Annotated in this window: 52 protein-coding genes and 1 pseudogene (1 of these 53 only partly in view); 21 read left to right on the forward strand and 32 right to left on the reverse strand. The window is 63.1% G+C overall.

All coding sequences use genetic code 11. The features are described from left to right. Nucleotides 1–72 precede the first annotated feature (72 nt). The 6 genes and pseudogenes from aroQ (at nt 73) to VZC39_RS15555 (ending at nt 5,785) form a co-directional block, all read left to right on the forward strand. Entirely contained in the window at nt 73–522 is a 450-nt protein-coding gene (gene aroQ, locus VZC39_RS15530) for a type II 3-dehydroquinate dehydratase (RefSeq protein WP_349919223.1), read from the forward strand. Between the two features lie 36 nt (nt 523–558). Then, the gene (accB, locus tag VZC39_RS15535; protein ID WP_349919225.1) at nt 559–1,017 is read left to right on the forward strand and encodes an acetyl-CoA carboxylase biotin carboxyl carrier protein; all 459 of its coding nucleotides are present in this window, start codon (nt 559–561) and stop codon (nt 1,015–1,017) included. A gap of 15 nt (nt 1,018–1,032) precedes the next feature. Next, a complete protein-coding gene (gene accC / locus VZC39_RS15540; protein ID WP_349919227.1) occupies nt 1,033–2,373 on the forward strand; it encodes an acetyl-CoA carboxylase biotin carboxylase subunit in 1,341 nt (446 codons plus the stop codon). A gap of 115 nt (nt 2,374–2,488) precedes the next feature. Further along, nucleotides 2,489–2,737: pseudogene (locus tag VZC39_RS15545) on the forward strand (YhdT family protein); the annotation flags it as partial. 79 nt (nt 2,738–2,816) lie between these two features. Next, complete coding sequence (gene panF, locus VZC39_RS15550) at nt 2,817–4,283, forward strand: sodium/pantothenate symporter (RefSeq protein WP_349919228.1); 1,467 nt, start codon at nt 2,817–2,819, stop codon at nt 4,281–4,283. Between the two features lie 89 nt (nt 4,284–4,372). Beyond that, nucleotides 4,373–5,785, forward strand: coding sequence for a PTS transporter subunit EIIC (locus tag VZC39_RS15555; protein ID WP_349919229.1), 1,413 nt, complete (start codon nt 4,373–4,375; stop codon nt 5,783–5,785). 18 nt (nt 5,786–5,803) lie between these two features. On the opposite strand, the gene VZC39_RS15560 is transcribed toward VZC39_RS15555, so the two are convergent. After that, entirely contained in the window at nt 5,804–6,676 is an 873-nt protein-coding gene (locus tag VZC39_RS15560) for a LysR family transcriptional regulator (RefSeq protein WP_349919230.1), read from the reverse strand. 100 nt (nt 6,677–6,776) lie between these two features. Here VZC39_RS15560 and VZC39_RS15565 point away from each other — a divergent pair, with 100 nt between their 5' ends. The 3 genes from VZC39_RS15565 to VZC39_RS15575 all read left to right on the forward strand — a co-directional run bounded on the left by VZC39_RS15565 (nt 6,777) and on the right by VZC39_RS15575 (nt 9,965). Next, nucleotides 6,777–7,793 (forward strand): zinc-binding alcohol dehydrogenase family protein, encoded by a 1,017-nt coding sequence (locus tag VZC39_RS15565; RefSeq protein ID WP_434663706.1) that lies wholly within the window; start codon nt 6,777–6,779, stop codon nt 7,791–7,793. Nucleotides 7,794–8,296: 503 nt separating this feature from the next. Continuing rightward, the gene (prmA, locus tag VZC39_RS15570) at nt 8,297–9,175 is read left to right on the forward strand and encodes a 50S ribosomal protein L11 methyltransferase (RefSeq protein ID WP_349919233.1); all 879 of its coding nucleotides are present in this window, start codon (nt 8,297–8,299) and stop codon (nt 9,173–9,175) included. A 226-nt stretch (nt 9,176–9,401) separates the two neighbouring features. Continuing rightward, the gene (locus VZC39_RS15575; RefSeq protein ID WP_349919234.1) at nt 9,402–9,965 is read left to right on the forward strand and encodes a sugar O-acetyltransferase; all 564 of its coding nucleotides are present in this window, start codon (nt 9,402–9,404) and stop codon (nt 9,963–9,965) included. A gap of 380 nt (nt 9,966–10,345) precedes the next feature. On the opposite strand, the gene VZC39_RS15580 is transcribed toward VZC39_RS15575, so the two are convergent. Then, complete coding sequence (locus VZC39_RS15580) at nt 10,346–10,894, reverse strand: NAD(P)H nitroreductase (protein WP_349919235.1); 549 nt, start codon at nt 10,892–10,894, stop codon at nt 10,346–10,348. Nucleotides 10,895–11,079: 185 nt separating this feature from the next. Continuing rightward, the gene (locus VZC39_RS15585) at nt 11,080–13,119 is read right to left on the reverse strand and encodes an NADPH-dependent 2,4-dienoyl-CoA reductase (protein WP_349919236.1); all 2,040 of its coding nucleotides are present in this window, start codon (nt 13,117–13,119) and stop codon (nt 11,080–11,082) included. A 210-nt stretch (nt 13,120–13,329) separates the two neighbouring features. Between VZC39_RS15585 and sppA the strand changes: the two genes are divergently transcribed. After that, entirely contained in the window at nt 13,330–15,186 is a 1,857-nt protein-coding gene (gene sppA, locus VZC39_RS15590) for a signal peptide peptidase SppA (RefSeq protein WP_434663710.1), read from the forward strand. An 84-nt stretch (nt 15,187–15,270) separates the two neighbouring features. Here the strand turns inward: sppA and VZC39_RS15595 are convergent, their stop codons facing one another. Together VZC39_RS15595 and VZC39_RS15600 are read right to left on the reverse strand one after the other, a co-directional pair. After that, nucleotides 15,271–15,828 carry an NUDIX domain-containing protein gene (locus VZC39_RS15595; protein WP_349922526.1) on the reverse strand — a complete coding sequence of 186 codons (558 nt, stop codon included), beginning with the start codon at nt 15,826–15,828 and terminating at the stop codon, nt 15,271–15,273. Next, entirely contained in the window at nt 15,828–16,628 is an 801-nt protein-coding gene (locus VZC39_RS15600) for a DUF2989 domain-containing protein (protein WP_434663713.1), read from the reverse strand. The genes VZC39_RS15595 and VZC39_RS15600 overlap by 1 nt, the downstream gene beginning before the upstream one ends. A gap of 210 nt (nt 16,629–16,838) precedes the next feature. On the opposite strand from VZC39_RS15600, the gene VZC39_RS15605 reads away from it, so the two are divergent. Next, nucleotides 16,839–18,272, forward strand: coding sequence for a glyceraldehyde-3-phosphate dehydrogenase (locus tag VZC39_RS15605; RefSeq protein WP_434663715.1), 1,434 nt, complete (start codon nt 16,839–16,841; stop codon nt 18,270–18,272). A gap of 82 nt (nt 18,273–18,354) precedes the next feature. Further along, nucleotides 18,355–18,633, forward strand: a complete 279-nt coding sequence (locus tag VZC39_RS15610) for a YeaC family protein (protein ID WP_349919243.1) — start codon at nt 18,355–18,357, stop codon at nt 18,631–18,633. Nucleotides 18,634–18,902: 269 nt separating this feature from the next. Here VZC39_RS15610 and ansA read toward each other — a convergent pair whose 3' ends face one another. Next, nucleotides 18,903–19,910, reverse strand: coding sequence for an asparaginase (ansA, locus tag VZC39_RS15615; RefSeq protein ID WP_434663718.1), 1,008 nt, complete (start codon nt 19,908–19,910; stop codon nt 18,903–18,905). Between the two features lie 427 nt (nt 19,911–20,337). On the opposite strand from ansA, the gene gltS reads away from it, so the two are divergent. Next, a complete protein-coding gene (gltS, locus tag VZC39_RS15620; protein WP_434663720.1) occupies nt 20,338–21,537 on the forward strand; it encodes a sodium/glutamate symporter in 1,200 nt (399 codons plus the stop codon). Between the two features lie 244 nt (nt 21,538–21,781). Here gltS and VZC39_RS15625 read toward each other — a convergent pair whose 3' ends face one another. Continuing rightward, nucleotides 21,782–23,653, reverse strand: a complete 1,872-nt coding sequence (locus tag VZC39_RS15625; RefSeq protein WP_434663723.1) for a methyl-accepting chemotaxis protein — start codon at nt 23,651–23,653, stop codon at nt 21,782–21,784. A gap of 257 nt (nt 23,654–23,910) precedes the next feature. Between VZC39_RS15625 and prfB the strand changes: the two genes are divergently transcribed. After that, nucleotides 23,911–25,009 (forward strand): peptide chain release factor 2 gene (gene prfB, locus VZC39_RS15630; protein WP_349919248.1). Its coding sequence is split into 2 segments (ribosomal slippage): nt 23,911–23,985 and nt 23,987–25,009, totalling 1,098 coding nucleotides; the frame shifts between segments, so codons are not numbered across the junction. A gap of 20 nt (nt 25,010–25,029) precedes the next feature. Then, nucleotides 25,030–26,565 (forward strand): lysine--tRNA ligase, encoded by a 1,536-nt coding sequence (gene lysS / locus VZC39_RS15635; RefSeq protein WP_434476157.1) that lies wholly within the window; start codon nt 25,030–25,032, stop codon nt 26,563–26,565. Between the two features lie 139 nt (nt 26,566–26,704). On the opposite strand, the gene VZC39_RS15640 is transcribed toward lysS, so the two are convergent. Beyond that, nucleotides 26,705–27,505 carry a PhzF family phenazine biosynthesis protein gene (locus tag VZC39_RS15640; RefSeq protein WP_434663726.1) on the reverse strand — a complete coding sequence of 267 codons (801 nt, stop codon included), beginning with the start codon at nt 27,503–27,505 and terminating at the stop codon, nt 26,705–26,707. A 185-nt stretch (nt 27,506–27,690) separates the two neighbouring features. On the opposite strand from VZC39_RS15640, the gene VZC39_RS15645 reads away from it, so the two are divergent. From VZC39_RS15645 to VZC39_RS15655, 3 genes are read left to right on the forward strand one after another with little or no spacing between them, the layout of a single operon-like run. Then, on the forward strand, nt 27,691–29,487 hold the full coding sequence (locus VZC39_RS15645) for an assimilatory sulfite reductase (NADPH) flavoprotein subunit (RefSeq protein WP_349922532.1): 1,797 nt from the start codon (nt 27,691–27,693) through the stop codon (nt 29,485–29,487). Further along, nucleotides 29,487–31,199 (forward strand): assimilatory sulfite reductase (NADPH) hemoprotein subunit, encoded by a 1,713-nt coding sequence (cysI, locus tag VZC39_RS15650; protein ID WP_434663728.1) that lies wholly within the window; start codon nt 29,487–29,489, stop codon nt 31,197–31,199. The genes VZC39_RS15645 and cysI overlap by 1 nt, the downstream gene beginning before the upstream one ends. After that, nucleotides 31,189–31,995, forward strand: coding sequence for a phosphoadenylyl-sulfate reductase (locus VZC39_RS15655; RefSeq protein ID WP_434663730.1), 807 nt, complete (start codon nt 31,189–31,191; stop codon nt 31,993–31,995). The genes cysI and VZC39_RS15655 overlap by 11 nt, the downstream gene beginning before the upstream one ends. 89 nt (nt 31,996–32,084) lie before the next feature. Here VZC39_RS15655 and proX read toward each other — a convergent pair whose 3' ends face one another. The 7 genes from proX to VZC39_RS15690 all read right to left on the reverse strand — a co-directional run bounded on the left by proX (nt 32,085) and on the right by VZC39_RS15690 (nt 38,324). Then, on the reverse strand, nt 32,085–33,071 hold the full coding sequence (gene proX, locus VZC39_RS15660) for a glycine betaine/L-proline ABC transporter substrate-binding protein ProX (RefSeq protein ID WP_349919253.1): 987 nt from the start codon (nt 33,069–33,071) through the stop codon (nt 32,085–32,087). Then, on the reverse strand, nt 33,068–34,222 hold the full coding sequence (gene proW / locus VZC39_RS15665) for a glycine betaine/L-proline ABC transporter permease ProW (RefSeq protein WP_434663733.1): 1,155 nt from the start codon (nt 34,220–34,222) through the stop codon (nt 33,068–33,070). The genes proX and proW overlap by 4 nt, the downstream gene beginning before the upstream one ends. Next, complete coding sequence (proV, locus tag VZC39_RS15670) at nt 34,219–35,415, reverse strand: glycine betaine/L-proline ABC transporter ATP-binding protein ProV (RefSeq protein ID WP_434663736.1); 1,197 nt, start codon at nt 35,413–35,415, stop codon at nt 34,219–34,221. The genes proW and proV overlap by 4 nt, the downstream gene beginning before the upstream one ends. A gap of 499 nt (nt 35,416–35,914) precedes the next feature. Continuing rightward, nucleotides 35,915–36,406 carry a type 3 dihydrofolate reductase gene (gene folA, locus VZC39_RS15675; RefSeq protein WP_434663738.1) on the reverse strand — a complete coding sequence of 164 codons (492 nt, stop codon included), beginning with the start codon at nt 36,404–36,406 and terminating at the stop codon, nt 35,915–35,917. A 23-nt stretch (nt 36,407–36,429) separates the two neighbouring features. Continuing rightward, entirely contained in the window at nt 36,430–36,897 is a 468-nt protein-coding gene (locus VZC39_RS15680; protein ID WP_434663741.1) for a threonine/serine exporter family protein, read from the reverse strand. 61 nt (nt 36,898–36,958) lie between these two features. After that, nucleotides 36,959–37,774: a threonine/serine exporter family protein gene (locus VZC39_RS15685; protein WP_434663743.1), complete on the reverse strand. Its 816-nt coding sequence runs from the start codon at nt 37,772–37,774 to the stop codon at nt 36,959–36,961. Between the two features lie 211 nt (nt 37,775–37,985). Next, nucleotides 37,986–38,324 (reverse strand): DUF3135 domain-containing protein, encoded by a 339-nt coding sequence (locus VZC39_RS15690; RefSeq protein WP_434663746.1) that lies wholly within the window; start codon nt 38,322–38,324, stop codon nt 37,986–37,988. A gap of 399 nt (nt 38,325–38,723) precedes the next feature. Here VZC39_RS15690 and mog point away from each other — a divergent pair, with 399 nt between their 5' ends. Beyond that, nucleotides 38,724–39,254 carry a molybdopterin adenylyltransferase gene (mog, locus tag VZC39_RS15695; RefSeq protein ID WP_434663749.1) on the forward strand — a complete coding sequence of 177 codons (531 nt, stop codon included), beginning with the start codon at nt 38,724–38,726 and terminating at the stop codon, nt 39,252–39,254. A gap of 69 nt (nt 39,255–39,323) precedes the next feature. Here the strand turns inward: mog and VZC39_RS15700 are convergent, their stop codons facing one another. From VZC39_RS15700 to VZC39_RS15780, 17 genes are all read right to left on the reverse strand, one after another. Next, nucleotides 39,324–40,550, reverse strand: a complete 1,227-nt coding sequence (locus VZC39_RS15700) for a beta-ketoacyl-ACP synthase (RefSeq protein ID WP_434663752.1) — start codon at nt 40,548–40,550, stop codon at nt 39,324–39,326. A gap of 52 nt (nt 40,551–40,602) precedes the next feature. After that, nucleotides 40,603–41,328, reverse strand: coding sequence for a 3-ketoacyl-ACP reductase FabG2 (locus VZC39_RS15705; protein ID WP_349919265.1), 726 nt, complete (start codon nt 41,326–41,328; stop codon nt 40,603–40,605). Nucleotides 41,329–41,403: 75 nt separating this feature from the next. Further along, a complete protein-coding gene (locus VZC39_RS15710; protein WP_349919266.1) occupies nt 41,404–41,853 on the reverse strand; it encodes a hotdog family protein in 450 nt (149 codons plus the stop codon). Continuing rightward, on the reverse strand, nt 41,850–43,088 hold the full coding sequence (locus tag VZC39_RS15715) for a beta-ketoacyl-[acyl-carrier-protein] synthase family protein (RefSeq protein ID WP_434663756.1): 1,239 nt from the start codon (nt 43,086–43,088) through the stop codon (nt 41,850–41,852). Before VZC39_RS15715 ends, VZC39_RS15710 begins: the two co-directional genes overlap by 4 nt. Then, on the reverse strand, nt 43,085–43,654 hold the full coding sequence (locus VZC39_RS15720; RefSeq protein ID WP_434663759.1) for a DUF3261 domain-containing protein: 570 nt from the start codon (nt 43,652–43,654) through the stop codon (nt 43,085–43,087). Before VZC39_RS15720 ends, VZC39_RS15715 begins: the two co-directional genes overlap by 4 nt. A 29-nt stretch (nt 43,655–43,683) precedes the next feature. Continuing rightward, nucleotides 43,684–46,029, reverse strand: coding sequence for an MMPL family transporter (locus VZC39_RS15725; protein ID WP_434663762.1), 2,346 nt, complete (start codon nt 46,027–46,029; stop codon nt 43,684–43,686). After that, nucleotides 46,019–46,645: an outer membrane lipoprotein carrier protein LolA gene (locus VZC39_RS15730; RefSeq protein ID WP_434476199.1), complete on the reverse strand. Its 627-nt coding sequence runs from the start codon at nt 46,643–46,645 to the stop codon at nt 46,019–46,021. Before VZC39_RS15730 ends, VZC39_RS15725 begins: the two co-directional genes overlap by 11 nt. An 11-nt stretch (nt 46,646–46,656) precedes the next feature. Then, nucleotides 46,657–47,082 (reverse strand): acyl-CoA thioesterase, encoded by a 426-nt coding sequence (locus VZC39_RS15735; protein ID WP_349919273.1) that lies wholly within the window; start codon nt 47,080–47,082, stop codon nt 46,657–46,659. After that, the gene (locus tag VZC39_RS15740; protein WP_349922536.1) at nt 47,072–48,643 is read right to left on the reverse strand and encodes an HAL/PAL/TAL family ammonia-lyase; all 1,572 of its coding nucleotides are present in this window, start codon (nt 48,641–48,643) and stop codon (nt 47,072–47,074) included. Before VZC39_RS15740 ends, VZC39_RS15735 begins: the two co-directional genes overlap by 11 nt. Continuing rightward, nucleotides 48,633–50,318: a glycosyltransferase family 2 protein gene (locus VZC39_RS15745; RefSeq protein WP_349922538.1), complete on the reverse strand. Its 1,686-nt coding sequence runs from the start codon at nt 50,316–50,318 to the stop codon at nt 48,633–48,635. Before VZC39_RS15745 ends, VZC39_RS15740 begins: the two co-directional genes overlap by 11 nt. Further along, nucleotides 50,315–50,665 (reverse strand): 3-hydroxyacyl-ACP dehydratase FabZ family protein, encoded by a 351-nt coding sequence (locus VZC39_RS15750; RefSeq protein WP_434663767.1) that lies wholly within the window; start codon nt 50,663–50,665, stop codon nt 50,315–50,317. Before VZC39_RS15750 ends, VZC39_RS15745 begins: the two co-directional genes overlap by 4 nt. Continuing rightward, a complete protein-coding gene (locus VZC39_RS15755) occupies nt 50,656–52,086 on the reverse strand; it encodes an AMP-binding protein (RefSeq protein ID WP_434663768.1) in 1,431 nt (476 codons plus the stop codon). Before VZC39_RS15755 ends, VZC39_RS15750 begins: the two co-directional genes overlap by 10 nt. Beyond that, nucleotides 52,083–52,649 carry a hypothetical protein gene (locus VZC39_RS15760; protein ID WP_434663771.1) on the reverse strand — a complete coding sequence of 189 codons (567 nt, stop codon included), beginning with the start codon at nt 52,647–52,649 and terminating at the stop codon, nt 52,083–52,085. The genes VZC39_RS15755 and VZC39_RS15760 overlap by 4 nt, the downstream gene beginning before the upstream one ends. Before the next feature lie 12 nt (nt 52,650–52,661). After that, nucleotides 52,662–52,910, reverse strand: a complete 249-nt coding sequence (locus VZC39_RS15765; RefSeq protein WP_349919280.1) for an acyl carrier protein — start codon at nt 52,908–52,910, stop codon at nt 52,662–52,664. Nucleotides 52,911–52,934: 24 nt separating this feature from the next. Continuing rightward, nucleotides 52,935–53,189 carry a phosphopantetheine-binding protein gene (locus tag VZC39_RS15770; RefSeq protein WP_349919282.1) on the reverse strand — a complete coding sequence of 85 codons (255 nt, stop codon included), beginning with the start codon at nt 53,187–53,189 and terminating at the stop codon, nt 52,935–52,937. A gap of 17 nt (nt 53,190–53,206) precedes the next feature. Continuing rightward, nucleotides 53,207–53,965, reverse strand: a complete 759-nt coding sequence (locus tag VZC39_RS15775; RefSeq protein ID WP_434663774.1) for a lysophospholipid acyltransferase family protein — start codon at nt 53,963–53,965, stop codon at nt 53,207–53,209. Beyond that, nucleotides 53,950–54,672, reverse strand: coding sequence for a beta-ketoacyl synthase chain length factor (locus tag VZC39_RS15780; RefSeq protein ID WP_434663776.1), 723 nt, complete (start codon nt 54,670–54,672; stop codon nt 53,950–53,952). The genes VZC39_RS15775 and VZC39_RS15780 overlap by 16 nt, the downstream gene beginning before the upstream one ends. A gap of 260 nt (nt 54,673–54,932) precedes the next feature. Between VZC39_RS15780 and VZC39_RS15785 the strand changes: the two genes are divergently transcribed. Next, the gene (locus VZC39_RS15785; protein WP_349919288.1) at nt 54,933–55,331 is read left to right on the forward strand and encodes a hypothetical protein; all 399 of its coding nucleotides are present in this window, start codon (nt 54,933–54,935) and stop codon (nt 55,329–55,331) included. Between the two features lie 18 nt (nt 55,332–55,349). Further along, nucleotides 55,350–56,241 carry the 5' portion of a methyltransferase gene (locus VZC39_RS15790; RefSeq protein ID WP_434663779.1) on the forward strand. The gene runs 191 nt beyond the window's last position, so 892 of the gene's 1,083 nt are visible here — the first part of the coding sequence; the start codon lies at nt 55,350–55,352; its stop codon lies off the right edge, out of view.

Raw genomic sequence — 56,241 nt, forward strand, 5'->3', positions numbered from 1 at the left:
AAAATGGCTAGATTTCTGATAGTCCACAGATAGCCGACAGATGGCAGCATTATCATCGAGGATGTACACAATATGTCGCAACATCACCGAATTCTCCTGCTCAATGGTCCCAACCTGAATCTGTTGGGCAAGCGGGAGCCGGGTATCTACGGCAGCAAGACGCTCGATGAGATCGTCGCCGATCTGCAGCAGAGCGCCGGCGAACTCGGTGTCACGCTGGAACATCTGCAATCCAACGCCGAACATGAGTTGATAGGCCGTATCCATCAGGCCATGGGCCAGGTGGACTACATCATCATCAACCCGGCCGCCTTCACCCACACCAGCGTCGCCCTGCGCGATGCCCTGCTGGGTGTCGCCATCCCCTTCATCGAGGTTCACCTGTCAAATGTTCATGCCAGGGAGCCTTTCCGTCATCACTCCTATCTGTCCGATGTGGCCAAGGGCGTGATCTGTGGGCTGGGTGCCGATGGCTACCAATTCGCTTTAACCGCGGCCGTGCACCAGTTGCGCGCGGCTTGATAATCACTGATCAGATAAAGAAGAAAGAGAATGCTAATGGATATCCGCAAAATCAAGAAGCTGATTGAACTGGTTGAAGAGTCCGGCATCGCCGAGCTGGAAATCTCCGAAGGGGAAGAGTCCGTTCGCATCAGCCGCAATTTCTCCGGCCAGGTTAGCGTTGCCCCGCAGATGATGATGCCGGCTCCGGCTCAGCAAGTGGCCGCCCCGGTTGCCGCCGTTGCCCCGACCGCAGCCCCTGCCGCCGATGCCGCCCCGAGCGGTCATCTGATGCGCTCCCCCATGGTGGGCTCCTTCTACCGCTCCTCCAGCCCGGAAGCCAAGCCGTTTGTGGAAGTGGGTCAGCACGTCAATGTCGGCGATACCCTGTGCATCGTCGAAGCCATGAAAATGATGAACCAAATCGAGTCTGACAAGGCCGGTGTGATCAAAGCGATCCTGGTTGAAAATGGTCAGGCCGTCGAATTCGACGAGCCGCTGTTCATCATCGAATAAGGGAAAACGCCACCCATGTTGGACAAAGTAGTCATCGCCAACCGAGGTGAAATTGCCCTGCGGATCCTGCGCGCCTGCAAAGAGCTCGGGATCAAGACAGTGGCCGTTCACTCCACCGCCGACCGGGAGCTCAAGCATGTGCTCCTGGCCGATGAAACCATCTGCATCGGCAAGCCTGCCAGCGGCGAATCCTACCTCAACGTGCCGGCCATCATCGCCGCCGCCGAGGTGACCGGTGCCGTCGCCATCCACCCGGGCTACGGCTTCCTCTCCGAGAACGCCGATTTTGCCGAAGTGGTCGAGAAATCCGGCTTCATCTTCATCGGCCCGCGCGCCGAGACCATTCGCCTGATGGGTGACAAGGTTTCCGCCATCGAGGCGATGAAGAAGGCAGGCGTCCCCTGCGTACCCGGCTCCGACGGCCCGGTGGACAACGATGCCAAGCGCAACGCCACCATCGCCAAGCGGATCGGTTACCCCGTGATCATCAAGGCCGCCGGTGGCGGTGGTGGTCGTGGCATGCGGGTGGTGCGCAACGAGGCCGAACTGGCCGGTGCCATCGCCCTGACCAAGTCCGAGGCGGGCCAGTTCTTCAAGAACGACATGGTCTACATGGAGAAGTACCTGGAGAACCCGCGCCACATCGAGATCCAGGTGTTGGCAGATGGCCAGGGTACCGCCCTCTATCTGGGCGAGCGGGACTGCTCCATGCAGCGTCGCCACCAGAAGGTCGTGGAAGAAGCGCCGGCCCCCGGCATCACCGAAGAGATGCGCAAGTTCATCGGCGAGCGCTGCGTTCGCGCCTGTCTGGAGATCGGCTACCGCGGTGCGGGCACCTTCGAGTTCCTGTACGAGAATGGCGAGTTCTACTTCATCGAGATGAACACCCGGATCCAGGTCGAGCACCCGGTCACCGAGATGGTCACCGGTGTGGATCTCATCAAGGAGCAGCTGCGCATCGCCGCCGGCCAGCCCCTGTCCATCACCCAGCAGGACATCCGCCTGCGTGGCCACGCCATCGAGTGCCGGATCAATGCCGAAGATCCCGCGACCTTCATGCCGTCTCCGGGCCTCATCCAGCGCTTCCATGCGCCGGGTGGTCTGGGTGTGCGCTGGGAGTCCCACATCTATGCGGGCTACAAGGTGCCCCCCTACTACGACTCCATGATCGGCAAGCTGATCTGTTACGGTGAAAACCGTGACGTCGCCATCGCCCGCATGCGTCACGCCCTCGACGAGCTGGTGGTGGAAGGGATCAAGACCAACATCGCCCTGCAAAAAGAGATCATGAAGGACGAGAACTTCCAGCACGGTGGCACCAACATCCACTACCTGCACAAGAAGTTGGGTCTGTAACCGACACGTTATACAGGGATTGCTTGGTCCCCCGGGATCGGCAACGCAAAAAGGGCCATGGCGACATGGCCCTTTTTTGTTATTCTTGCGCCCCGCTCACTCGTCGGAGGCCAAGGTGAACCGTTTCGCACTCGCCCGTCGGGAAGCAGCCCTCTGTCTGCTGCTCACCCTGCTCTATTTTGCCGCCTGGTACGGCTCTGCCTATTTCATCCCCGAGGATATGGAACTCTGGGACATGCCACTCTGGTTTGTACTCAGCTGCATCCTGATGCCGTTGCTGTTCATCGGCCTGTGCGCCCTCATGGTGGATCACCTCTTCGTCGACATCCCCCTGGATACCGAAGAGCCGGTCGATTCCCCCCAGCAAGGTACCGGCACTCAGGGTCCAGCCATGGGCCAGACACCCCACGAGTCCTCATCCGACAGCAAGGAGCCCCGCCGCCATGAATCTTGAGTTGATGCTGCCGCTCATCGTCTACCTGGTCCTGGTACTGGGGGTCGGCTACTGGGCCAGCCGCCATCGCGTCGGCGGCGACTTCGTGCAGGAGTACTTCATCGGCAATCGCAGCATGGGCGGCCTGGTGCTGGCCATGACGCTGGTGGCGACCTATACGTCCGCATCGTCCTTTATCGGCGGGCCGGGCGCCGCCTACAAGATTGGCCTCGGCTGGGTGTTGCTGGCGATGATCCAGCTGCCCACCGTCTGGCTCACCCTGGGGGTGCTTGGCAAGAAGTTCGCCATCATCGCCCGCCGGGTCAATGCGGTGACCATCAACGACATGCTGTGGGCCCGTTATCGCAGCAAATGGGTGGTGGTGCTGGGCTCGGTCACCATCATCCTGGCCTTTATCGCCACCATGGTGGTGCAGTTCATCGGCGGGGCACGCCTGCTGGAGACCGCGACAGGCCTCAGTTATCAGCAGGGTCTGCTACTTTTTGCCAGCTGCGTGCTACTTTATACCGTCATAGGCGGGTTCAGGGCCGTGGTCATGACGGATGCCCTGCAGGGGATCATCATGCTGATCGGCACCGGCGCCCTGCTGGCGGGGATCCTGGTGGCCGGTGACGGCCTGCCAAACCTCATCCATCAGCTCAAGGAGATCGACCCCAAGCTGGTGAGCCCGCAAGGGGCTGGCGACATGCTGACCCAGCCCTTCATGCTGAGCTTCTGGGTGCTGGTCTGCATCGGGGTGGTGGGGTTGCCCCACTCCGCCCTGCGCTGCTTCGGCTACCGGGACAGCAAGGCGCTGCACCGTGGCATCCTCATCGGCACCGTCGTCAGCGCCCTGCTGATGTTCGGCATGCACCTGGCTGGGGCGCTCGGTCGTGCCATCCTGCCCGGCATGGACAGCCCGGACAAGATCATGCCCTCCCTGATGATGGAGGTGCTGCCCCCCTGGCTCGCCGGGGTCTTCCTGGCGGCCCCCATGGCGGCCATCATGTCCACCATCGACTCCCAGCTCATCCAGGCCTCGGCAACCCTGGTCAAGGATCTCTACCTCAACTATCTCAGTCCTAAAAATGAACGGCAGGAGAAACTGGAAGTACGGGTGCCGCGCCTCTCCCTGCTCTGCACCCTGATCCTCGGCACCCTGGTGCTGGTGGCGGCCCTGCAGCCCCCCGAGATGATCATCTGGCTCAATCTGCTCGCCTTTGGCGGCCTGCAAGCGGTCTTCCTCTGGCCCCTGGTGCTCGGCCTCTACTGGTCCAGGGCTAACGGCCCCGGCGCCCTGGCTAGCATGGTGAGCGGCATTCTCTGCTACGGGGTCCTGAGTCAGTGGGGGATCAAGCTGGCCGGTCTGCACGCCATCGTCCCCAGCCTGACCCTCGGGCTCATCGCCTTCATTCTGGTCAGCCTGTTGACGGCCCCCCCGGATCAAAGCGTGCGGCGCTTATTTGATCAGAAATAACAAAGCGCGCAATAAAGAGCACATTTTCTATCCCCAAATGGGTGCAAGGCGGGTAAACTGTGCGCCACGTCACAAAACAGCCAGTTCACATGCCTGCACCGACAGCCAGACAAACCCTGACCCAGGCCCTGCAACGGCTCGGCTATGCCCTGCTGTTGCCGGTCTCCATCCTGCCCCTGGCCGCCTTGCTGCATCGGCTCGGCCAGCCGGATGTGCTGGATCTCGCCGTGCTCTCCCTCGCCGGTCAGGCCCTGTTCGGCCAGATGCCCCTCATCTATGCAGTGGCCATCGCCTTTGGCCTGAGCAGGCAGGGGCAGGGGATCCAGGCGCTGGCGGGGGCGATCAACTTCCTGCTGCTGAGTTCGGCATTCAACACCCTCTCTCCCGGCCTGCATGCGGACATGATCTGCGGCATCCTCGCCGGGCTCACCACGGCACTCATCTTCTCCTGGTCCCGCACCCTGCGCCTGCCTGGCTGGCTGCGCCCGCTGCAGGAAGATCTCCCCGGCCTGCTGATCTCGGCCCTCGCCTGCCTGCTGCTGGTGATCCCGCTGTTTCTGTTCTGGCCCATGCTGGAAGCGGGCATAAGCCAGGTTGACACCCACCTGCTCACTACCCCTTTTGGCGCCTTCTGCTACGGCGTGCTGAACCGGCTGCTGATCCCCCTCGGTCTGCACCAGGTGCTGGGCAGTCTGGTGGGACTGGGTGAGAGCAACCTGCAGGCACTGGCCAGCGCCCAGCCCCTGCACGAGGGCTACTTCGCCGGTCTCTACCCTGTCATCATGTTCGGCCTGCCGGGGGCCTGTTTCGCCATCTGGGTCCATCGCAAACGCCTGCAACGCCTGCCACAGGGGGGCATGCTGCTCACCCTGGCCCTCACCTCGGCGCTGGTGGGGATCACCGAGCCCATCGAGTTTCTGTTTGCCTTCACCGCCCCCTGGCTGTTCCTGGCCCACACCCTGCTGACCGGGATCTCCTTCGCGGTCTGCAGCGGCCTTGGCATCAAGGTGGGCAGTTACTTCTCCGCCGGGCTGCTGGATCTGGTGTTGAGCTACGCCGCCGGGGAGCACAGCTTCTGGCTCATTCCCCTCGGCATCCTCTTCTTCGTCGCCTATGCCCTGCTCTTCTCCCTGCTGCTGGAGCGCTCCCCACTCAGCCTGCCAAGCCGTACCCTGGCCGAGGATCTGCCCCAGCTCGCCAATGTGACCCCCACCGATCCCCAGATGCTGGCCATCCAGTTTCTCAAGGTGCTGGGAGGCATGGACAACCTGCAGGCCATGAGTGTCTGTCTGACCCGCCTGAGCCTGAGAGTCGGCGACATGACCCTGGTGGATCAGAGTCGCCTCACCGCCCTTGGCAGCCTGTCGTGGATAGTGCTCAACGACCATCAGCTGGTGCTGGTGCTGGGTCCCAACGCGGGGCTCATCGAGGGGCAGATCCGCATGCTGGCAGAGCGCCAGTCCGTCCCCCTCGGCCTCGAGCCGGGCAAGGCCCAGCCCTAGTCCTGCTGGCGCCAGCTTTCAGGCGAAGGGCAGGCGATCGGCCACAAAGTCCATCAGGGTGCGCAGGGCCGGTGCCAGGTGTTCCCGGCTCGGGTAGATGAGATAGAAGGGGTTGGGGGGAATGGCCAAGTCCGGCAGAACCTTCTGCAGTCGCCCGGCCGCCAGATCCCCCCGGCAGACATGGTCAGGCAAGAGAGCGATGCCCCCGCCATGGAGGGCCAGCTCCCGCAGTGCCAGCAGGCTGTTGCTGATGCAGGCCCCCCGCACGCGCCATCCCCCTTCCTGCAGTGGCCATATCGGTAGCGCCGTGTGCACCAGACAGGCATGTAACCCCAGTTCAGAGAGCTGCTGCGGCGCCCCCCGTTCACCCAGATAGGCCGGCGCCGCCACCAGATGGCGTGCCACCTGACCGATGCGCCGGCAGATGAGGCTGGAATCCTTGAGAGGCGCCGCCCGCAGTGCCAGATCGTACCCCTCCCCCACCAGATCCAGTTGCTCGTCACTCAGGGTCAGCTCCAGCACCACATCCGGATAGAGGGCACGAAACTCCGCCAGGATCTTGCCGAGCAGCAGGGTGCCGGTCGCTTCCGGGGCTGTGATGCGCACCCGGCCAGCGGGGGCACTGCGCAGCCTCGCCATCGCCAGATTGGCGCTGCGGGCCAGCACCAGCAACCCCTTGCAATGCTCCACATAGAGCTCCCCTTGCGGCGTCAGGCTGAGTCTGCGGGTGGTGCGCTGCAGCAGCCGGACCCCGAGTTGGGACTCAAGGCGCGAGATCTTCTGGCTCACCGATGACTTGGGCATGTCGAGCAACTCCGCCGCCCGGGTGAAACTCCCCTGCTCGACCACGGTCGCAAACAAGCCCATCAATTCCAGTTCGACATTGTTCATATATACAAACAGTCTTTCCAAATTACTCGTCTTAATCTGGATAATCCACCGAGCTAGACTGCTTGGCAATCCCACTCATGCCGAATTGAAAGGAATAGCCATGAAAGCCATCGCCCTGACCCACTACCTGCCAAGCGATCACCCCCACTGCTTCATCGAGGCCGAACTCCCCACCCCGACGCCGGGCCCGCGGGATCTGCTGGTCAAGGTGAACGCCACCTCCATCAACCCGGTCGACACCAAGGTCCGCGCCCCCAAGGCCAAGGTGGAGTCCAGCCCCCGCGTGCTCGGCTGGGATGCGGTCGGGGAAGTGGTGGCCGTCGGCAGCGAAGTGACCCTGTTCAAGGCCGGCGACAGAGTCTGGTACGCCGGTGACATCAGCCGCCCGGGCAGCAACAGCGCCCTGCAACTGGTGGATGAGCGCATCGTCGCCCTGGCCCCGGCCTCGTTGACCGATCTGGAGGCCGCCGCCCTCCCCCTCACCGCCATCACCGCCTGGGAAGCCCTGTTCGAGCGTATTGGCCTGCATCGTGAAAGCGAAGGGCGCCTGCTCATCATCGGCGGCGCCGGCGGGGTAGGCTCCATCGCCATCCAGCTCGCCCGCCAGCTCACCAATATGGAGGTGATCGCCACCGCCTCCCGGCCAGAGACCCGGGCGTGGTGCCTCGCGCTGGGTGCCCATCAGGTGGTCAGCCACCACAACCTGCAAGGGGATCTTGCGGCGCTCGGCATCAGCCAGCTCGACGCCATCTTCTGCACCAACGCCACCGAACAACACTGGAATGCCATGGCAAGCCTCATTCGCCCCTTTGGCCACATCTGCACCATCGCCGAATCAAGCGAACCCTGGGACCTCGGTCTGCTCAAGTCCAAGAGCGTCACCTTCAGCCAGGAGTTCATGTTCACCCGCTCCCTGTTCCATACCCCGGACATGATCGAGCAACACAAGCTGCTGGGCCGGGTTGCGGCGCTGGTAGATGAAGGAGTGATCAAGACCACCCTCAGCAAGACCCTGCCCGCGCTGACGCCGACCAACCTGGCAAACGCCCACGCCGAGGTGGAGGCGGGCCGCATGGTGGGCAAGCTGGTGATCGATATGAGCCAGTTCGGCAACTAATCCCTTATAGGTAAAAAACTGCACCATGATGGGGTGACTTCACCAGTGACAAGCCCCATCAGTGCACAGCGCTCCCCGCACAGCCAACGATCATCACGCAGCTTCACCCCAAAAAAACATAAAAAAGGGGCCATCCCGTCGGGATGGCCCTAAATACCTGAACGTTGGGGGTAACAATCACACACACGTCCTTCTGCAGGACAGAGTAACCTTTGCAGCTAGCATGCCAAGTCGCCATTTCCCTGCAAAATTCACTGTTTTCCCCGCCATTTTCGTCCATTCAAAAAAAAGCCACCCGAAGGTGGCTGAAAAAGATGACGGAACTTTCATAGAGCAAAGCATTCAGCGGGAACAAGTTGCTTCCCGTCACCCAAGGAGGAATACATTAACCGTGCCAACTTGGCAGAGTGGTGTTCCTCCGGCCTGCACCATGGGCAAACCACGACAGCACAGACCCATGATGATAGAATCCCGCGGTTTCACATTTATGAAGAGTCGACCCCATGCCCTGGATACAAATTCGAATCAACGCCACCGCCAAGACGGCGGACAAGGTGAGCAACATGCTGCTGGGGCGTGGAGCCCAGGCGGTGACCTTTATGGATGCCAAGGATGTGCCCGTCTACGAACCCATGCCAGGCGAGACTCCGCTCTGGGGCGAGACCGAGGTGATGGGGCTGTTCGACGCCGAAACCGATCCTGCCCCCACCATCGCCTTCTTCCAGCAGATCTTCGGTGAAGATGTCGGCTACAAGGTCGAGCAGCTGGAAGACAAGGACTGGGTGCGGGAATGGATGGATCACTTCCACCCCATGCAGTTCGGCAAACGGCTCTGGATCTGCCCGAGCTGGCGCGACGTGCCCCATCCCGAGGCGGTCAACGTCATGCTGGATCCCGGCCTGGCGTTCGGTACCGGCACCCACCCCACCACGGCCCTCTGCCTGCAGTGGCTGGACGGACTGGATCTGGCCGGTAAAACCGTGGTCGACTTCGGTTGCGGCTCCGGCATCCTCGGCATCGCCGCCCTGAAACTGGGCGCCGCCCGGGTCATCGGCATCGACATCGATCCCCAGGCCATCCAGGCCAGCCATGACAACGCCGAGCGCAATGGCGTTGCCGGCCAGATTGAGCTCTACCTGCCGGCGGATCAGCCGCAAGGGGTGGAAGCGGACGTGGTGGTGGCCAACATCCTGGCCGGCCCCCTGCGCGAGCTCGCGCCGCTCATCGCAGGCCACGGCAAGCCCGGCAGCCTGATGGCCCTGTCCGGCGTGCTCGAGAGCCAGGCGCCTGAGCTGGAGACCATCTACGGCCAGTGGTTCGACATGGACCCGACCGCCGTGAAAGAGGAGTGGTGCCGCCTCTCCGGTCGCAAGCACGGCTAAGTCATACATGGCCGCGCACACAAGGGCACCTTCGGGTGCCCTTGTGGTTTCTACGTGCCTTGCGGCCCAGCCATTTCCAGCTGAAATGCCGGCCCTGAGCCCGGGCTCACGCTTCCTGGATGACGAAGGCAGTAAGATGGCACGCTTTGCACAAGCCATGCCCCCAAACGGGCGCATGGCTTGTGCCCAGCATCAACCGCCGCGACACGACAACAAGAGATGACCCATGAGTGACTACCAGAAGATGATCGCCAGCCAGCCCTATGACTGCATGGCGGCGGAGCTCGATGCCCTGCGCCGGGAGACGGCCCGGCTCTATCGCCGCTTCAACCGGGCCGATGAGGAGGACGAACAGCAGATCCTGCTGAAAGCACTGGTGGGCGAGCTGGCGGAGGGGGCCTTCATCTGCCCGCCGTTCTACTGCACCTATGGCCGCCATATCACCCTGGGCAAAGGCTCCTTCATCAACATGGGAGCCACGATACTGGACAATGCCCCGGTGCGTATCGGGGCCGGGGTCATGATTGGGCCGAACGTGCAGATCTATACCGCCGCCCATGCCCTGGAGGCCGATGAGCGCCTCAAGGGAGTGGAGACGGCGCTGCCGGTCACGGTCGAGGACAGGGTCTGGATAGGGGGCGGCGCCATCCTCCTGCCCGGCGTCACCATTGGGCGGGAAGCCATCGTCGGGGCGGGTTCGGTCGTGACCAAAGACGTGCCGGCCGGTGCCCGGGTGGTGGGCAATCCGGCCAGAATATTACCCGGGAAGAAAACACAACCCACCCCTTGAGTACGGGTTCAGCAGCGAGGCGATGACGGAGAGTCAGGGATGTAAAGCAGGGCCACCGCGACGCCGCAGCCCCAAATAAAAAATGAAGCCCAATGTCATCAAGACGTTGGGCTGTAAAAAGGTGCTACGGAATTGCGACTCTCATCGCAGAATATTAGAAGGGGTTACCTTCTAAACTGGCAGGAGGGATAATAACGGGGCGCAAACGTTTTACGTAGCGTAATCGACCAGGATTGAGAACAACCTCTCACTATTTGAAAAATTTCCGGCCAACCCCTTTCGCCCTCTTGGCAAACCCGCATTTATCAGTACAGCCTGACAAAACTGTCACCAAATAAAAAAGCCCTGATGTATCAGGGCTTTTTATCAAAAACAGGTCGTTAGAAGTGGCGTACGAAGTCGTCAATGGGCAGCTCGCGCAGCTTGCGAGCCTCCAGCATGGGAGTGCCCAGGTAGAGGAAGCCCACCAGCTGATCCCCCTCCGCCAGCCCGAGCCCTGCGTTGATCTGTTCGTCGAAGATGAACCAGCCCGAGCGCCAGATGCCGTTGAAGCCCTGGGCCTGCGCCGCCATCTGCATCGCCATCAGGGCGCAACCGGCAGAGAGCTCCTGCTCCAGCCTGGGCACCTTGGGATGAGCCTGATAACGGGTCGCCACCGCCACCAGCAGGGGCGCACGCAGCGGCGCGGCGCGGCTCTTCTCGATGCTCTCCTCATCCTCACCACGGGCACGGGCCGCCTGTGCCAGCAAACTGCCCAACCGCTCCCGCCCTTCCCCTTCGAACAGAATGAACTGCCAGGGGGTCAGGGTACCGTGATCCGGAGCCCGCAATCCCGCCTTGAGAATGTTGTCGAGCACCTCGCCGCTCGGGGCGGGTTCGGTCAAACGACCGCAGGAGTGACGGTTCAGTAACAGGTTGAGGGCATCCATGGGCAACTCCATTGTTCTGCGAAAAGTTCTGCGAAAGGGTCACAAAAACACAAGGTCATGATGGCGCTACCCTAGCACAGCGGGCTGGCAGCGCAAAGAGAGCCGACATGCCGTCTTTGGCCCGGATCCAATAGCATAAACCCCTGACAAGCAGGGGTTTATCACTATATCCATTGCATTTTGGATTAAATGACAGCAGCAAGCTCTGCCCCCTGACGGATGGCGCGCTTGGCGTCCAGCTCGGCGGCCACATCGGCCCCGCCGATGATGTGCACCGGCTTGCCCGCCGCCTGCAGGCCCGCCTGCAGCTCCCGCAAAGGCTCCTGCCCGGCGCAGATGATCACCTGATCCACCGGCAGGCACTGCGGCTGCCCGCCCACCTCGATGTGAAGCCCCTCGTCGTCGATACGCTGGTACTGCACCCCACTCAGCATCTGCACCTTGCGGTTCTTGAGCACGGTTCTGTGGATCCAGCCGGTGGTCTTGCCGAGGCCATCCCCCACCTTGCTCTCCTTGCGCTGGAGCAGCCAGATCTGGCGCTCGGGGGCGTCTATCTCGGGTTTCATCAGGCCGCCGCGCTCGCCGAGCCCCTTGTCGATGCCCCACTCCTTGAGCCAGTGGTCGCGGTGACGATCCGCATCCGCGGTCGACTGTTGATCCGCCCGTTTTTCCACCAGGAATTCCGCCACGTCAAAACCGATGCCACCGGCACCGATCACCGCCACCTTCTGGCCCACCGGCTTGCCGTCGCGCAGCACGTCGAGATAGCTCAGCACCTTGGGATGTTCGATCCCCGGGATATTGGGCGTACGCGGACGAATGCCGGTGGCGAGGATCACCTCGTCAAACCCGCCGCCAAGCAGGCTCTCGGCGCTCTGGCGCTGACCGAGATAGAGCTCGACGCCGCACTTCTCCAGCCGCCTGGCGAAGTAGCGCAGGGTCTCGTGGAACTCCTCCTTGCCCGGGATCTGCTTGGCGAAGTTGAACTGGCCGCCGATGGTCTGCGCCTGATCGAACAGGCTCACCTGATGACCGCGCTCGGCAGCGTAGCAGGCAAACGCGAGCCCGGCAGGGCCTGCCCCCACCACGGCGAGCTTCTTGGGCTGAGGCACCCGGCCGAAGGTGAGTTCGGTCTCGAAACAGGCCCTGGGGTTCACCAGGCAGGAGGCGCGCTTTTGCTTGAACACATGGTCGAGGCAAGCCTGGTTGCAGGCGATGCAAGTGTTGATCTCGTCCGCCCTGTCCTCCGCCGCCTTGATGACGAACTCGGGATCCGCCAGGAAGGGGCGCGCCATGGAGACCATGTCGGCCTCCCCTGCTGCCAGGATGCGCTCCGCCACCTCCGGGGTGTTGATGCGGTTGGTGGTGATGAGGGGTACCTTGAGATGCTTTTTCAGCTCGGCGGTGACCCAGCTGAAGGCACCCCGCGGCACACTGGTGGCGATGGTGGGGATGCGCGCCTCGTGCCAGCCGATGCCGGTGTTGATGAGGGTCACCCCCGCCTGCTCCAGCGCCTGGCCCAAGGCGATCACCTCCTCCAGGGAGGACCCCTTCTCCACCAGATCCAGCATGGAGAGACGGAAGATGATGATGAAATCGGTGCCCACTCGCTCGCGAATGGCCCGCACGATGGCCAGCGGGAAGCGCATGCGCTTCTCGGCACTGCCGCCCCACTCATCGGTGCGCTGGTTGGTGCGCTCACAGATGAACTGGTTGATGAGATACCCCTCCGAACCCATCACTTCCACCCCGTCGTAACCGGCGGCCCTGGCCAGGGCGGCGGTGGCGGCGAAGTCGCGGATGGTGCCCCGGATCTGGCGCTCGCTCATGGGGCGAGGCTTGAACGGAGAGATGGGGGCCTTGAGGGCGCTCGGCGCCAGGCTGAAAGGGTGGTAGGCGTAGCGGCCCGCATGGAGGATCTGCAGCGCTATCTTGCCCCCCTCCTGATGGACGGCAGCGGTCACCTTCTTGTGCTTGGCCACCTGCCAGGGGAAGCTGAGCTGGGAGCCGTGAGGCACCAGCCTGCCCCGCAGGTTGGGGGCGATGCCACCGGTGACGATGAGGCCGACGCCCCCCCGTGCCCGTTCGGCATAGAAGGCGGCCAACTTGTCAAAGCCCCCCTTCTCCTCCTCGAGGCCGGTGTGCATGGAGCCCATCAGCACTCTGTTGCGAAGCTGGGTAAACCCGAGGTCAAGGGGGGTCAGCAGGGTCGGATAGCGGCTCACAAAGCCTCCAGTTAATTTTTTGTTATCAAATTGAGGCTAGAGTAAAGAATCGAATATCCTTTTTCAAACAAATGTTTGGACATTTTTTCGGCGAACAGGCGTGTTGCGAAGGGCCAGGGCAGGAGTGCCCCCCAAGCGGAAATGGCAATTGGCGGGACAAGTGGTTAATAATGGCCTCTCTCTTCCGATCAACAGGGCGATAACGGGACTATGTCTATTTTCAAGGGTCTGGGATGGCTGTTTCGCAGCCTCTGGCGTCTGCTCAATTTCACCCGGCTGATGCTGGTCAACCTCGTCTTCATCATCGTCGTGCTGGCCATCGTCTTCGCCTTTAGCCAGAAAGAGGCGCCCACTCCCCCCATCGAAGGGGCGCTCACCCTCAATCTCTCCGGCGTGCTGGTGGAACAGCGCACCCAGACCGACCCCACGGTACAGTTGCTGCGCCAAGTGGACAGCAGCGACGATCAGCCGAGCGAGATAGTGCTGTCGGATCTGCTGTGGGCCATCAGGAGCGCCAAGGATGACGATCGCATCAAGGCGCTGGTGATCAAGCCCCAGGGGCTGCAGGGGGCCAACTTCTCCAAGCTGCAGGAGGTGACCGACGCCATCGACGAATTCAAGGAGAGCGGCAAGCCGGTCATCGCCATGGCGGATTACTACAATCAGGGCCCCTACCTGCTGGCCGCCCACGCCGATCACGTGCTGCTCAACCAGAGCGGCGCCGTGCTGATCGAGGGGCTCGGGGTCTATCAGACCTACTTCAAGTCAGCCCTGGAAAAACTTAACGTCACGCCGCACGTGTTCAAGGTCGGCACCTACAAGTCCTTCGTCGAGCCCTACACCCGGGACGAGATGTCCCCCGAGAGCAAGATGGCGAACCAGCGCTGGCTGGATCAGCTGTGGCTCTCCTACGTGAATGACGTGGCTGCCGAGCGGGAGATCGAACCCGATGCCGTCGCCCCGGGCAAGGATCAGTTCCTCAGCCTGCTGCGCGCATCCGGCGGCAATGCCGCCAACTATGCCCTCGAGAACGGCCTGGTGGATCAGCTCGCCACCCGTGACGAGATGACCCAGGCGGTCATCAAGGAGGTGGGGGAAGCCGAGGATCACGGCTGGAAGGGCGTGGGCCTGAAAGAGTATCTGGCCGCCATTCCCGAGCAATATCCCCAGAGCGGCAAGGATGAGGTGGGCCTCATCACCGCCAGCGGCGCCATCATGGACGGCGTTCAGCCCGCCGGCACCATAGGGGGCGACAGCCTCTCCGATCTGCTGGCCGATGCCCGCCGCGACGACAAGGTGAAGGCCGTGGTCTTGCGGGTCGACAGCCCGGGGGGCAGCGCCTTCGCCGCCGAGCAGATCCGCGCCGAGCTGCTGGCCCTGAAACAGGCCGGCAAGCCGGTGGTCATCTCCATGGGCAGCTACGCCGCCTCCGGTGGTTACTGGATCTCCGCCGATGCGGACAAGATCTTCGCCTCCCCCACCACCCTCACCGGCTCCATCGGGGTGTTCGGCATGTTTGCCACCATCGACAAGGCGCTCTCCCAGTACGGAGTCCATACCGATGGCGTCGGCACCACCGATTTCGTCGGTGTCGGCCTGACCCGGGCCCTGCCGGAGCACGTCGGTCAGGCCATCCAGCTCGGGGTGGAAGATACCTACCAGCGCTTCGTCGGCTTGGTCAGCAAGGGCCGTGGCCTGAGCCCGGAAGAGGCCGAGAAGGCGGCCGAAGGTCGGGTCTGGACCGGTCAGGATGCCAAGGATCTGGGGCTGGTGGACGAGTTTGGCAACCTGGATGACGCCCTCAAGGCGGCCGCCAGTCTCGCCAATCTCAAGAGCTGGCAGGTGACCCCCATCGAGCAGGAAGAGTCCGCTCGGGACAAGTTCCTACGAGAGCTGTTCGACAGCAGCGCCCAGGTGTTGACCCCCTATGCACAGAGCAAGATGCAGAGCTGGCTGCCCGCCGGTGTTGGCAAGGTGCTGGTCGAGGTGAACAAGAGCCTCGACCCCCTGGTTCGCTTCAACGACCCCCAGGGCACCTATGCCTTCTGTCCGGTCTGCACGCTCTAGGGTCATTAAACCCGCCCGGCGTACATGCAGCCGCAAAACAAAAAACCGCCCGAGGGCGGTTTTTTCATGGCAAGGACATCACCTTCAATCCAGCAGGCCGGCGTCGAACCACTGTTGCAGCTGAGCCAGCACCCGGGTTTCGCGCACCGTCCACTGGGGACAGGGACCCGCCAGCTGGGTCTTGTTGGTCTGCAGCGCCTCATCCAGGGCGAACCAGCCGGGGGTGAAACCGAGGCGCACCTCGTAGGGCTGGGGGCGGGGCTCGCTCCAGGCATCCCCCAGCTGGCAGAGGTAGTAAAAGGAGTGAATGCAGTAGGCGTCATACTCCGCCTCGCGGGCCGGACGGTACTCCCGGGTCTGTCCAAGCAGGGCCCCCACAGTCCCGAGCTCGGCGCCGCACTCCTCCCTCAGCTCCCGGGCCAGCGCCTTCTGATGGCACTCCCCCGCCTCTATGCCCCCACCCGGGAACATGAGATCGCCATTGACCCGGGAGTGCACCATCAATAACTCGTCGCCCCGCAGCACCACGGCCCGCACCGTGGTGCGCTCCAGTACCCGGCCGTCACTTCGGGCCTGGCCATGCAGCAGACGGATGTCGAAGGGCTCGCCCCAGTGAGGCGGCGGGGGGATCAGGGGATCCATCATGGCCGATACTCCCCGAGCCTGAGTTGCTGGACGATGGCGGCTGCCGCCTTGTCCCAGGACTCCTGCTCCCCCTTGCTGATGTTGTGGTAGAGGGCGAGGCGGCTGGCGGAGACCTCGTTTTCCTGCTGGAACGCCTCGCTCACCTTGCCCCACTGATAAGCCAGACCGAACTCCTTCTGGCCCATGTAGAGGGTACTGAGAGAGGTGAGGATGCGGCTGTTGATCTCGTCCCCCTCACCGTAGAGAGAGAGGGCGTGGTGCATCAGGGCGATGGCTTTGTGCGGTTCACGCCTGGCATAGACCCCTCCGAGGGCCAGTTGCAGCTCGGGCTCCTCCAGCTCAGGCGTCCCTTCCAGCGTGAGGAAGCTGGCACGGGCGGCCGGATTGGTATTGTTAGTCCAGTGCCAGAGCAGCAGGTAGGGATCCCGGGAAGCCAGGGTCTGCCTGTCCAGCTGTTCCAACTGGCTGCCGGCGGCCAGCATGCCCTCCACCCGTGGGCTCTTCTGCTCTTTGGCCCGCTTGTATTCAAGGTTGGTGGAGTGCTCGGCGCACTGCAGATACCCTTCGAGGCTTCGCATCAGGGCGTACTTGCGCCTGTCGGTCTGCTCCCCCTGCAGGTAGTAACGTGCCCGGATCACGTCGCTGCGCTCATAGCGGCACCAACCATCGTCCACCAGATCCGCACACAGCTGGGGATGATTGGCGCAGATGTTGTGGATCTTGTCGTCGTCACAGGCCGCCAGCGTCAGGACACAGGAGAGGGCAAGCAGGGAGGGGCGCAGTGGAGAAATGGTCATGGTTCCCATCAAGTCGGTAACAATCAGCACTCGCGTCGGACACCGCCAACTAGCAAACGAGCTACATATCCATTACAATGCGCGCGCCTTATAAGGCCGCGACTGCAGAATAATATAACGAAACCATCAGCCCTACACTGATCTGCATTCGACGGATTTCATTTTGCCCCGGCAATTTGCTTCAACAACGTGAAATAAAGGATCTGGTTAATGACCCACGAGCACTACTTGCAGGCGTGGCAGGAGAGCCAGGAGCTCGCCGAAGCCATGCAACCCTTGATCGGTCGCCTCTACCGCCAACAGGGGATAGAGATCACCATCTTTGGACGCCCCCTGCAAAACGCCTCCACCATCGACATCCTCAAGGCCCATCGGGTCGTTCGCCGCCATCAGGGCGCCCCGCTCCCCATCCAGCAAAGCTTCCCCCTGTTGTGCGCCATCGTCGCACTCAATCCCGTCGCGGCCGAAGTGGATCTCGGCAAGCTGGCGGTGGGTTACTGGCAGGATCATGAGGATGAGTCCGGCATCGAGGATTACCTGCGTGCCAAGCTGGCACCGGCTCTGAGCCAGGGCGCCGTGCCCGCTCCCACCGATGTGGTGCTCTACGGCTTTGGCCGCATCGGCCGCCTGCTGGCCCGATTGCTCATCGAGCGCACCGGCGCCGCCAACTCCCTGCGTCTGCGCGCCATCGTCGTGCGCGGCGGGCGGGAGGGGGATCTGGAAAAGCGCGCCAGCCTGCTACGCCGCGATTCCGTCCACGGCCCCTTCAACGGATCCATCGAGGTGGATCTGGAGCGCAGCGCCATCATCGCCAACGGCACCTTCATCCAGGTGATCTACGCAAACAGCCCGGCGGACATCGACTACACCGCTCATGGCATCCAGAACGCCCTCATCGTCGACAACACCGGCGTCTGGCGTGACGAAGCGGGTCTGAGCGAACACCTCAAGGCCCGTGGTGCCGCCCGGGTACTGCTGACCGCTCCCGGTAAGGGGGAGATGAAGAACGTGGTGTTCGGGGTCAACCACGAGGTCATCGGCCCGGATGACAAGATAGTCTCCGCCGCCTCCTGCACCACCAACGCCATCACCCCGGTGCTCAAGGTGATGCAGGACAAGTACGGCATTCGCCACGGCCACGTGGAGACGGTGCACTCCTACACCAACGATCAGAACCTGATCGACAACTATCACAAGGGGGAGCGGCGCGGTCGCAGCGCCGCCCTCAACATGGTGATGACCAGCACCGGTGCCGCCAAGGCGGTGGCCAAGGCGCTGCCCGAACTCAAGGGCAAGCTGACCGGCAACGCCATCCGGGTACCGACCCCCAATGTGTCCCTGGCCATCATCAACCTGTCGCTGGAACAAACCACTGACCGGGAGAGCCTCAACGCCTATCTGCAACAGATGGCCCTGAGCTCGGCCCTGCATCGCCAGATAGACTTCAGCGCCAGCACCGAGCTGGTCTCCTCCGACATGGTCGGCTCCCGCTTTGCGGGCATAGTGGACTCCCAGGCCACCATCGCCGAGGAAGATCACTGCGTGCTGTACGTATGGTATGACAACGAGTTCGGGTACAGTTGTCAGGTAGTGCGGGTGATGGAACAGATGGCCGGCGTAGTCCGTCAGGACTTACCGGCGTAGTCCGTCAGGACTTATCCGTACAGTCCGCCAGGATCTGCCCGCCAGATCCCCTCATGGCTCAACGTTTTCAAGGAGAAGCCGGATGTCGTTTCAACAGGTGATAGGGCAGATGCCCAGGGAAGTGTACGAGCGGCTCAAGACCGCGGTCGAGCTCGGCAAATGGCCCGATGGCCAGCCCCTCACCGAGGAGCAGAAGGCCACCTCGCTGCAGGCGGTGATGGCCTGGCAGGCGATGCACCTTGCAAACCCCGAGCACATGAACATAGGGGCGGACGGCGAGATCGTGATGAAGAGCAAGAGCGAGCTCAAGCGTCAGTATCGTGATGAGGAAGAGATAGTCCGTATCAATCCTCATCACTGATGCGTTGAGCGCAGGTGCGCGCTCAGGCTCGCACGCCATCGCAAAGAGGGGAGCCATCGCGGCTCCCCTCTTTTTTCCTCTCTATCCGCAAGGTGAGGTTATTCCCCTCATCCCCACCCCTTCTCCCGCAAGGGGAGAAGGGAGCAGAGCGGCTGCCTGCGCTGAGTGCATTGACACCCTGCCAGCGCTCGCCATGACGAGCCTGGCTGCCAACAGCCACTCGCTCTATCCCCTCTCCCCCTGGGAGAGGGCCAGGGGGAGGGCACTCCTCAGGGAGTCAGCTCACCACGCAGAGACTGCTGCATCAGCTCGCGGATGCGCGGGGCCGGCAAGTCCTGGCTCAGCAGGAAGTGCAGCTTGGTGAGGGCCGCCTCGGCGGTCATGTCAAAGCCCGAGATGACCCCGGCGCGGGAGAGTGCATTGCCGGTGGCATAACCCCCCATGTTGACCTTGCCGTGCAGACACTGGCTCAGGTTGACGATGATGACGCCGCGGGCCGACGCTTCGGAGAGCAGCGCCAGCATGGCCGGGTTCTGCGGCGCATTGCCCACCCCGAAGGAGAGCAGGATCAGCGCCCGCACCGGCTGCTGCAGGATATTGGCGATCACCTCAGCCGAGATACCGGGGTAGAGGGTCACCACGCCGATGGGCTGGGGGGTGATGTCATGCAGCACCAAGGACCGCTCGGACGGCACACCCAGCTCCCCCGCCTCCAGGGAGATGGCGATACCGGCATTGAGCAACGGCGGGTAGTTCGGCGAGTCGAAGGCGTGGAAGCCGTCCGCGTGTACCTTCTTGCTGCGGTTGCCGCGATAGAGCTGGTTGTTGAAAAACAGCGTCACCTCGTGGATCGGGTAGTTGGCCGCGATATAGAGGGCGTTGAGCAGATTCTGCTGGCCATCCGAGCGCAGCTCGGCCAGCGGGATCTGGGAGCCCGTGATGATCACCGGCTTGTGCAAGTCTTCCAGCATGAAGGAGAGCGCCGAGGCGGTGAACGACATGGTGTCGGTACCGTGCAGGATCACGAAGCCATCGTACTTGTCGTAGTTGTCGCGGATATCTTCGGCGATGCGCTGCCAGTCCGCCGGCGTCATGTCGGAGGAGTCGATGAGGGGATCGTATTCGTGAATGTGGTAGGACGGCATCTCGGGTCGATGAAACTCGGGCATCCGTGCCAGACAGTCTTCCATAAAGCCCGCCATCGGCACATAGCCGTGATCGGAACGCTGCATCCCTATGGTGCCGCCTGTGTAGGCGATGTAGATAGACTTCTTCACACCCTCTCCTCTCGTTGACCGAAAACCGGCAAATCCTGAATCACAGTCTCCCGCACTCCGCCATGTCCTGCGGATGGGAGGCCGGCGAATTATAAAGACTGGGCGCCCAAATGACAGCCGCGACATCACGATTCCTGGTCGAAATGAGACATTCGGCGATAGTTTTAAATGTCGAAAAAACATACATAAACCACCATTAATCTGATGAACATGGATATAAGTGGTGCTTTTTGCTACTATCCGCCGGATTTTTCCTAAATCTCACCTGGATACCTGAACTAAACAGGTGACCACAGACCCCATTTTTACGTGGGATGGGAGCCCTGGCCCCCTCTTGAACTGGCCCCTGAGCCACACTGTCTTTATCCCGGCTGAATCTGTGCGTCTTTCTCGCCAAAGACACGGCCAATCAACATGGGAGAACCGAATGATACAATTTGATTCCTACACCACTCTGGTCGCTGCCACCCTGGTGTTGCTGCTCGGTCGCCTGCTGGTGAACCGGGTAAGCTTCCTGCGAACCTTCAACATTCCCAAACCGGTCGCAGGCGGTCTGGTGGTCGCGCTGGTCCTGCTGCTGCTGCGCGCCGGCATGGGGATGGAGCTGCAATTTGACACCACCCTGCAGACGCCGCTGATGCTGACCTTCTTCGCCTCCATCGGCCTCTCCGCCGATCTGGGCAGCCTCAAACGCGGCGGCAAGGCGGTGATCACCTTCCTGTTGGTGGTCACCGGCCTGCTGCTGGTGCAGAACACCCTGGGGGTCGGCCTCGCCACCCTGCTCGGTCTGGATCCCCACATGGGGCTGCTGGCCGGCTCCATCACCCTCTCCGGCGGCCACGGTACCGGCGCGGCCTGGGGTTCCATCTTCACCGAGAAATACGGCGTACAGTCCGCCGCCGAGCTCGCCATCGCCTGTGCCACCTTCGGCCTGGTGCTGGGTGGCCTCATCGGCGGCCCGGTCGCCCGCTACCTGGTGAAGAAGGTGCAGGTGCCCGGTGAAGAGCACAACCGCGACGACGCCCCCCAGGGCTTCGAGATGCCGGACATGGAGCGCCCCCTCACCCCCTTCAGCGTGATCGAGACCCTGGCCCTCATCGCCATCAGCCTCAAGGGGGGGGAGATGTTTTCTCTCTATCTCAAGGGCAGCGCCCTCGAGCTGCCGGTGTTCGTCTGCGTGCTGTTCGTCGGCGTGCTGCTGCGCAACCTGCTGACCCTGTTCAACTGGCACGAAGTGAGCGATCGGGAGGTCTCCCTGCTCGGCAACGTCAGCCTCTCCCTGTTCCTCGCCATGGCGCTGATGAGCCTCAAGCTGTGGGATCTGGCTAGCCTGGCCCTGCCCATCTTCCTGCTGCTGGCCGCCCAGACGGTGGCGATGGCGCTCTACGCCATCTTCGTCACCTTCCGGGTCATGGGCAGCAACTATGACGCGGCCGTGCTGGCGGCGGGACACTGCGGCTTCGGCCTCGGTGCCACCCCGACCGCCATCGCCAACATGCAGGCCATCACCCAGCGTTTTGGCCCCTCCCACCTGGCCTTCCTGGTGGTACCCATGGTCGGTGCCTTCTTCATCGACATCATCAACGCCATGGTGATCAAGCTGTTCCTCGCCCTGCCCTTCCTGTAAGACGAAGACGCCAGACGACAAGACGAAGAGCCCACCTGATGGTGGGCTCTTTGCTTTCTGGCTGTCGCCAAGGGCGGGACCCGGTGGATGTGCAATCGGCTTATCTCGCGCTGCAAAACGCCTTATACCCTCTCCCCTGATGAAACACACACGGTGGGCTCCCGCGACCGGCCAATAAAAAGCCCCGCACAAGAGTGCAGGGCTTTGGTGTTGTGTGGCTGTCGATATGACCGTCACTTGGTCCTTAGAGGATAAAGGTCGCCACCTGCTGGTTCAGGTTGGTGGCACGACCCTTGAGGCCCTGGGCCTGATCCAGGTCGCGCATGGCGGCGGCGGTGATCTCGTCGCTCACGTCCTTGATGGCGGTGGTGTTCTGGGTGATCTCCCCGGTCACCTGGGTCTGCTCCTCGGCGGCGGTGGCGATCTGGCCCGCCATGTCGGAAATCAGCGATACCGCCTGGGTGATCTCTTCAAGCGCGGCAGCGGCGGCATCGGCATCCTTCACGCTGTTGTCCGCCAGCCCCTGGCTGGTCTGCATCAGGCTCACCGCCCGGGCCGTGGTCTGTTGCAGGGTCTCGATGGTGGCCTGGATCTCCTGGGTGGAGTCCTGGGTGCGGCGCGACAGCACCCGCACCTCGTCCGCCACCACGGCGAAGCCGCGACCCTGTTCACCGGCCCGGGCCGCTTCGATGGCCGCGTTCAGCGCCAGCAGGTTGGTCTGCTCGGCGATGCCCTGGATGGTGGAGAGAATGCCGGAGATGGCCTGGGCATGGCGGCTCAGCTCGCCGATGACACCGGTGGCCTGACCCACCTCTTCCGCCAGGTTGTTGATGGAGGCACGGGTCTGGTTCACCAGCGTCTTGCCCTGCTCACTGCTCTGGGCGGATTGCTGGGCGGCGGCGGCGGTGTTCTCGGCGTTGCCGGCGATCTCCATGGTGGCGCTCGCCATCTCGGTGACGGCGGTGGCGACCATGGTCACCTCCTGCTGCTGGCGCTGCAGCTCTTCCACCGCGGCCTGGTTGGTCACCAGACTGCGTTCGGCATCGGCGTTCAGCTCGTTGGCCAGCTGGCGGATGTTGCCGATCAGCTGATGCTGGCTGCCGACGAAGCGGTTGAAGCTGCCCGCCAGCTGCCCCACCTCGTCGTTGGCGTCGATCTTGATGCGCTGGGTCAGATCGCCGTTACCGTCGGCAATGCGGGCCAGGGCCTGGGAGACCTTGCCGAGCGGCCCGAGCAGCAGGCTGACCAGCCAGGAGATAGCGAGGATGCTGCCCACCAGCACCAGCAGGGCCAGGCCGAGCTGGGTCAGCAGCAGGGAGGAGAGCGGCGCCTCCAGAGTGGCCTTGTCCAGCACCAGCACCAGCTCCCAGTCGGTGTTCGGAATGTCCACCGCCCACAGCAGCTTGTCACGGCCCTCGGTATCGAAGTAGGCAGGCTCCAGCTGGTTGCTGCTCTTGCTCTGCTCGATCAGGGCATTGGTCAGGTCGTTGTCTATCTCGCTCGCCGGCTTCATCGCCTTGGCGGCGTCTTTATAGGCGATGACGGTGCCGTCCTTGTGCATCAGGATGGCGAAGCCGTCTGCCGGCAGGGCCATCTTGGTGACATCCTCCACCAGGGATGCGATGGAGAGGTCACCGCCGACCACGCCACCTTGAGCCGGCTGGGCCAGGGTCACCACCATGACGTTGTAGGCCACGTCCAGGTACGGCTTGGTCACCACCATGCCCCCCTTGCCCATGGCTTCCTGATACCAGCCGCGGGAGCGGGGATCATAGCCATCACGATTGATGGAAGGATCGGAGTCGTGCATCTTGCCGCTGCCCTCACCGAAATAGGTGAGCTGGAAACGGCCGGAGACCTGGGCCTGTTGCAGGGCGTTGAGGGGCTCGGGGCCGGCCTTGTTGCCGAGCGCCTGAATGACGTCACGGCGGGCGGCGAGCCAGTCGCTGATCCGTTCCGCCTGCTGGCTGCCGAGGCGCTGCACCTGCTCCTGACTGCCTTGCAGCAGCAGGGACTTCTGACTGGTATAGCTCTGCCAGGAGAGCAGCAGGATCACCAGCGACAGGGCGATGACCACAGACAACAGTATCTTCTGTTTGAGTGAGAGGTTCTTCATCGTGCTTCTTCTTGTTGGTCGGGAACAGGATTGCTCGGCGTGGGCATGGCCCTCTTGCATGCCGATCAATAGCGGCCAGTGGGCTCAAAACTGAAGCGACAAATGCCGTCGCCGGCGATATTTTCCCCTGAAACCTTGCCGATAGCATCAGAAATCGCGACGGGATGGCGCGCCGGGGCAGCCAACCCTGTCTATTCCTTCCACAATTGGCTAGAATGTCCCGTTTTTAAATCACATCGACCTCGAGAGTTTTCACGATGTTTGAAGTCAATCCTGTATTAAACAAGCTTAAGGAGCTGTCTGAGAGGACCGAGCTGCTTAGGGGGTACCTTTGACTATGACGCCAAGAAAGAGCGTCTAGAAGAGGTCAACGCCGAGCTGGAACAGCCGGACGTCTGGAACGAGCCGGAGCGCGCACAGGCGCTCGGCAAAGAGCGCGTGGCGCTGGAAAACGTGGTCGGCACCATCGATACCCTGACCCAGGGCGTCGATGACGTTGAGATGCTGGTGAGCCTGGCGGTCGAGGGGGAGGACGAAGAGACCTTCAACGAAGCCATCGTCGAGGCCGACGAGCTGGAAGCCAAGCTGGTCGAGCTGGAATTCCGCCGCATGTTCTCCGGTCAGCACGACGGTTCCGACTGCTACATCGACATCCAGTCCGGTTCCGGCGGTACCGAGGCCCAGGACTGGGCCAACATGGTGCTGCGCATGTACCTGCGCTGGGGCGATGCCCACGGCTACAAGCCCGAGCTCATCGAATGTTCCGAAGGGGACGTGGCCGGCATCAAGTCCGCCACCGTCAAATTCACCGGCGAATACGCATTCGGCTGGCTGCGCACCGAGACTGGCGTGCATCGTCTGGTTCGCAAGTCGCCCTTCGACTCCGGTGGCCGCCGCCACACCTCGTTCTGCTCCGTGTTCGTCTATCCCGAGATCGATGATGACATCGAGATCGACATCAACCCGGCGGATCTTCGCATCGACGTTTACCGCGCCTCCGGTGCCGGTGGTCAGCACGTCAACCGGACCGAGTCCGCGGTGCGTATCACCCACGTCCCGACCGGCGTCGTGGTGCAGTGCCAGAACGACCGTTCCCAGCACAAGAACAAAGATCAGTGTATGAAGCAGCTGAAGGCCAAGCTCTATGAGCTGGAAATTCAGAAGCAGAATGCCGAGAAGCAAGCGCTCGAAGAGACCAAGTCAGATATCGGCTGGGGTAGCCAGATCCGCTCCTATGTACTGGATGATTCCCGTATCAAGGATCTGCGTACCGGCGTCGAGACCCGCAACACCCAATCGGTGCTTGACGGCGACTTGGACAAGTTTATTGAAGCCAGCCTGAAATCAGGCCTGTAAATAAAGCAGCAGGAATCACCATGTCTGAACAAACCACCACTCCGGAAATCGACCAGACTCTCGACCTCAACAACGAGATGCTTGAGCGTCGTTCCAAGCTGGCCGCCCTGCGCGCCCAGGGCAATCCCTTCCCCAACGACTTCCGTCGTGACAGCCTGTCCGGCGATCTGCATGCCGAGTTTGGCGACAAGAGCGCCGACGAGCTGGCGGCCCTGGGTAAACGGGTGAAGATTGCCGGTCGCATCATGACCCGCCGGATCATGGGCAAGGCATCCTTCGCGACCCTGCAGGACATGGCTGGCAAGATCCAGGTCTACGTCACCCGTGACGACCTGCCGGAAGGCTTCTACAACGAGCAGTTCAAGAAATGGGATCTGGGTGACATCGTCGGCGTGGAAGGAACCCTGTTCCGCACCAACACCGGTGAGCTCTCCGTTCATGTTTCCGACATCCGTCTGCTGACCAAGGCACTGCGTCCGCTGCCCGAGAAGCACAAGGGTCTGACCGATCAGGAAGCCCGCTGCCGTCAGCGCTACCTGGATCTCATCGCCAACGAAGAGTCCCGCAAGACCTTCATGATCCGCACCCAGGTGGTCGCCGGCATCCGCAAGTTCTTCAACGAGAAGCGCTTCATGGAAGTGGAAACCCCCATGATGCAGGTCATCCCGGGTGGTGCCTCAGCGCGTCCGTTCGTCACTCACCACAATGCGCTGGACATCGACATGTACCTGCGTATCGCCCCCGAGCTCTATCTGAAGCGTCTGGTGGTCGGTGGTTTCGAGCGCGTGTACGAGATCAACCGCAACTTCCGTAACGAAGGCATCTCGGTGCGTCACAACCCCGAGTTCACCATGATCGAGTTCTATATGGCCTATGCCGATTACATCGATCTGATGGATCTCACCGAGGAGCTGCTGCGCACCCTGGCCCAGGACATCCTGGGTGACACCAAGATCCGTTACGCCAAAGAGGGCGAAGAGGGCCTGACCATCGATTTCGGTCAGCCGTTCCAGCGCCTCACCATGGTCGAGTCCATCCTGAAGTTCAACCCGGATGTGACCCTGGATGATCTGGCCACCCTGGAGAGCGCCAAGGCCGTCGCCAAGCGCCTGCACATCGAGCTGATGAAGGGCTGGGAGCTGGGTCACGTGATCACCGCCATCTTCGAAGAGACCGTGGAGCACATGCTGCTGCAACCGACCTTCATCACCGAGTACCCGGCTGCCGTCTCCCCGCTGGCCCGCCGCAACGACGTGAACCCGGACGTGACCGACCGCTTCGAATTCTTCATCGGCGGCCGCGAGCTGGCCAACGGCTTCTCCGAGCTGAACGATGCGGAAGATCAGGCCAAGCGCTTCCAGGATCAGGTGGATCAGAAAGCCGCTGGTGACGACGAAGCCATGTTCTACGACGCTGACTTCGTCACCGCGCTGGAACACGGTCTGCCGCCCACTGCCGGTCAGGGCATCGGTATCGACCGTCTGGTCATGCTGTTCACCAACAGCCACACCATTCGCGACGTCATCCTGTTCCCGGCCCTGCGTCCGCAGAAGTAAACGCTGCCAAAAGGCACATGCAACTGCAGCCTTGACTGCCTTGCAGCGATATCAAAACGCCCCGCTACTGCGGGGCGTTTTTTTATGGTGTTTTGTATTGGCAAATACGTCTCGAAAAAAGGCTGGTGCAAGCGAGCGCCTATGCGTGCGAAGGCAGCAACCACTCCCCTAGCCACAGAGTCAGTCCCTGACCCGCCATCCGCACCCTGTCCCCCTGCAGGGAGAGGCGAAGCTCGCCGCCCCGCGCCGAGATCTGGCGGGCCTTGAGCTCCGTCTTGCCGAGCCGCTCGGCCCAGAACGGCACCAGGGCACAGTGGTTGGAGCCGGTGACCGGATCCTCGTCTACCCCGACCCAGGGGGCGAAGTAGCGGGAGACGAAGTCATCCTCCCCACTGCTGGAAGGCGCCGTGACCATCAGGCCGCGCCCCGGCAAGGCGCGCAGGGCGTGGAAGTCCGGTTTGAGCGCCCGCACCTCCTCCTCGCAGCCCAGCTCCAGCAGGAACTTGGCCCCGGCGGCCAGGGTCTGCAGCGGCTGGCAGCCGAGGGCGGCGGCATAGGCGGGATCAAGCGCAAGAGGCGAGAGCGGGATGCGCGGGAAGTCGAGCCAGATCCAGTTCCCTTCCCGCGCCGCGGTCAGGACACCGCTGCTGGTCTCGAAACGCAGCGCCTCGTCAGGCTGTGCCAACCCGGCCTCCCAGAGCACGTGGGCCGCCGCCAGGGTACCGTGACCGCAGAGATCCACCTCCACTTTGGGAGTAAACCAGCGCAGCCGGTAGTGAGCGTTTCCTAACGGGGTGAGGAAGGCGGTCTCCGAGAGATTGAACTCGGCGGCCATGGTTTGCAGCTCGGCATCGGGGTGCGCGTCCCCCAGCACCACCACGGCCGGGTTGCCGCCGAAGGGGCGAGCACTGAAGGCGTTGACGTGAAACAATCTGGTCATGAATATCCCCGTGAGGCAGCAAGAAGGCATGGTCGAGGGCCTTTATACCACGGGTCAAGGGGCCCCAGCGCCGGATCCCGACTTTATAAATTCACAAATCGCATAAAGAAGATATTTTTATTCTTTGTTGTTATTCACCACAGCCCTTACCCTGACCAAAAATCAGACCATGGAAGACGTGTGTGATGCAATTGACAGCCCCCATACCCAACATCAGCCCCCTCTCTGACGAGCAACAGCGACAGCTGAACCAGGTTCTCACCACCCTCAACACCCAGCAACTGGCCTGGGTGAGCGGCTATCTCTACGGCCTCTCCCAATCCGGCCAGCAACCGGTGGCCACCGTTGCCGCCGGCGCAGCCCCGGGTGGCAGCCTGACCATTCTCTATGGTTCCCAGACCGGCAACGCCAAGGGCGCGGCGGCGGCCATCCAGAAACAGGCGCAGGCGCTGGGCCTGCCGGTGACTCTCATCTCCATGGCGGACTACAAACCCAAGCAGCTCAAGAAAGAGAGCCACCTGCTGGTGGTAGTGAGCACTTACGGGGAGGGTGAACCGCCGGAAGCGGCGGTCGATCTGTTCGAGCAGCTCAAGAAGGGCAAGATTGGCAAACTGGAGGGGCTCAAGTTCGCGGTGCTGGGTCTGGGTGACAGCTCCTACGAGTTCTTCTGCCAGACCGGCAAGGACTTCGACGGCTTCCTGTCAAAAGCGGGGGCCGAGCGCATTCATGAACTCGCCAGCCTTGACGTGGATTACCAGGAGGCCGCCAAGGCCTGGGGCGAGCAGGCGGTCAATGCCGTCGCCGCCACGCTCTCTGCTGGCGGATCTGCCGGAGCCACCACAGTGGCGGGGGCCGTGCAGTCGGCCGTCGGCCACAGCCAGTACCACAAGGAGAACCCCTTCCCGGCCCGGCTCTCGGTCAACCAGAAGGTCACCGGCCGCGATTCCACCAAGGATATCCGCCATATCGAGATCAACTTGGAAGAGTCCGGCCTCACCTATCAGCCCGGGGATGCCCTCGGCATCTGGTTCGACAACGATGCCGCCCTGGTCGCCGAAGTGCTGGCCCTGACCGGCCTCTCCGGCGACGAACCCAGCCCCCATGGCAGCCTGCGAGAGGCGTTGACTCGCCACTTCGAGCTGACCCGGCTGCACGGCGGCTTTATCACGGGTCTTGCCGAGCTGACCGACAACGCGGCGCTCAAAGATCTGGCCGGCGACAAGGCCCAGGTCAACGCCCTGGTCGCCTCCGCTCAGGTGGTGGATGTGCTGAAACGCTTCCCGGCCAAGCTCGGCGCCGATCAGCTCACCGGCCTGTTGCGCCCCCTCACCCCCCGCCTCTACTCCATCGCCTCCGCCCAGAGCGAGGTGGAAGAGGAGGTGCATCTGACCGTCGGCGTGGTGCGCTACCCGCAAGAAGATGGCACTGTGCGCTCCGGCGGCGCCTCCTCCTATCTGGCAGACAGATTGGCGGAAGAGGCCGAGGTACGGGTGTTCGTGGAGCACAACGACAACTTCCGCCTGCCGCACAACCCGGACACCCCCGTCATCATGGTGGGCCCGGGCACCGGCATCGCCCCCTTCCGCGCCTTCATGCAGGAGCGGGAAGCCCAGGGTGCAGAGGGCAAGAACTGGCTCTTCTTCGGCAACCCGCACTTCACCCAGGACTTCCTCTATCAGGTGGAGTGGCAGCGCTATGTGAAATCCGGCCTGCTGTCGAAGATTTCCCTGGCATTCAGCCGGGATCAGGCTCACAAGATCTATGTGCAGGACAGACTCCGCGAAGCGGGCCTTGAGCTTTACCAGTGGCTCGAGGCCGGCGCCCACTTCTATGTGTGTGGCGACGCCAACCACATGGCCAAGGATGTGCAGCAAGCGCTGCTGGATGTGATTGCCGAACACGGCCACAAGAGTCGTGAGGAAGCAGAAGAGTATTTGAGCGAATTGCGTCGTGCCAAACGTTATCAAAGGGATGTCTATTGATGAGCAAACAAGCTATTCCGGGACCGGTAGAAGGACCGCTTTCCGACAACGAACGCCTCAAGCGCGAGAGCAACTTCCTGCGCGGCACCATAGAGCAGGATCTGCAGGATCCCCTCACCGGCGGCTTCAACGGCGACAACTTCCAGCTGATCCGTTTCCACGGCATGTATCAACAGGATGACCGCGACATCCGCCCGGAGCGCGCCGCCCAGAAGCTCGAACCCCTGCACAACGTCATGCTGCGGGCCCGCTTGCCTGGCGGCATCATCACTCCGGCCCAGTGGCAGGTGATCGACAAGTTTGCCGAAGAGCACAGCCTCTACGGCAGCATCCGCCTCACCACTCGCCAGACCTTCCAGTTCCACGGGGTATTGAAGCGCGACATCAAACTGATGCACCAGACCCTCAACGGCACCGGCATCGACTCCATCGCCACCGCCGGGGATGTGAACCGCAACGTGCTCTGCACCAGCAACCCGGTGGAGTCCGAGCTGCATCAGGAGGCCTACGAGTGGGCCAAGCAGATCTCCGAACACCTGCTGCCCAAGACCCGCGCCTACGTGGAGATCTGGCTGGACGGCGAGAAGCTGGACGGCGATGAGGAGCCGATCCTCGGCTCCAACTACCTGCCGCGCAAATTCAAGACGACCGTGGTGATCCCGCCCCACAACGACATCGACGTGCACGCCAACGATCTGAACTTCGTTGCCATCGCCGACGGCGGCAAGCTGGTGGGCTTCAACGTGCTGGTCGGCGGCGGACTCGCCATGACCCACGGCGACACCAGCACCTACCCGCGCAAGGCGAGCGACTTTGGCTTCATCCCCCTCTCTCACGTGCTGGAGGTGGCGGCCGCCGTGGTCAGCACCCAGCGTGACTGGGGCAACCGGGTCAACCGCAAGAACGCCAAGACCAAGTACACCCTCGAACGCGTCGGGGTCGAGGCCTTCAAGGCCGAGGTGGAGAGCCGCGCCGGCATCGCCTTCGCCCCGAGCCGTCCCTATGAGTTCACCAGCCGTGGCGACCGCTTCGGCTGGGTGGAAGGGATCGACGGCAAGCACCACCTGACCCTGTTCATCGAGAATGGCCGCCTGCTGGACTTCCCGGGCAAGCCGCTCAAGACCGGCATGCTGGAGATCGCCAAGGTCCATCAGGGGGACTTCCGCCTGACCGCCAACCAGAACCTCATCATCGCCGGCGTGCCTGCCAAGGAGAAGGCCCGCATCGAGAAGCTGGCCCGCCAGTACGGCCTGCTGGATGACGGCGTGAGCGAGCAGCGCAAGCAGTCCATGGCCTGCGTGGCCCTGCCCACCTGCCCGCTGGCCATGGCCGAGGCCGAGCGCATGCTGCCGGCCTTCGTCACCGACATCGAAGGGCTGCTGACCAAGCATGGACTGGCGGATGACGCCATCATCTTCCGGGTCACCGGCTGCCCCAACGGCTGTGGCCGCGCCATGCTGGCGGAGGTGGGTCTGGTGGGCAAGGCGCCGGGTCGCTACAACCTGCACCTGGGCGGCAACCTGGAAGGGACGCGGATCCCGCGCCTGCACCTTGAGAACATCACCGAGCCGCAGATCCTGGCGGAGCTCGACAGCCTGATCGGCCGCTGGGCCGCCGAGCGCAACCAGAACGAGTGCTTCGGCGACTTCGTGATCCGGGTGGGAGTCATCGCCCCCGTCATCGATTCCGCGAGGGACTTCTATGCAGCCTGATATCACCGATAACGTGCTGCCGACGCGCACCGCCGACGGGCGGCTCGATCTGCAAGCCCTGCTGGCCCTCGGCCGAGAAGAGCAGGCCGAGGCGCTGGCCCCCCTGAACCGGGCGCTGGACGCCATGAGCGCCCCCGAGCGGGTGCGCTGGGCCCTAGCCAACCTGCCTGGGGAACACGTGCTGTCATCGAGCTTCGGCATTCAGGCGGCACTGATGCTGCACCTGGTGAGCCAGGCGCGAGGCGATGTGCCTGTGGTGCTCACCGACACAGGTTATCTCTTCCCGGAGACCTACCGCTTCATCGACGAGCTGACCGAGCGCCTCGCCCTCAACCTCAAGATCTACCGGGCCGCCCTCTCACCGGCCTGGCAGGAGGCACGCTTCGGCCTCTTGTGGGAGCAGGGGGTGGAGGGGATCACCCGCTACAACCAGCTCAACAAGGTCGAACCCATGGACCGCGCCCTGCAGGAGCTCGGCGCCCAGACCTGGTTCTCCGGCCTTCGCCGGGAGCAGTCCGGCAGCCGTGGCAAGCTGCCGGTGCTCGGTATCCAGCGCGGCCGCTTCAAGTTCCTGCCGGTCATCGACTGGAGCAACAAGGACGTCTTCTACTACTTCAAGGAGTTCGACCTGCCCTATCACCCCCTCTGGGATCAGGGCTACCTCTCCGTCGGCGATGTGCACACCACCACCAAGTGGGAGCCGGGCATGAGCGAGGAGCAGACCCGCTTCTTCGGCCTCAAGCGCGAGTGCGGCCTGCACGAGGAAAACGGCGAGAACGACGGCTCCGGGATCTGATCCCACCAATCTGCGTCCATAAAAAAACGCCCGGCATCGCCGGGCGTTTTGCTTGTCATGAATGGGCAGGTGTCAGCCTGCCCACCCGCTTATTTTGCGGCGGCGCGCGCCTCGGCCAGCCAGCCGTTGACCTCGGCCTCATGCCCCTTGAGCCAGGCGTCCGCATGACGCTCCACATCCACCGGCTTGTTCTGTCCCTTGTTCATCAGGCCATTCTGGATGTTGATGTCATTGAGCGGCAGCTTGACGATGGAGAACAGCTTGGCCGCCGCCGGGTTCGCCTCGGCAAAGGCCTTGTTCGCCACTATGTGCATGCTGTTGACGGCAAAGCCGTAGTTCTTGCCGTTTGGCAGCCGGGTCTTGGCCGCATCCTTGGCATCGGCGGGCGTCTCCAGCCAGACCACATCCCGCCCCGGCACCAGCTCGCTGCTGAGCCAGTACGGCGTCCAGGTGTAGTAGAGCACCGGCTTGCCGCTCTGGTAGCGGGCCAGAGTGTCGGCAATCAGGGCCGCATAATTGCCCTGCTTGTGGGTGATGGTCGGGGTCAACCCGAACTCGTCGAGATGATGATTGATCGCCTCTTCACAACCCCAGCCCGGGTTGCAACCGATGAGGTCGGCCTTGCCGTCCCCGTCGCTGTCAAACAGCGCCGCCAGCTTGGGATCCTTGAGCTGACCCAGGTTGGTGATGCCGTACTGGGTCGCCGTCTTCTTGTCGATGAGATAACCCTGGGCCGCACCGCTCACATAGGTGCCCTGACGGAAGAACACCTTGTCTCCCCCGACCTGCTCATACTTGCCATCCTGCAGCGGCACCCAGTTGAAGGCGAGGAAGGTGCCATCCCCCTGGGCGACCGAGGCATAGGCCACGTTGTAATCCACCTCTTGCGCCGGCTGGACATCATAGCCGAGCCGTTCCATCAGCTTGCTGACCAGCACGCTTTGGAACGCCTCTTCCGGCAGGGAGCTTTGCAAGGGTTGCACCTTGACCCCCTCCCCCGGCATCTCGGGACTGGCCACGGCGACCGAACTCAGTAGCAGGGCACCCAGGGTCAGACTGGTGGTGATGGGTCTCATGAGGTAACTCCTTTACGATGAATGGATGGGCTGCGACCGCACAGTCGCAGCAGCAGGGCCACCGGGCCCCGTTGATACCAGCGGCCACTCCGGCCGCGATCCGGCTGCCCCATGGCCTGGGTCAGACGATCCAGCACGATGGCCAGCAACACGATGCCGAGGCCGCCGATGGAGGCGAGCCCCATGTCGAGGCGGCCTATGCCCCGCAACACCATCTGACCGAGACCGCCGACCGCGATCATGGAGGCGATGACCACCATGGAGAGGGCCAGCATCAGGGTCTGGTTGACCCCGGCCATGATGGTAGGCATGGCCAGCGGCAGTTGTACCTTGAACAGCAGCTGGGAGGGGCTGGCCCCGAAGGAGTGGGCTGCCTCCACCAGATCCGCAGGCACCTGGCGAATGCCCAGCATGGTCAACCGGATCATCGGCGGCAGGGCGAAGATGACGGTCACCACCACCCCGGGCACGTTGCCGATGCCAAACAGCATGACGATGGGGATGAGATAGACAAACGCCGGGGTGGTCTGCATGGCATCCAGCAGGGGCCGGGTCCAGCTCGACAGCCGTTCGCTGCGCGCCAGCAGAATGCCGACCGGCAAGCCTATCAGAATGCAGAAGAAGAGCGAGGTCAGCACCAGGGAGAGGGTCACCATGGCGTCAGACCAGGCACCGATGAGACCTATCCCGATCAGCGAGATCAGCGTGCCCAGCGCCATGCGTCCGTTGACCAGTTGCCAGGCCACCAGGGTCAGCAAACCGATCATCAGGGCCGAGGGCACGGATTGCAGCAGATGCGTCATGCCATTGAGCGTCAGCTCCACCGGGGCGCGAATGAGCTGGAACAGAGGACGCAGGTTGGCCACCAGCCAGCCGATGGCCCCCTCGACCCAGGTATCCAGTGGTACCAGGGCCTGCTGGAAAGGATCCAGCCAGTCGATGGACGCCTCGGCCTGCGGGCTGGCGATCTGGGTTTGCCAATCGGCCGCCTCGGTGGCGGTATCGCCCCAGGGATCGCTCGCGGCCTCCGTGGTCACCTCGGTGGTCCCCCAGGGATCGGTTGCGGCTTCATCGGCCAGGGCCGGGGTACTTGCCAGACACAGCAGGGCCAGCAAGGCGGCCAGCAGATGGCGGGAAGGGATGAGATTCATGCCGGGGTACTCCTGTCCAGGGTGTTGAGCAGATTGGCCTTGGAGATGAGCCCCAGATAGCGGCCATCCGATTCGACCACGGGCACCTGGCAGGGAGCGGCGGCCACCTGGCTGATGAGTTCATTGAGGGGGGTATCGGCCAGGATGGGCTGGATGTCCGCCAGCAGGGCTTGCTCCAGGCTGCCCTTGCTGCTGACCGCCTGACTTAAGGATTCCACCGAAACGACGCCGAGGAAGTGGCGGCTGCGATCCACCACATAGCCAAACTCCCGCTCCAGCTCCTTGAGCTGTCGCAGGGCATTGCCCGGCCCGTCCGTGGTGTGCTTCTTGATGAGGGGTACCTGCTTGCGGCTCGCCACGTCCCGGGCGCTGAACACATTGGCCAGATCCACCCCGCGAAAGAAGGCGCGAACATAGTCGTTGGCGGGCTGGTTCAGGATCTCGTCCGGGGTGCCGACCTGCACCACCTGACCGTCCTGCATGATGGCGATGCGATCGCCGATGCGCATCGCTTCGTCCAGATCGTGGGAGATGAAGACGATGGTTCTTTGCTGACTTCCCTGCAGTTTCAGCAGTTCATCCTGCATTTCCGTGCGGATCAATGGATCCAGCGCGGAGAAAGCCTCATCCATCAGCAATATATCCGGATCGTTCGCCAGGGCTCTGGCCAACCCGACCCGCTGTTTCATGCCGCCGGAGAGGGCGTCGGGATAGGCATCAATCCACTGCCCCAGCCCGACCTGATGAAGCGCCTGACGGGCGCTCTGCTGGCGCTCGGCCAGCGGCACCCCGGCCAGCTCCAGCCCGAAGGCGGTATTTTCCAGCACGCTCAGGTGGGGCATCAGGGCGAAGGACTGGAATACCATGCTGATCTTCTTGCGCCGCACCTGGCGCAGATCCGCATCCGAAATGGCGGCGATGTCTTCACCGTCGATGAGTACCTGGCCGCGGGTCGGTTCGATCAACCGGTTGAAGAGCCTTACCAGAGTGGACTTGCCCGAGCCGGACAGACCCATCACCACGAAGATCTCCCCCTCCTGGATGGCAAGATTGACATCCTGCACCCCCAGGGTCTGGCCGGTCTTTTGTAAAATGCTGGCGCGGTCGTGCCCTTTCGCCAGCAACTTGAATACCTTTTCCGGGTGTTCACCAAAGATTTTATAGAGTGATTTGACCTCAAGCTTGACTGTCATACTGTCCTTTTTTTATGGCCGACCGCTTGCTGTTCCTGCAGCCGGACGGGAATTAATTACTTTCAACACTAAACAAAAATCGAGAAACAAAAAAGAACCATAAGAGTCTCAACAAAAAGGCGCGAGCACAAGCAATTGATTTAAAACGATTATTTTATGAAACAAAAATTCAACAGATAGGAGCTGCCTTGGGTATAGAAACGATTAACTGACAATGAAATCAATTATAACACTGATAAAAATGGGGGAAATTCCAGTGTTTTCTTGAAAATCGAGCAAGCACAGGGGAATGCCGTCAGGCTGGTTGCCGTCGACAAAATTAGTTACATAACGAATCATTTTTTGACAGCAATGAGCATGTATTTGTGGTGACAAATACGCCTGGAGTGAAAGGCTGCACCAAGTTCAGGACCGGGCCCGATGAGAGGCGCTCTGGCGCGGGGTGACAGGCGAAAAAAAGCCCCTCGCACGGGGAGGGGCTGATCAGGTTCGACGCGGGCTAGCGGCGCTGCCAGGTCTCGAAGCAATAGGGATGGGGATTCTTCTCATCGGGATCATGAGGCTCGCTCTCCAGTTTCACCCAGTCGGCATCCGAGAAGGTCGGGAAACAGGTGTCCCCCTCCACGGCCAGATCGATGCGGGTCAGGTAGAGGCGATCCGCCCTGGGCAGCAGCTGGCCATAGAGATAGCCTCCCCCGATGACCATCAGCTCCTCGATTCCCTCTTCCTGAAGACGACTCAGGGCCGCCTCCACCGAATCCACCATCTCCACCCCGTCGGCGCGATAGTCGGGATTGCGGCTGATCACCAGGTTGCGGCGCCCTGGCAGGGGGCGGCCGATGGACTCGAAGGTCTTGCGCCCCATCAGCACCGGCTTGCCGAGGGTCACCCGCTTGAAGTGGGCCAGGTCGGCGGGCATGTGCCAGGGCATCTGGTTGTCCTTGCCGATCACCTGGTCCCGGGCCATGGCGGCAATCATGGAAATCTTCATGGGTTGGTTCCTCGCAACCTGTCTCAGACGATGGGCCGGTTACGGTACACGACCAGAGAAGGGATCGCCAAACCGAAACTGAGGGCCCCCACGATAAACAGCACCTTGAGGCCGTTCGTCACCGCATGGTGGATAAGCTCGGTGGTCACCCCGGAGATATTGAGCTCCACCACGGCGATCATGGTCTTGAACGCATAGGTTCCCGGGATCATGGGGATGATGGAGGCGACGCTGAACACCGGCCGGGGTGCCAGCAGGCGCTTCGACCAATAGACGCAGACAAAGCCCACCGTGGTGGAGGCTGCCAGGGTGGCCCACTCGATGGGCATGCCGTGGTGGATGAGCAGGGTGCGCAGGCTGTGGGCTAGCGCTCCCCCCATGGCGCAGTATTTCAGCATCCGCGGTGGCACGTTGAACATCATGGCAAAGCCCACCGCCGGGATGGCCGACCAGAATGCATCCTGCAACAGCAGCAACAACAGATCCATCATGATGTCTCCCCCCTCTGAGCCGACTGAACGACGACACGGGCAGGTCTGTTCTGGTGAGATGTCATATGGAATCCCACCACAGCTTCCAGCCCCAGATACCGGTCACCGACATGGCCAGCACTATGCCGATCACGGCGCTGACGGTGAGCAGGGTCGCCATGCCCCAACGGGCCAGCCCCATGTTGAAGTAGCCTTTCACCATGTCGGAGACGGCGTTGATCAAGGGGAAACCCGGCACCAGCAGCAGCACGCTGGCCGCCATGGCGAGGTAGGGTTGATCCCCCCAGCCGAAGTAGGTGGCGCTGGAGGCGAGCAGGGTGGCGACGAAGCCGGTCACGGCAAAGTTGATGAGGGGGCTGTGATGGTGATGGGCCATCAGCTGGCGTACCCGCATCGCCACCGCGGAGGCAAGGAAGGTCACCAGGAAGATGGGCCAGTCTCCCCCGAACAGCAGGCTGAAGGCCCCGCAGGAGAGCCCCACCATGGGGACCACCAGCCAGGGGTGATAGTGGAACGGCTTGATGGCATCGAGCCGCTGGCGCACTTCCCGCGCACCGATCAACTCCTTCTCCGCCAGGATGCACAGGCGCTGCACTTCGCACACCACCTGCATGTTGATGCCCCGATCCAGCACCCGGCGGGTGGTGGTGACACAGTGCCCCTGATAGAGGCTGGTCAGGACGATGGCACCGGCGGAGAGCGCCATCTCCACGCTCTCGAGCCCCAGTGCCAGGCCGAGTCGCACCGTGGTCTGCTCGATGAGCCGCGCCTCGGCACCATGCTGGCCCATCAACTGGCCCACCTTGACGATAATGCGGGTGATCTCTGTCTGCTGTTCCGGCGACAACACCCGTCTTGGTGTAATACTTCTCATCATTCCCTTGAGTCGTAAAAAATTAACCGAACCCTCATCTTACTCCAGCGACTTGTTTCATCCATATATATCCACCCGCGAAACCGTTATCGGCTTATTTATTTCAACGGCGCAGCCTGTTTGCAGCAAATAACAAACAAGCCATCACCTTGATTAACATGTGATGGCTTGCGGGATTAAATAAAATGAGATGAATAATGAAAATATCGATGTGTTATTTATCCCGGCGATATTCGGCGAGCCGGATGACATTATTCGCCGGTTTTTCATATTCACCGGTCAATAATGACTCTTCCTGCAGATGATTGATCTGGCTGCGCATGGCATAGAAGGATTCATGCATCATGTTGGCAATCCGGATGCAGCTGTCCAGATTGTTCTTCGCCAGCTTGCGCTGGCAATCGATGCGAAATTGCAGACCCCGCAACCGCCGCTGCCGATCGGGCCCTACCTGTTCGATCAGGGTGTCTATCTGCTGGTGCAGCAGGGCATCGAGCCGCTCCGGCTCCACGAGGGCCCAGTGTTTCAGGGTATCGAAATCTGGCAGCTCCATATGCTCTCCTGGCCAGAGGCCTCATGTGTGACACATCCAAACTACGCTCAGCACATAAATTCACTGTCCGTAAGAAAGGTTATATAAGAGCGGCGGGATCCTGGTTCAGTTTGCACCGAGTCACAGGAGTCCGATTGCGGATAAAAATCCGCAGATGAGGGGAAGGGAATTCATTTATTCGTTAGGATTCAGGCAATTACTCATACCTGACTAAATTGCTTTTTTTTAGAAATTTTGCGCCCGTTTGTCTGCCGGCTTATTACTGAATGGCCGGTACGAGAGACACTGTTTTCATTCGAATCGGCCTGTGCCCTCGCGTGGCCACATCCGGGAGGATTTAACATATCCCACTGATTATGTTATTTTATTTACCACTTTACACAGCACGAAGGGCAGACCATGAGCAAGGCACGCATAGGCATCGTCACCGTCAGCGATCGCGCCAGCGCAGGCATATATGAAGATCTCTCCGGCAAGGCCATCATCGAGACCCTGGGTGCCTATCTGACCTCGGAGTGGGAGCCTGTCTATCGCCTCATCCCGGACGAACAGCCAGAGATAGAGGCGACCCTGAGCCAGCTGGCCGACGAGGAGTCCTGCTGCCTCATCGTCACCACGGGGGGCACTGGCCCGGCCAAGCGGGATGTGACCCCGGAAGCCACGGAGGCGGTGTGCGATCGCATGATGCCGGGCTTTGGCGAGCTGATGCGGGCGGAATCCCTCAAATTCGTGCCGACCGCCATTCTCTCCCGCCAGACCGCCGGCCTGCGCGGCAACACCCTCATCGTCAATCTGCCGGGCAAACCCAAGTCCATCCGCGAGTGTCTGGATGCGGTCTTCCCCGCCATCCCCTACTGCATCGATCTGATGGACGGCCCCTATCTCGAATGCGACGAGAGCATCATCAAGCCATTTAGACCCAAGAAATAAAGACCCTCACTCCATATGAACAAGGCGCCTCGAGGCGCCTTTTTCATGAACTCATCACCGCTCTCTCGGTCAGGCCCAGCGCTTGAAGATGAGGGAGGTATTGATGCCGCCAAAGGCGAAGTTGTTGGACATCAGATACTCCACATCCAGCACCCGGCCGCCGCTGCGAACGTGATCCAGCGGGGCGCAGGCGGGGTCCGGCTCGTTCAGGTTGAGGGTCGGGGCGAACCAGCCCTCCGCCATCATCTCCAGCGACAACCAGGCCTCGATGGCGCCGCAGGCCCCGAGCGTATGGCCGAAGTAGCTCTTGAGAGAAGAGATGGGGGTGCTATCGCCAAACAGGGCCGATGTGGCATGGCTCTCGGCGATGTCGCCCCGCTCGGTGGCGGTGCCGTGAGCGCTGATGTAGCCGATGTCTTTGGGCTCGAGACCCGCATCCGCCAGCGCCAGCGCCATGCAGAGCTGCATGGTCTCCTGCTGGGGCTGGGTCACATGGGCCGCGTCACAGTTGGTGGCAAAGCCCACCAGCTCGGCGATGATGTGGGCCCCGCGCGCCCTGGCGTGCTCCAGCTCCTCCAGGACAAGGGTCCCCGCCCCTTCCCCGATCACCAATCCATCCCTGTCCTTGTCAAAGGGCTTGGGACTCAGGGAAGGGCTGTCGTTCATCAGGCTGGTGGCGAACAGGGTATCGAACACCACGGCCTCGGACGGGCAGAGCTCCTCGGCCCCCCCCGCCACCATCACGTCCTGATAGCCGTGCTTGATCGCCTCATAGGCATAGCCGATGCCCTGGCTGCCCGAGGTGCAGGCGCTGGAGGTGGGGATGACCCGGCCCCGCAGGCCGAAGAAGAGGCCGGTGTTCACCGCCGCCGTGTGAGGCATCATCTGCACATAGGTGGTGGCCGTGATGTTGGCGGTGGTCTTGTCATTGAGCATGGCGCCAAAGGCGCTGATAGGGGCCGTGCTGCCGATGGAGGAGCCATAGGCGATGCCGGTACGCCCGTCGGCCAGCACCGGATGATCGATGAGACCGGCCCGCGTCAGGGCCAGCTCGGTGGCCACGGTCGCGAGCTCGGAGACCCGCCCCATGGCCCGGGTCTTCTTGCGCGGGTAGTGGGTCGGCAGGGAGAAGTCCGGGATCGGGGCTGCCAGCCGGGTATTGAGCCCCTCATAGACGCCCCACTCGGGCATCTCCCGCACGGCGTTGCGCTCATCCTTGAGGCGAGGCCCTACGCTTTGCCAATCGTTGCCAAAGGCGGTCACCCCGGCCATGCCGGTGACGACGACACGCTTCATACTGCTCTCCCTTCCTGCTGTTTCCGATGATCCACGGTGTTGATGTTTCCACTCATATCAGGCCACCGTTGATCGAGATGACCTGGCGGGTGACATAGCCTGCGATGTCCGACATCAGGTAGGAGACCAGGCCCGCGACTTCGTCGGCCTGCCCCATCCGTTTGAGCGGGATCATCTTCAAAGCCTCGGCCTCCACCTCGGCGTTGACCATGCCGGTATCGATGAGGCCGGGGGCCACGCAGTTGACGGTGATCTTGCGTTTGGCCAGCTCCAGGGCCAGGGCCTTGCTGGCCCCGATGATACCCGCCTTGGCGGCGCTGTAATTGACCTGTCCCCGGTTGCCCATGATGCCGGAGACCGACGACAGGGTGACGATGCGACCACCCCGGCGCAGCCCTATCATCGGCATGATGCAGGGTTTGAGCAGGTTGTAGAAGCCATCGAGATTGGTGTGCAGCACGCCGTCCCAATCGTCGTCGGTCAGGGCCGGGAAGGCCCCATCCCGGATCACCCCGGCGTTGGAGACCACCCCGTAGTAGGCGCCGTGCGCCTCGATGTCGGACTCGAGGCGGCTGCGGCACTGCTCCCTGTCCGAGATATCGAACTGGATGAGCCGCCCCTGCCCCCCCGCCGCCAGGATCTCGGCCAGGGTCTGCTCGGCGCCGCCCCGATCCCCGTGATAGTGCACCACGATGTGAAAACCATCGGCGGCCAGCTTCAGGGCGATGGCGCGACCTATGCCCTTGCTGGCCCCGGTCACCAATACGGTGGAATTCATGTTCAATCCTTCTTTAAAAAACAGAGATTCCGACTGCCTTTGCCTATCTCTACAGCGAAAGCGATCAGAGAAACATCAACCAAGCAGCGCCTTCAGCTCCGCCTCACTCGGCAGATAGGTGCTGAGCCTCGCCTCGGCGTAGCGTTGCTCCCCATTTCCGATCCGGCACTCGAAACTGGCCATGCCGTTATCTTCCAGCAGGCACTCCGCCTCGATGACGAGGCATTCACCGGCGGCAAAACGGGCCAGCTGGCACTGATACTGACGACTGCCGAGCAACATGCCGATGCGCACCGGCTCCCCGCGCTCCCGCCCCCGCATTCCCGCCCAGGCGGCGATGGTCTGGGCCATCAGCTCCAGGCCGACCCAGGCGGGCAGATTGCCCTGTTCGTCGAGCAGCAGTGCCTGACGCTCACCGACCCGGGTCTCGCAGCGTACCCGGTTGCCCTGATACTCGAGCAGTCGATCCAGCAACAACATGGGGGCCTGATGGGGCAGCAGTGCTGCCAGGGTGATGTCACTCATGATGGACTCCCTTCGTGTGGTTCGATAAGGCCCAGCAGCAGGCTGACGTTGTTGCCGCCGAAGGCAAAGGAGTTGGACAGCACCCGGGTGAGCGGCCTGGACGCAGGATCCCCCTGCGCCAGCCGGATCGGCGTCAGGGCCGGATCCTGCGCCTCCCCCTGCCGGGGCGCCGGCAGCCCCTGCTCCATCAACAGGCAGCAGAGCGCCGCCTCGATGGCCCCCGCCGCCCCCAGGGTGTGGCCGATCAGCATCTTGGTGGAGCTGCAGAGGACAGTTTCCTCCTCCCCGAACAAGCGGGCCAGCGCCTTGCTCTCCATCTCGTCATTGAGACGGGTCGCGGTGCCGTGCAGGTTGACGTAATCGAGCGCCCGGGGCGCCATCCCCCCCTGCTGCAGGGCCATCCGCATCGCGGCCTCGGCCCCCGTTCCCTCCGGGTGGGGCGCCGAGATGTGCCAGGCATCGGAAGATTCGCCGGCCCCGAGCAGGGCGAGCCCGGCCCGCTCCCGGGTCAGCAGGAAGAGGGCGGCACCCTCCCCGATGTTGATGCCCCGCCGCTCTGCCCCAAAGGGGCGGCAACGCTCGAGGCTCAGGGATTCCAGACTGTCGAAACCGTTCAGGGTCAGGCCGCACAGGCTGTCCGCCCCGCCGACGATGACCATGTCCGCGAGCCCCGCGGCCAGCAGGCGCTGCCCGCTGATGAAGGCGCGGGCGCTCGATGAGCAGGCGGTGGAGAGGGTGTAGGCAGGCCCCGTGATGGCCAGATGGCGAGCCAGGAATTCGCTCGGCGAGCCCAATTCCTGCTGGCGGTAATCGAACGCCCCCGGCAGGGGCTCGGCGGCCTGATGGGCGGCTACCGCCTCCTGCGCCTCGGCGATCCCCGAGGTGCTGGTGCCGAGCACGATGGCGATGCGATCCGGCGCCAGTCCGGCCCTCAGTGCATCGAGGGCAGGCCGGATCTGTGCAAGGGCCGCCAGCAGCAGACGGTTGTTGCGAGAATCATAGGCCGATAGCGCCTGGGAGATGGCGGGCAGCGTGGCCCCGACCCGACCGACGGGCGTGAGCCGGCCATCGCTGAGGGCACACCGCTCGTCATCCAGCGGGGTGAGGCCGGCGTGCTGCCAGGCGGCCAGCGCCGCACCGACCTCGGCCTTCCCCTCCCCCAGGGCGCAGACAAGGCCATAGGCCTGGATATGACAGGGGGCGGCCGACGGTGCGGGGTTCGCGTTCGGACTCATGGTGTCAGCCTCTGCATCTGCAATTGATAATCGAAGGCGTACTGGATGAGCTGCACCGGTTCCCGCTCCCCCGCCATCAGGCGATAGTGGATTTCGCTCACCAGCCGGCCACCGGGATCCGTCAGACGCCGCACCATGCCCTCATCCGCCAGTTGCCACCCCCTGGGCAGTTGCGCGTGCCAGGCGGCGACGGGCCAATAACTCATCATCACGTCGGCGAGCACCTGGGCCACCGGCGGCAGGGCGGCGCCACCGAGCAGGCTGGAGAGCTGCTCGGTGTGGATGGTCTTGCCATCATAACTCAGTCGAAACAGCCGGATCCCGCTCGGGGTCAGCCCCACCAGGGTGAGCCTGTGGCCATCCGCCTCCAGCACGGTCAGCAGCTGGTGTTCCCCGCCCTTGCCATGGGTGCTCAGCAGTTGCTGGCGATAGAGGGGCTGGTCGCGCTGTGGCGCCGGCAGCACCAGGCTGGTGTCCGGAGTCAGGTAGGCGCGATTCTCGGGCACAGGGGTGCTGGCGCAGGCACCGAGCAGGAGAGCAAACAGCAGGGGCAGAAACGTCTTCATCGTGGCTCCCATGGGTTGTAAAGGGGGACTCATCGGCGCTCCAGCACCAGGGGTGAGAGCAGGAAGGCGGTGAAGATGCCGCCGCTCAGCACCAGACCGAAGCCAGCGATGGCCGGGGTGTGGCTCAGGGCCAGCAGACCGAACGAGAGCTGGGTGGTCAGATTGGCGAGCAGGATGGCAAACAGGGTCGAGCGCTGACGGCCTGGCTCTTCGCCGCTGTGGGCGAAAAACAGCCCGTAGTCGATGCCGATCCCGAAGATGAGGCTGAGCGCCAGCACCCCGAACAGGGTCAGGGGCTGGCCGCAGGCGGCGAGCAGCGCCAGTCCGGCCCCCAGGGCCAGTGCGTTGACCAGCAGGATCCGGGCGCTCTTGCGCCAGCCGAGCCGCCACCAGAGCAGCAACCCCACCAGGGCGATGGCCGCAAACAGCAGCTCGGCCAGCTTGATGCGATAGTGGGCGAACAGCTGGCTCCACTGGCTGCGCTGATCCTGCCAGAAGACACCGTTCTCAGTGCTGGCCAGCCCCGCCACGGCGGCGCTATCCGTCACCCCGTGCACCGGCAGCCAGAGCGCTACCCGGCCATCCGGCAGGGTGTGCCACAGCAACCGGCTGCCCTCGCTGACCGGGCTGGCCAGCCAGAACTCCGGGGTCAGGGGATGCCAGGGGCGAGGCTCGGCCTTGACCGGTACCCCGGCCTGATTGAGCCGCGCCACCACCTGGGGCTGCAAGGCGGTGAGGGCGGCATGATCCGCCCGCTGCTGCGCCAGAGAGGGCAACCACTGCGCCAGGGAGACGAACCCCGTCAGCTTCCCCTCTGCCTTGGCCTGTGTCAGTTGCCCGGTCAGGGCCTCCAGCCGCTGCAATGCCGTCTCCCCGTCTGCCGCCGTCACCAGAAAACCCGACATGCCGCCCTGCTGACCGGTGAGACGCTGGATCGCCCGCTCCTGCCCCTGCAACTCGACGGGCAGGGGTTGCAAACGGGCAATATCGTCATCGATCTGCAACCGGCCGAGCCCCGCCACGACCAGCACCAGCACGAGCAGCGGCAGACCCCAGCGCAGGCAGGGGCGCTCACGCCACCCGTCGAGCCAGCGACCCATCAGCGCCAGGCTGCGGGGCTCACGCGCAGGCAGCTCCCCCAGCCAGAGCGGGAACAGGCAGAGCACTGTGATGAGGGCCGCCAGGAGGCCCGCGAGGGCGCATAGCGCCATCTGCTGCAACCCCGGGAAGGGGGCCAGCCAGAGCAGCCCGTATCCGACCAGCGTGGTCAGCAGGGCCATCCAGAGGCTCGGCAGCAGCTTGGCACGGGTCTGGTGGGGACGCTCGCTGCCTCCGTGCAGGCGTCGCTCGGTCAGGAAGTGGATGCCGTAGTCGATGGCGATGCCGATGAGGCTGGTGCTGATGACCAGGGTGAAGAGGTGCACCTCCCCAAACCAGAGCAGCACGGCCAGCACCCCCCAGCCGAGGCCGATGACGATGGGCAGCAAGGAGAGGGCGATCGCCCGCAGGGAGCGAAACGCCAGCCACATCAGCAGCACGACCCCGACCATGGAACCTATCCCTATGGTGGAGATGTCCGCCTGGGCTAGCTGGCTGGCGTGCTGGCTATAGAAGAGGGTGCCGCGACGCAGCAACTCCAGCCCGGGATAACGGGCCTTGAGGCTCTGCTCCGCCGCCCCGAGGCGGGCGAGCAGGTCGGCGTTGCGGGAGAGATCGAAGGCCGACAGATCCAGCTCGGCTCGCACCATGAACCACTGCCGCCCGTCCTCACCCTGGCTCATCAGCCAGTCGTGATCGAGGCGCATGGCGCTCCCCCCCTGCCCCTGCACACCGGCGCGGGTCAACAACAGGGGGTCGGCCTGCCACTCGGTACGGGAGACTCCCCCGAAGGGGCTGTAGATCTGGCCGAGCACCCACTGGCTCCAGCCGTCGGGCCCCGCCGCCAGGCGGGCCCGGCTCTGCTCATCGAGGCGCTGCCAGGCATAGTCGTAGGTGAAATGTTGCCAGGCCGGGGCCAGCTCGGGTTGAGCGCCACGCACCGCGCCGAGTTCGGGCAGGGCGGCCAGAGCCTGGACCCACTCCTGCGCCGCGGCGCGCCCCTCCTGCCCCGCCGGCAGGCTCAGCATCCAGACCAGTTGCTTGTCGAGCTGGCGCAGCAAGCCCCCGCGCAGGGCCGGATCCAGCGTGGAGCGCTCCTCGTGGGGCAGCAGATCCATCAGGCTGGTGTTGATGCGACTGTGGGAGAGCTGCCAGCCGAGCAGCCCCAGCGCCAGCAGGCTGAGCAGCAGCCAGCCATGGGAGAGCCTGCGCCAGGTCGATTCGCGCCAGCCCGTCACAGGCCCCGTGCGGGCATCGGCTTGCGGCTCAGGGGGCAAAATGGGCGTGCTCCTCGGCAGACAGGGGCAGCGTCACCCGCTGCCAGTCTGAGAAATGAATACGGGTCTCGTCCCCCTGCCGATCGGCGATCACCAGGCGGTCCAGCTGCTGGCCACCGCTCAGGGTGAGACTGGCAAAGACCTTGTCGAGAGGGGAGGACAAGGGGGTCAGCACCAGGGTCCAGCCCTGTTCATCAGACTGGAAATCGAGGGAGAAATAGCGGGCGAGCCCCTGCTCATCCGAGCCGAACAAGGCCAGCATCATGCCGCTGAATTCGAGCAACTGGGGATTGTCGATCACCTGGACCGGTCCCTGACCGACCTGCTGGCTCATGCGTTGGTCAGTCAGGCTCAGTGCCAGTTCGAAGGGCTGCTGCTGATGCCACCAGAGCCCCTGCCCCCGTACCAGCAGCAGCTTACCGCTGGATTTCAGGGGCTGGGCCAGCCCGGCCACCTGTTTCTCCTGCGCGAAATGCGCGCGCTGGGCAGGCTCCGCACTCAGCAGCTCACGCACCTCTGTCTGGGTCATGACATGGGTCTGGGTCATGGAAGCGGCCTGCGCCATCCCCGTCAACAGCAGCAGACAGGCCCAGAGCCCGCCTCGCACCCCCTGCATCCAGCGAGCCCTCACTCCGCCACCCCCAGCTTGTCCAGCAGGACCCGCGGGGAGGCGAGGCACATCTCGCCGCTCTCCTTGTTCACCGCCACCTGGATGCTGTAGCCCTTGCTGGTGCGCGCGCCGCTTGCCACATCGAACAGCTGGTACTCGATCTTGAGGCGGTTCTGGTATTCGCACAGCCGCGCCTCGACCCGCACCTTCTGGCCAAAGCGCAGGGGGGCCATGTACTTGAGGCGCAGATCGATGATGGGCCAGTGATAACCGGACGCCTCCATCTGCGGGTAGTTGTAGTCGATCTGCTCGAGCAGGGCGCAGCGGGCCAGCTCGATATAGCGTACATAGTGGCCATGCCAGGCCACCCTCATCATGTCCACGTCGTGGAACGGGATCTCCACCTCTATGCTGTGGCTGATCATCCAGGGTTCACTCTGCATCCGAGGTCTCCTTGTAGAGATCGTAATGACGGGCCTGCAGCCGGGCTATCAGGGCCCTGAGCTCCTGCTCCAGCGGCCTGTCTTCCACCAGGGCCGGGTGATCTTCCCGCACCGCCAGCACCATCTCTCTCAGGGACGGGCTCAGGGTATCCAGGGCGCACCGCTGCAAGCCGAGGCGCAGCTCCACCCCTTGCACCACCGCCAGCAGGCAGGCGGCCCCCACCTGCTCGGTCAGGGTCAGCACCCGCAACGCATCCCGCGCCGCTATGGTGCCCATGCTCACCTTGTCCTGGTTGTGACACTCGGTGGAGCGGGAGAAGACGCTGGCGGGCATGGTTAATTTGAGAGCCTCTGCGGTCCAGGCGGAGACGCCGATCTGCACCGCCTTGAAGCCGTGGTTGATCATGCGCCGCTCGCCGCTGGCACCGGAGAGGTTGCTCGGCAGGCCGCCGTTGAACTTGGTATCCACCAGCTGGGCCAGCTGGCGGTCGAGCAGATCGGCGAGGTTCGCCACCGCCGTCTTCATGCTGTCCATGGCCATGGCGATGTGGCCGCCGTAGAAGTGACCGCCGTGCATCACGTGCTCGAAGTCGCCATCGATGAGGGGATTGTCGTTGGCGCTGTTGAGTTCGTTTTCGATGAGCTGACGCCACCAGGGCAGGCTGTCGGCCACCACGCCGATGACGTGGGGGGCGCAGCGCAGGGAGTAGCGGTCTTGCAAGCGGTCGCTGTGGCGCGGCAGCTCACCGCTTTGCAGATCGGCGCGCAGCCAGGCGGCGACCTCCTGCATGCCGGGATGGGGCTTGGCCGCGAACAGCCGCTCGTCGAAGTGGAAGGCATTGCCCTCCATGGCGACGCTCACCAGGGCGGTGATCCGGGTCGCCAGCTTCATCAGGTATTCGGTACGGGCGTAGGCGAGGCAGGCCAGCGCCGTCATGACCGAGGTACCGTTCATCAGGGCCAGCCCCTCTTTCGGGCGCAATCGCAGGGGGGGCACGCCGAGCGCGTCATAGACGTCGGCGGTACTGGCGAGCTGGCCGTCCCGATAGAGCTCCCGCTCCCCCACCAGCACGGCGGCCACATAGGAGAGCGGGGTGAGATCGCCGCTGGCACCGACCGACCCCTCCTCCGGAATGCGCGGGATGAGATCCTGCTCCAGCAGCCAGCAGAGCCGCTCCAGGAGGGCCGGACTGACCCCGGAGACCCCCTGCGCCAGGGAGCAGAGGCGCGTGGCCAGCACGGCACGGCCCGCCTCAAGACTCAGATCGTTGCCGAGGCCACAGCCGTGGAAACGGGTCAGATGCAGGGGCAGCTCGGCCACCAGGGCGGGCGGCACGGCCCGGGTCACGGAGTCGCCATAGCCCGTGGTCACCCCGTAGATGACCCCCTCTTCCGCCAGCAGGCGATCGAGGAAGTCGGCGCCGCGCTGCACCCGGGCCATGAAGGCGGGATCCGGGTTGAGAACGGGACGGGCACGCCCCTCGGCCAGGGCCACCACCTGTTCTATGGTGAGCCTGTCTGCGCCGAAGGTGACCTGGGGAGATGGAGTATCACTGTTCATCATGGGTTAGCTGCCAAAAATCGAAGAAGTTGAACCAGTCCAGCGGCGCATGCAGGCAATGGTGCTGCAGGCGGTCGGCATAGGCCTGCACCCAGCGGCGCAGTGCCGCCTCCCGCGTGGCGCGGGGTAGCGACAGCCGCTCGGCGAAGGGCTCGAAATGGACGCGAAAGCGCCCCTGCTCCTTGAGCCCGAACATCAGGTAGACGGGGCAGGCCAGGACGCTTGCCAGGGCGAAGGGCCCCAGCGGGAATGGGGCGGGAGCCCCGAGAAAATCGGCCCAGACCACCCGCTTCTCCCGGGTCACCGAGGTGCGGTCCCCGACGATCACCACCCACTCCCCCGCCTCTATCTTCTCCTTGAGCAGGATGGCGGTGTCGGCCCCCATCTCCTGCACCTGGATGAGGTTGATGCCGGAGTCCGGATTGACCTGCTTGAGCAGAGCGTTGAAGCGGGCCGCATGGCGGGTGAACACCAGGGCATTGATGGGCACTTGCCCCCCCTGGGTGCCGAGCGCCCGGCACAGCTCCAGATCCCCGAGGTGGGAGCCGAGCAACAGCAGGCCGCGTCCGCTGGCGAGCGCCGCCTCGTGGTGCTCGCGCCCCACCAGTTCGATCTCCTCACGGGGAATATCGCCGCGCCAGCCCGCCAGCTTGTCCAGCGCCGCCCCCCCAAAACGCAGGAAGTGGCGAAAGCTGGACCTAGGCTCGGAGGGCAGGCTCACTCCCTGCCCGGCGGCGAAAGCCTCGAGCCGAGCCAGATATTGCTCGGAGGCCGCCCGCTGGCGGCGGCCGGTCAGCCAGAAATAGCCGATGACGGGGTAGAGCAGCGCCTGGAAGCCCCGTCGACCCAGCAGCCGATAGCTGGCCAGCATGATCTGAAGGCCCAGCAGCGAGCCCCGCTCCGGGGTGCGCGACCAGTGCCGCCTGCCCTGTTGCCAGAGCCGGGCCGGGAGGCCTGGCAGCTTGCACAACCCATCCCAGAGCAGGCGGCACACCAGTCGGGTGTGCATCCAGGAGATGTCGAGATTGTCCCGCCAGAGCCGAAAGTGGGAACTGCCGTCCGCCGGATAAATGACCCGGGTCGGCACGAAGCGCATGGGCACCCCGCGCCAGTAGAGACGCACCATCACCTCGGTGTCGAAATCCATGCGCCGGCCGAGGCGCACCTCATCGAGCAGGGCGCAACTGGTCGCCAAGGGATAGACCCGAAAGCCGCACATGCTGTCCGCGATGGTGAACGAGAGGGTCTCTATCCAGACCCAGACATGGGTGATGTAACGGCCATAGAGGCGCCCCTTGGGGACGGAGTCGTCATAGATGGGGCGTCCCGAGACGAGGGCATCGGGCTGGCGGGCGGCTTCGGCCAGCAGGCGCGGCACATCAGACAGATCGTGCTGGCCGTCGGCATCTATCTGCACGCCATGACTGAAGCCCCGCGCCCTCGCAGCCATGAGCCCTGTGGTCACGGCGACGCCCTTGCCCTGATTCCGGTCATGGCGCAGCAGACTGACCCAGTCACCGTGAGTGGCGGCCAGGGCATCCAGCGCGGCGGCAGCGGCGGGCTCGCTGCCATCGTCGACAAGCAGGCAGGGCAGCCCCAGGGATTTGAGCCCCGTCAGCACGCCGGCCAGGGGGGTCGAATGGTTGTAGCAGGGGATGATGAGGCAGGGATTCAAGGACATAGCTTCACCCGGCCGCTGCTGGCGACCTCATCCCCGAGCCGGTAGCTGAACACCAGCTGGCCCTTGTCCGCCAGCCAGCAGAGATGCAGCTCGCACTCCTGGCCGGGGCGCAGCGGGCGCTGGAACTTCAACTGACTCATGCCACCGAACTCGCCGACCAGGCCGGGCAACTGACGACCATAGTGCATGGCCCAGTGCACCTGCACCACGCCGGGCAGCAGGGGCGCCCCCGGGAAGTGGCCACGAAACCAGGGCAGATCGGGGTCGAGGGACAGGCGCAGCACCAGGACATCGTCCTGCCATCGCTGCTCGATGAGGCTGGGCAACCCCGTCATTGGCATGGTTTGGATCCCCTGAGTGAGTGATTCATCTGCTCAGGACCAGATTTTTCGGCATGAACATCAACAAAATCTTTATCAAATAGCGCTTTCAACTGCCCCCAGGGGCGTTTCCCCTGACTGTTGAGGGGCAAGTCCGGCAGCAGACGCAGCCGGCGCGGCAGGGCGACCGGTTCGAGCCAGGGTCTGAGCCGCTCCCGCAGGGCAATGAGGAAGCGGCCGGGCCCCAGCGTCTGCCACTGCTCCAGCCCTTGCTCCGTCAATACCAGCACGGCGCCGAGCTGCTGCCGGCCCGCCTGCATCAACGGCAACACCGCCGCCTGCTGCACCCAGGGCTGGGCCTGCAGGCGCGCCTCCACCTCGTCGAGGGAGACCCGTTTTTCTTCAATTTTGACCACCCGGTCCCCGCGCCCCAGCAGGTGAAAGCCGGACTCGCACAATCGGATGCGATCGGCGCAAAGCAGCGGCTCATCGTCCGGCAGATAGGGGGAGTGAAGCAGCAGGCAATCCCCGGCTCCGGGCGCCACGCGAATGCCCGGCATGGGTTGCCAGGGAGTCTCTGGCTGTGCGCTCTGACGCCAGGCGATGCCGCCGGTCTCGCTGCTGCCAAAGACTTCCACGGGCAGTTGTCCCAGCAGCGCTTGCGTGCGGGTTGCATCCGCCAGCGCCAGCGGCCCGCCGGAGGAGACCACCAGAGCGCAGCCAACGGCCGGCAGGGCGGGATCGAGGCGACTCAGAAAGGCCGGGGACGCGATCAGCGCCCAGCGGTCTCGCTGGTTGTTCAGCTGCTCCGGGTAGAGGGTCAGGGTGCGGGCGAAGGGAATGCGCAGGACCAGGGGCAACAGAATGCGAAACAGCAGGCCATAGATGTGCTGGTGGGAGACGCTCGCCAGCAGGCGCGCCCCGCGCAGTGGTTCGCTCCAGAGCGCGATCAGCACCCGCAGTTCGGCGTCCAACTGGTGCCACGCCTTGGGGATCGCCTTGGGTTCGCCGGTGGAGCCCGAAGTGAACAGGGTCAGTTGCAAGGCCAGGGGGGCGGGCCAGGGGGCTGCGGGTTGCTCATCCTCCCGTGAGAGGGGCAATTGCAACCAGGGTATGCTGCTGCCCTCCCCCAGCGTCTGGCTGTCGGTCAACACAGCATCGAAGCCGTGACCCAGCTCCGCCAGGGCCGCCGGGCGCTGATGGCCGGGCAGTATGGCCTCTCGCCCGGTCAGGGCACAGGCGAGCAGCGCCTGGGCAAACAGCAGGCTGTCTTCGAAGCAGAGTGCCCAGCGCCGGGCTGGCAGAGCGGCGAGCCGCCGGGCCAGCGCTTCGGTTCCCTGGCGCAGCTCGCCAAAGCGCACCTCTCCCTGTGGCCCGAAGGCCACCGGTTCGTCATCCCCTCGTCCCCAGATGGCGGCGAGCAGGCTCTCCTGACCGGTCATGAGGCGAAGCTCCGCTTGACCCGCAGGCGCACCAGATACTCCCCCCCCATCAGCAGCCCCATCAGCAGATAGCTGACGAGGCCGTTATAGAGGCTCCAGATGGCGAGATCCCCGTACCAGACGGTGGCGGCAGCCAGAGAGCCGTTGAGCACGAAGAAGCCGCACCACACCTTGGTCACGGTGCGGGTGTAGCGCACCCCGGCTGGCGGCAGATCGGGATCCTGCAATCGGGCGAGCCGCTCCACCAGACTCATGGGCTGGGTCAGGCTCCAGCCAAACAGGCCGAGCAGGGCCAGCGAGACCGCGATGGGATAGTAGAGCAGCCAGTGCTGGGCCGAGAAGAAGGCACTCAAGGCCGTCAGTACCAGACCGACACAGGCCAGCAGGCGACCAAGCAGCAGCCACTCCCGCACGGGGGAGAGCCCGGGCAGCAGTCGCAGGGCGAAGGTCACCAGCAGGATGCCGAGCAGGGCGGAACTGCCCCAATGGGTCAGCCCCCGATAGACGGCAAGGGGATAAGCCAGCAGCAGGGTCCCTGCCAGCAAGGAGAGCAGGCGCATCATGGCAACAAGCTATCAGGCAGGGTTCATCAGGCGTTCGACCGCCTCGACCACATCGGCGACGCTGCGCACCGACTTGAACTCTTCGGGCTTGATCTTCTTGCCGGTCAGTTTTTGCAGGTGAACCACCAGATCGATGGCGTCGATGCTGTCGAGTTCCAGATCCTGATAGAGCTGAGCCTCTGGCGTGACGGCCGCTTCATCCACTTCAAACAACTCCACCAGGGTTGCCTTCACCTTGGCAAAAATCTCGTCTCTGTTCATCGGGATATCTCCAAAGAAGGTGGCTCAAGCCTGGGACTGGATCAGGGCCACCAGGGCCTCGACGCTGGCGAAGTGACGACGGGTATTCTCGTCATCGGCGGAGAGGACGATGCCATAGCGTCCCTTGATGGCCAGCCCCAGCTCCAGCGCATCGATGGAGTCCAGCCCCAGACCGTCACCAAACAGCGGCGCCTGGGCATCGATATCGTCCGGGGTCAGCCCTTCCAGGTTGAGGCTGTCGATGATGAGTTGTTTTATCTCTTGTTGCAGATCTTGCATTGCTCTTCCATAGGCTGTCATGGGGTCCCGGGTTGCAGGACCCGGGTAAGTAACCGGGTTAACTGGCGGGCGGCCAGGCCGCTGTGCTGCGCGTCAGCGACCCCTTCACGGGTCTCTATCTGCGGCAAGAACTCCAGCGTGAAAACAGGCTTGCGTTTCGGGGTCTGGAACCATTTGTCCTGCTTGGTGAGAAAGCGCTCGCTGCAATGAATGCGTACGGGCTGCAGAGTCACCTGACCACGCAAGGCAAGCTGGGCGGCACCTCGCTGCAGGCGGATAGGCTCCCCCGGCGTGGTGCGGGTGCCTTCCGGAAAGATCAGCAATAGACCACCCCGACGCACCCGTTCGATGCAACGCGGTAGCAGCTGTTCCGCCTCCCCGTTGGGAATGTAGTCGGCGGCACGCACCACGCCACCGAGAAAAATATTATGCCACAAAGCTCGCTTGACGATGCAGTCGCACACCGGCAGTTCGGCCGCCAGGATCACATAGTCGAGCAGGCTGGGGTGATTGGCGACGATGAGGGCACTGCGCAGATCCCTCGGCATGCCGATGACGCGATAATCCAGCACCCCCAGCCCCTTGAGCAGGGCCATGAACAACCGAAAACTCTGCTTGATGCTGGCCTGTGCCAGGATCCGACGCCGCTCTCCCCGCAGGCAGAGCGCCAGCAGCGGAAACCAGCAGAGGCTGAGCAGCAGCCCCCCCAGCCCAAACAGGGTGAAGCCAAGCGCGGTGCCAAGCAGCCGCCAGAGCCGGTTCAGCCCCGCCGCCATGACCACTCCCTGCGTCCGTCACCGAGCACGCATGTCTGCTGTCCCAGCAGATGCGCGCGCCAGAATGCCAGGGGTTGGGCCAGCGCGGGGGGCTGACTGGCGTCGCACTGTCCTTCGCAGTCCCAGCGCTCGCCGGCAGCCTCCTGCGCCGGGCCCAGCAGCAGCGCCACCCCGTAGGGCGGGGTCTGGGGGAGCCAGGATTGATGAAACTGCGGGATCTCCCCTTCGAACAGCACCAGCAACACCCGCCGATACCCCGCATGGAGGTTGGCGGCGGCCTCGGCCAGCCCCGCCATCAGGCTCCCTTCTCCGGCAGAGATGGAGCTGATGGGCAGCGCCGCCTTGCCCTGAATGGAGCAGAGCCCGGCCGCCGTGTTGTGCACCGACATGGAAAAATCCGTGGGAGAGAGCGGTTTGGCGGCGGCCAACCCCTGCAACAGCGTCATGGAGCGTGCCAGCTCACCGTGGCGGCTGACGAAGATGGCGCTGTCGACGGGGTGGCGGGCCAGCATGTCCAGACCCAGTTGCACCGCGAGCCGGGCGCCGATGCTGAGGCGGCGCGCCATCATCATGGGGATCAGGGGGGTCGCTGGCACGGATTGCGGCGCCGCGGGCCACTCTGCCTGCGTGGCCCACTGTTGCCAGCCAGTGGCGTGCTCCAGTCCAGGGGAGAGCGCCTGCGCATCAAGGAGTGAGAATGAGAGCATGATGGCGGCGTTCAATCCTTTGCGGTGCGAGGGGTGACAAGAATAATAATTGTTTTTCTCAATACAGGAATGAGCAAAACGCGATCAATTAATAACCAACCCATCGGGGTTATTATTTATTGCGACATCATATCATTATTTATCAGAAATAATAGACAGCCAAACATCGCTCTGGTGAGGACAACTCATATTCTATTGAAAATAACCAAGCAATGGTGTCTCATTGCGCTGTTTCATAAAAATATATCGGGGAAATAATAATGAATTTGATCACAAAATCGGGCCTGGTTCTCGGTGCACTCCTGCTTGCCGCCTGCTCCACCAGCAAACCAATACAAAATCTTCCTGCCAATCAGGTAACGTTCAATCTCAGCGAGGAGCAAGTTGCCAATGCCATCGTCAACGGCGGTATCAGCAAGGGCTGGGTCATGAAGAAAGAGCAGCCAGGGCTTATTCGTGGTCAACTGAATGTGCGCCAACATCAGGCCGTGATCAATATTCCATATAGCACCCATGATTATTCCATCAATTATGTCAGCAGTGTGAATCTGGATGACGACGGCAAAGGCGCCATCCATCGCAGCTATAATCGCTGGATCCTCGGGTTGAATCAGGCCATCCAGATTGAACTGGCTCGCACCAATACCAGCACCCATTGATCAGAGACGGAGCCGTCATTGAAACACTATCAGAGCGAGCCATATAACGCCCTGGAGGCCATCAGTCAGGCCCAGCGTATCGCCTTCGCCCCCATGTTGTTCCAGGCAAGCTGGTGTCTGCGTGAGACCGGCGTGCTCGCCTACCTGGAGAGCCGGGGCAAGAGCGGCGCCACCACGGCCGAGATAGCCCAACATTGCGAGCTCAGCGAGTACGCGGTGTCGGTGCTGCTGGACATGGGACTCGGTGGCGGCGTCTGCCATCTGGCCGGGGAGCGCTATGTACTCGGCAAGGTTGGCGCCTATCTGCAAAACGACCCCATGACCCGGGTCAACATGGATTTTACCCAGCACGTCTGTTACCAGCCGCTGGCTCACCTGCTCGATGCCATTCGCGAGGGCAAGCCGGAGGGGCTCAAGGTCTTCAACCCGGACTGGGAGACCATCTACCCTCACCTGGACAAGCTGCCGGAGCCCGCCCGCGCCAGCTGGTTCGCCTTCGATCACTTCTACTCCGACTGGGCTTTCCAGCAGGCGCAGGATCATGTGCTGAGTTATGAGCCTCGCAGCCTATATGATGTGGGTGGCAACACCGGCAAATGGGCCATATCCTGTGCGACCCGGGATCCCGCGCTGCAAGTCACCATCCTGGATCTGCCCGAGCAAATCGCCCTGGCACAGCCCAGAATTGACGCAGCCAAACTGACGGAGCGAGTTCGTGGTCACGGGGTCAACATGCTGGAAGCCGACGGCCATCTGCCGGGGGAAGCGGACATCTGGTGGATGAGCCAGTTCCTAGACTGTTTCAGTCACGAGCAGATCGTCGCCATCCTCAAGCGCATTCGTCGGCACATGAAACCGGGGGCCAGAGTCTGCATCCTGGAGCTGTTCTGGGACCGGCAGAGCTTCGAGG

This window comes from Aeromonas sp. NJAU223 (genome assembly GCF_051125555.1).
Classification (GTDB): Bacteria; Pseudomonadota; Gammaproteobacteria; order Enterobacterales; family Aeromonadaceae; genus Aeromonas; species Aeromonas veronii_G.

Excerpts from the sequence above, each read along its gene's own strand:
- sppA (WP_434663710.1), top strand. The coding sequence starts at position 13,330 with ATGTCTATTTTCAAGGGTCTGGGATGGCTGTTTCGCAGCCTCTGGCGT.
- folA (WP_434663738.1), bottom strand. The coding sequence starts at position 36,406 with ATGAAGATTTCCATGATTGCCGCCATGGCCCGGGACCAGGTGATCGGC.
- VZC39_RS15645 (WP_349922532.1), top strand. The coding sequence starts at position 27,691 with ATGCAATTGACAGCCCCCATACCCAACATCAGCCCCCTCTCTGACGAG.
- VZC39_RS15560 (WP_349919230.1), bottom strand. The coding sequence starts at position 6,676 with ATGAACAATGTCGAACTGGAATTGATGGGCTTGTTTGCGACCGTGGTC.
- VZC39_RS15685 (WP_434663743.1), bottom strand. The coding sequence starts at position 37,774 with ATGATGAGAAGTATTACACCAAGACGGGTGTTGTCGCCGGAACAGCAG.
- VZC39_RS15780 (WP_434663776.1), bottom strand. The coding sequence starts at position 54,672 with ATGCTCTCATTCTCACTCCTTGATGCGCAGGCGCTCTCCCCTGGACTG.
- proV (WP_434663736.1), bottom strand. The coding sequence starts at position 35,415 with ATGACAGTCAAGCTTGAGGTCAAATCACTCTATAAAATCTTTGGTGAA.
- accC (WP_349919227.1), top strand. The coding sequence starts at position 1,033 with ATGTTGGACAAAGTAGTCATCGCCAACCGAGGTGAAATTGCCCTGCGG.
- VZC39_RS15765 (WP_349919280.1), bottom strand. The coding sequence starts at position 52,910 with ATGAACAGAGACGAGATTTTTGCCAAGGTGAAGGCAACCCTGGTGGAG.
- aroQ (WP_349919223.1), top strand. The coding sequence starts at position 73 with ATGTCGCAACATCACCGAATTCTCCTGCTCAATGGTCCCAACCTGAAT.
- VZC39_RS15760 (WP_434663771.1), bottom strand. The coding sequence starts at position 52,649 with ATGATGCGCCTGCTCTCCTTGCTGGCAGGGACCCTGCTGCTGGCTTAT.
- VZC39_RS15565 (WP_434663706.1), top strand. The coding sequence starts at position 6,777 with ATGAAAGCCATCGCCCTGACCCACTACCTGCCAAGCGATCACCCCCAC.
- VZC39_RS15755 (WP_434663768.1), bottom strand. The coding sequence starts at position 52,086 with ATGACCGGTCAGGAGAGCCTGCTCGCCGCCATCTGGGGACGAGGGGAT.
- proX (WP_349919253.1), bottom strand. The coding sequence starts at position 33,071 with ATGAGACCCATCACCACCAGTCTGACCCTGGGTGCCCTGCTACTGAGT.
- VZC39_RS15605 (WP_434663715.1), top strand. The coding sequence starts at position 16,839 with ATGACCCACGAGCACTACTTGCAGGCGTGGCAGGAGAGCCAGGAGCTC.
- gltS (WP_434663720.1), top strand. The coding sequence starts at position 20,338 with ATGATACAATTTGATTCCTACACCACTCTGGTCGCTGCCACCCTGGTG.
- VZC39_RS15720 (WP_434663759.1), bottom strand. The coding sequence starts at position 43,654 with ATGAAGACGTTTCTGCCCCTGCTGTTTGCTCTCCTGCTCGGTGCCTGC.
- VZC39_RS15610 (WP_349919243.1), top strand. The coding sequence starts at position 18,355 with ATGTCGTTTCAACAGGTGATAGGGCAGATGCCCAGGGAAGTGTACGAG.
- VZC39_RS15600 (WP_434663713.1), bottom strand. The coding sequence starts at position 16,628 with ATGACCATTTCTCCACTGCGCCCCTCCCTGCTTGCCCTCTCCTGTGTC.
- VZC39_RS15740 (WP_349922536.1), bottom strand. The coding sequence starts at position 48,643 with ATGAACAGTGATACTCCATCTCCCCAGGTCACCTTCGGCGCAGACAGG.
- VZC39_RS15655 (WP_434663730.1), top strand. The coding sequence starts at position 31,189 with ATGCAGCCTGATATCACCGATAACGTGCTGCCGACGCGCACCGCCGAC.
- prmA (WP_349919233.1), top strand. The coding sequence starts at position 8,297 with ATGCCCTGGATACAAATTCGAATCAACGCCACCGCCAAGACGGCGGAC.
- VZC39_RS15680 (WP_434663741.1), bottom strand. The coding sequence starts at position 36,897 with ATGATGGATCTGTTGTTGCTGCTGTTGCAGGATGCATTCTGGTCGGCC.
- lysS (WP_434476157.1), top strand. The coding sequence starts at position 25,030 with ATGTCTGAACAAACCACCACTCCGGAAATCGACCAGACTCTCGACCTC.
- VZC39_RS15775 (WP_434663774.1), bottom strand. The coding sequence starts at position 53,965 with ATGGCGGCGGGGCTGAACCGGCTCTGGCGGCTGCTTGGCACCGCGCTT.
- VZC39_RS15735 (WP_349919273.1), bottom strand. The coding sequence starts at position 47,082 with ATGCAGAGTGAACCCTGGATGATCAGCCACAGCATAGAGGTGGAGATC.
- VZC39_RS15730 (WP_434476199.1), bottom strand. The coding sequence starts at position 46,645 with ATGCAGGGGGTGCGAGGCGGGCTCTGGGCCTGTCTGCTGCTGTTGACG.
- VZC39_RS15750 (WP_434663767.1), bottom strand. The coding sequence starts at position 50,665 with ATGCCAATGACGGGGTTGCCCAGCCTCATCGAGCAGCGATGGCAGGAC.
- VZC39_RS15715 (WP_434663756.1), bottom strand. The coding sequence starts at position 43,088 with ATGAGTCCGAACGCGAACCCCGCACCGTCGGCCGCCCCCTGTCATATC.
- mog (WP_434663749.1), top strand. The coding sequence starts at position 38,724 with ATGAGCAAGGCACGCATAGGCATCGTCACCGTCAGCGATCGCGCCAGC.
- VZC39_RS15710 (WP_349919266.1), bottom strand. The coding sequence starts at position 41,853 with ATGAGTGACATCACCCTGGCAGCACTGCTGCCCCATCAGGCCCCCATG.
- VZC39_RS15580 (WP_349919235.1), bottom strand. The coding sequence starts at position 10,894 with ATGGATGCCCTCAACCTGTTACTGAACCGTCACTCCTGCGGTCGTTTG.
- panF (WP_349919228.1), top strand. The coding sequence starts at position 2,817 with ATGAATCTTGAGTTGATGCTGCCGCTCATCGTCTACCTGGTCCTGGTA.
- VZC39_RS15625 (WP_434663723.1), bottom strand. The coding sequence starts at position 23,653 with ATGAAGAACCTCTCACTCAAACAGAAGATACTGTTGTCTGTGGTCATC.
- VZC39_RS15770 (WP_349919282.1), bottom strand. The coding sequence starts at position 53,189 with ATGCAAGATCTGCAACAAGAGATAAAACAACTCATCATCGACAGCCTC.
- proW (WP_434663733.1), bottom strand. The coding sequence starts at position 34,222 with ATGAATCTCATCCCTTCCCGCCATCTGCTGGCCGCCTTGCTGGCCCTG.
- VZC39_RS15575 (WP_349919234.1), top strand. The coding sequence starts at position 9,402 with ATGAGTGACTACCAGAAGATGATCGCCAGCCAGCCCTATGACTGCATG.
- VZC39_RS15705 (WP_349919265.1), bottom strand. The coding sequence starts at position 41,328 with ATGAATTCCACCGTATTGGTGACCGGGGCCAGCAAGGGCATAGGTCGC.
- VZC39_RS15595 (WP_349922526.1), bottom strand. The coding sequence starts at position 15,828 with ATGGATCCCCTGATCCCCCCGCCGCCTCACTGGGGCGAGCCCTTCGAC.
- VZC39_RS15700 (WP_434663752.1), bottom strand. The coding sequence starts at position 40,550 with ATGAAGCGTGTCGTCGTCACCGGCATGGCCGGGGTGACCGCCTTTGGC.
- accB (WP_349919225.1), top strand. The coding sequence starts at position 559 with ATGGATATCCGCAAAATCAAGAAGCTGATTGAACTGGTTGAAGAGTCC.
- VZC39_RS15785 (WP_349919288.1), top strand. The coding sequence starts at position 54,933 with ATGAATTTGATCACAAAATCGGGCCTGGTTCTCGGTGCACTCCTGCTT.
- VZC39_RS15640 (WP_434663726.1), bottom strand. The coding sequence starts at position 27,505 with ATGACCAGATTGTTTCACGTCAACGCCTTCAGTGCTCGCCCCTTCGGC.
- VZC39_RS15690 (WP_434663746.1), bottom strand. The coding sequence starts at position 38,324 with ATGGAGCTGCCAGATTTCGATACCCTGAAACACTGGGCCCTCGTGGAG.
- VZC39_RS15555 (WP_349919229.1), top strand. The coding sequence starts at position 4,373 with ATGCCTGCACCGACAGCCAGACAAACCCTGACCCAGGCCCTGCAACGG.
- cysI (WP_434663728.1), top strand. The coding sequence starts at position 29,487 with ATGAGCAAACAAGCTATTCCGGGACCGGTAGAAGGACCGCTTTCCGAC.